The following is a 57163-nucleotide window of genomic DNA, read 5'->3' as shown; positions in this document are numbered from 1 at the left end:
CGCGCAGCAACAGCACGACCCAGCCGATCGGCCCCAGTACCCAGGCCCAGGCCACGCCTTCCCAGAAGCGTCCGCGCCACCAGCCCAGCAGCGCGCCCACCGCCACGAACAACAGGTTCCACCAGAACAGCGCGCGCCAGGGCACCATCGCCCAGAGGTTGGCGTAGAGCTTCCAGACGGCGCCGGGAGCGTCCGGATCGACGCCGTGCATGGCGCGGGCGAGCAGTTCGTCCACTGCCGCCCGCCGACTCAGCCGCGCGCCAGGGTCAAGGCGTGGTCGATGCGCTGCAGCGCCACGTCGCGGCCACAGAGGTAAATCGTGTGCTCGATGGACGGCGACACCTGGGTGCCGGTCATCGCCACGCGCAGCGGCTGGGCGATCTTGCCCATGCCCAGCGCCAGCGCCGCGGCCACCTGCTCGATCACGCCGTGAATGGGCTCCGGCTTCCATTCGACGTCGACCAGCAGCGCCTTGGCCGCTTCCAGCACGCTGGTGGCGCTGTCGTTCTTCAGGTGCTTGGCCACCGCCTTGGCGTCCCACTCGACGATGGGGCCGTACCAGATCGCCGCGCGCTCGGCCATCTCCTTCAACGTATGCACGCGGTCGCGCAGCGCCACGATCACGTCGGCGGGCCGCGGGCCGCGCGTGGCATCGATGCCAGCGCGCGCCAGGTGCCAGACGAACTCGGGCGCCAGCGCCGCGGGGTCGTCGGTCTTCAGGTAATGCTGGTTCAGCCAGTTGAGCTTCTCGGTGTCGAAGCGCGAGGCGGCCTTGTTGACGTCGGCGACGTCGAACAGCCGGATCATCTCCTCGCGCGAGAAGATCTCCTGGTCGCCGTGCGACCAGCCCAGGCGCACCAGGTAATTGAGGATGGCGTGCGGCAGGTAGCCTTCCTCGCGGTACTCCATCACGCTCACGGAATTGGTGCGCTTGGAGAGCTTCTTGCCCTCCTTGTCGAGGATCATCGGCAGGTGCGCGAACTCCGGCACCGGCGCGCCCAGCGCGTGGTAGATGTTGATCTGGCGCGGCGTGTTGTTGACATGGTCGTCGCCGCGGATCACCTCGGTGATGCCCATGTCGATGTCGTCCACCACCACCGCGAAGTTGTAGGTGGGCCAGCCGTCGGAGCGGAAGATCACCAGGTCGTCCAGCTCGCTGTTGGCGAACTCGATGCGACCCTTCACCTTGTCCTCGAACACCACCGCGCCCTCGGTGGGGTTGCGGAAGCGGATCACCCGGTTCGGGTCCTCGCGGCGCGGTTCGTTGCGGTCGCGGTAGTAGCCGTTGTAGCGGGGCTTCTCGCCCTTGGCCATGGCGGCCTCGCGCATCGCCTCGATCTCTTCCTTCGATTCGTACGCGTAGTAGGCCTTGCCCTCGGCAAGCAGGCGCTCGGCCACTTCCTGGTAGCGCGCGAGGCGGTGGGTCTGGTACACAGGCGCCTCGTCGGCGGCGAGATCCAGCCAGGCCATCGCATCGAGGATGGCCTTGACGGCCTCGTCGGTGGAGCGCTCGCGGTCGGTATCCTCGATGCGCAGCACGAACTCGCCGCCGCGGCGGCGTGCCTCCAGCCAGCAGTACAGTGCGGTGCGCGCGCCGCCGATGTGCAGGAAACCGGTGGGGCTGGGGGCAAAACGGGTACGAACGGTCATGGAAAGGGGCTGGGCATGCGAGAAACCGGGGATTTTAGCCGATACCGCCGTTGCATCGGCGTCGCCGTGCTGCTGGCAGGCTTTGCCGCGGGCGCTGCGGCGCTGGACAACCCCGGCTACGACCGGCCCGGCCTCGGCTTCACTCCCGCCGTGCTGGGCGCGGGCAACATCACGCTGGAACAAGGGCTGCCGGACTGGAGCCGCGACGACGGCAGCACGTCATACACTGCCGACGGCCTGCTGCGGCTGGGCATCGGCCACGCACTCGAACTGCAACTGGGCAGCTCGTACAACCGCCTCACTGAAAACGGCACGGTGGGCCACGGCCGCGGCGACACCGTGCTGGGTATGAAATTCGCCCCGCATGCCAGCGGCAGATTCAGCTGGGGCTTGCTCGGCAGCCTGGAATTCACCGACGGCGCCCGCGACTTCCGCAATCCACGACGACAGACGCTCCTGGGCGCCGACTTCAACTGGCAACTCGATGCGCGCAACACTGCGGCGCTGTATCTGGAAGACGTGCGCAGCGGCAGCCACGATAGTCGCCAGCTCGCCGTCAACGACGGTTATGCGTTCACGCCTACGCTCAGCGGCTACGCCGAATTGGGCGCCATGACGACCGCCGGCGCCGGCCACGGCAGCCGCGCCGGCGCGGGACTGGCATGGATGGCCACGCCGCGCGTGCAACTGGACGCCAGCTTCCGCCACCGCCTCGGCGGCATGGCGCCCGAATGGGAGGCAGGCCTGGGCGTGTCGGTCTACTTCGGCCGCTGAATCCGCCAGCGACTTGGGCAAGACTTGCGCAAGGCGTCGAGTGCTCCTTGCGCATCAGCCACTTGGCCAGCTTGTCCACAGGCTTTGCCCAGGCCTTTCCCATGCCCGTGTGGACAACGTTGCCGCGCCCGGTCATTTTTTCGCCAACCCGTCACAAACCCCTGTCGGCAAAGGCGGGAATCGGGCTTTTCCACAGGCTTGCGCGGCAGGCATCCACACCGGCTGTGGACAACCGCACCGCAGAAACGACGATGCCGCCCGAGGGCGGCATCGCGTCACGCGGCGAAGGCCATCCTCACGCCGCGCGTGGCGCCTTTTGCAGAAGGCCAAGCAGGTCGGCCAGCTTGTCGCGCATCTCGCGGCGGTCGACGATCATGTCGATGGCACCATGCTCCAGCAGGAACTCGGCGCGCTGGAAGCCTTCTGGCAGGGTTTCGCGCACGGTCTGCTCGATCACGCGCGGACCGGCGAAGCCGATCAGCGCCTTCGGCTCGCCGATGTTGATGTCGCCCAGCATGCCCATGCTGGCGGAGACGCCGCCGGTGGAGGGGTTGGTGAGCACGCTGATGTAGGGCACGCCGGCATCGCGCAGCTTCGCCAGCACCGCCGAGGTCTTGGCCATCTGCATCAGCGAGAACAGGCCTTCCTGCATGCGCATGCCGCCGCTGGCGGCGAAGCACACCAAAGCACTCTTCTCGGCCAGCGCGCGCTCGCCGGCGCGAGAAAACTTCTCGCCGCCCACCGAGCCCATCGAGCCGCCCACGAAGCCGAACTCGAACGCGGTGGCCACCAGCGGGCGACCCTTCAGCCGGCCGCTCATGGCGACGAGCGAATCCTTCTCGCCGCTGGACTTCTGCGAGGCCACGATGCGGTCGCGGTACTTCTTGGAATCGCGGAACTTCAGCGGGTCGGTGGCCTCCATGCCGGGCCACAGCTCCTGCGCGGAGCCATCGTCCAGCAGGGCGAGCAGCCGGGTGCGGGCGCGGATGGCGTGATGGTGGTTGCACTTGGGGCAGACCATCAGGTTGCGCTCGAGCTCCGGCTTGTACAGCACCGAACCGCAGCCCGCGCACTTCTCCCACACGCCCTCGGGCACCTTGCCCTTGCCCGCGGAGGAACCCTGCGTGTGCACACGCGGTGTCATGATCTTCTGCAGCCAGTTCATAGCGACGCCTCTGGTGAAGCGCGCATTCTAGCCGAGAACGCCATGCCGCTCCGGACGCCCGCGTGTGGTGGCGCGGGCCAGCCGGATCAGTGGTGCAGGTCAACCGGCATCCAGCGCGGTGCGGATCGGCGCCAGGAATCTCCGGGCGCGTTCCGCGGCCTCCACGGCCGACGCCGCCCCAGCCAGCCGCTCCACCAGCGCGCTGCCGATCACCACCGCATCGGCGAAGCCGGCGATGGCCTTCGCACTTCCCGCGTCGCGCACGCCGAAACCCACCGCCACCGGCGCCTTTGCGTGCGTGCGCACGTCCGCCACGCGTGCGGCGATGTCCAAGGTGCTCAGGCGCGCCGCGCCAGTGATGCCGGCGAACGACACGTAGTAGAGGAAGCCTTCGGCCGCGGCGCACAGCTTCGACAGGCGCTCCGGCGCCGTGGTGGGCGCGGCGAGCAGGATCTGCGCGAGACCGGCCGCGCGCAGCGGCGCCAGCACTCCGGATTCTTCCAACGGGCAGTCGACCAGCAGCACGCCGTCCACGCCGGCCTGCACGGCTTCCTGCGCGAAGCGCTCGTAACCATGGATCTCGATGGGGTTCAGGTAGCCCATCAGCACCACCGGCGTATCGGCATCGCGCTCGCGGAACCGCGCCACGTAACCCAGCACATCGGCCAGTCCCACGCCGGCGGCGATGGCGCGCTCGCTGGCGTGCTGGATCACCGGGCCGTCCGCCATCGGATCGGAGAACGGCACGCCCAACTCGATCAGGTCGGCGCCGGCTTCTACGAGCGCGTGCATCAGCGCCACCGCGTGTTCGGGCGAAGGGTCGCCGGCGGTGACGAAGGGAATCAGGCCGGTGCGGCCGGTCTGGCGCAAATGGGAAAAGCGTGTGTCGATACGGTTCATCGCCAAGCTCAATAGGTAGGGAATAAACACGTGATGGGATATGGCGTCGTCGCTCGCAATTCCGCCGCGATGTGCGCCGCACGTTGACGTTCGGTCGCATCGACAGCCGGATACGTGCCGGCATCCAACGCACGAAGCGCGTCACACAAACCATTCGCCGGACGGCTGCCGGGAATCGTGCCACGAGAAAGGGCTGAGAACGCAGGCTCGATGTGATCGAGCCTGTCGAGCGCGTCGCTGCGAACAACAGGGTCGGCACTCGCAAGCTGCCGGAGCAGTTGCACCCAGTCCGTCCGGTCGTACTCGGCGAGCCCGGGAGTCACTGCCACGTGCCATGCATCGCGCAGCACGGGCAAAACGCTATTGCGCTCGGCGTTGCTACCAGCCAATACGTATCTCGACACCAGGTCAGGCAACGCACGCCCTCCCAAAGAGCCGATGGCGTTCGCTGCGCGAAAACTCCGCTCTGTATCGCTTCGCCCGACCAACTCTGTCAACGCTGCCACGGCTTGCGGCGAATGCACGTGACTGATGGCGTCAATAGCTGCGTCAATGGCGATCCGGTCTTGGTCAGGTGTTGCAGCCAGTGCCTCGATGAGCGGCTGCAGCGCGTCAGGCGGCAACTCCCCCAGGTTGGCAATCGCTTCTAGCATGTCGTCATCCTCAAACGCCCTGTGTTGCGACTTGGCAAGTCGCCGCAACAGATCTGCGGTCAACGCCGGCGAGCGCGGTTTGAGAGTGCTCAACGACTGCAGCGCCCACCTGCGCACCGGCCCGCTTGAGTCGTCGAGCGCGGATTCCAGCTTCGGCACCGAGGGAAGCGCCAAGTTGCCCAGATTCCCCAATCCATCCACGGCAAGTTCCCGGGTATCTTCGCGCTTGGATTGCAGCATTGCCTCCAGTGCTGGAATCGCGCGCGCACCGTAGCGTGGCAATTGAGCTACCGCGCACTGGCCTTCGTCGATCGAGCCATTGCGCAGCACCTCAAGCAATGCCTCCATTCGCATGCCTCGAAGCGCCGGGTAACGCATGTCGCACGTCGGCAGCGCGGGTTGCGTCGCACTAACAGGTGTCGCAAACAGCGACGTCACCAGAAGCATTCCGATCATGCCGAGGCGCATGTGCCGGACTGCACGCATCACAAGGCGATGCCCTCGCGCGCAGCAATGGTGTGCACATCCTTGTCGCCGCGGCCGGACAGGTTGCACAGCACGATGCCGTCCTGCGGGTACTCGCGCGCCAGCTTGATCGCCTGCGCCACCGCGTGGCTGGACTCCAGCGCCGGCAGGATGCCCTCGGTGCGGCACAGCAGATGGAAGGCCTCCAGCGCCTCCGCGTCGGTGACGCCCACGTACTCGGCGCGGCCGGCGTCCTTGAGGAAGGCGTGTTCGGGGCCGACACCAGGGTAGTCGAGGCCGGCGGAGATCGAGTGCGTCTCGGTGATCTGGCCGTCGTCGTCGCACAGCACGTAGGTGCGGTTGCCGTGCAGCACGCCGGGGCGGCCGGCCGAGAGCGACGCGGCGTGGTGCCCGGTGGCGATCCCCTCGCCGGCCGCCTCGGCACCGACGATGCGCACCTCGCGGTCGTTGAGGAAGGCGTGGAACAGGCCCATCGCGTTGGAGCCGCCGCCCACGCAGGCGGTGAGCACGTCGGGCAGCCGGCCGTACTGCTGCAGCACCTGCGCACGCGCCTCGCGGCCCACGATGGCGTTGAAGTCGCGCACCATCAGCGGGTACGGGTGCGGCCCGGCCACGGTGCCGATGATGTAGAAGGTGTCGGCGACGTTGGTGACCCAGTCGCGCATCGCCTCGTTGAGCGCGTCCTTCAGCGTCTTCGAGCCGGAGGTCACCGGCACCACCTCGGCGCCGAGCAGCTTCATGCGGTAGACATTGATCTTCTGCCGCTCGATGTCCACCGCGCCCATGTAGACCACGCACTTCAGGCCCAGCCGTGCCGCCACCGTGGCGCTGGCCACGCCGTGCTGGCCGGCGCCGGTCTCGGCGATGATGCGGGTCTTGCCCATGTGCCGCGCCACCAGCGCCTGGCCCACGGTGTTGTTGATCTTGTGCGCGCCGGTGTGGTTGAGATCCTCGCGCTTGAGCAGGATGCGCGCGCCACCGACATGCTTGGTCAACCGCTCGGCGAAATACACCGGGCTGGGCCGGCCCACGTAGTTCGTCAGGTCGCGGTCAAGTTCGGCGATGAAGGCCGGATCCTGGCGCAGGCGCAGGTAGGCTTCAGTCAGCTCGGCCAGCGGCGCCATCAGGGTCTCGGCCACATAGCTGCCGCCGAACTGGCCAAAACGGCCCTGGGCGTCGGGGTAGGCGTGGAAATCCCGGATTTCGGTCATGGCGGCTCCAGCAAGGATCGGCGACAGGCTCACAGCTTAGCGCCGCGAATGCCTTGTCAAAAAGCGAAAAGATCGCCAGCAATGCTTGAGCTAAACTCACATCATGTCGGAACGCGACCTGCCCTCGCTCAATGCCCTGCGCGCCTTCGAGGCCGCCGCCCGGCTGGGCAGCATGAGCCTCGCCGCGCAGGAACTGCACGTGACCCACGGCGCGGTGAGCCGCCAGGTGCGGGCGTTGGAGGAGGCGTTGGGCCAGCCGCTGTTCACCCGCCGAGGGCGCGGCGTGGCACTCACCGCCATGGGCAAGCAACTACGCGAGGAATGCAGCGCCGCCTTCGGGCAATTGCGTGAGGCATGGCTGCGCCTGCGCTTGGCTCCCGCCCACGCCGCCTTCGTGCTCGGCTGCTCCGGCAGCGTGCTGGCGCGCTGGATGATTCCGCGACTGGAACGCCTGCGTCGCGACCTGCCCGCGCTGACCCTGCACCTGGCCGTGCAGGAGGAGCCGGTCGCCGAGCATCTGGCCGACGTCGATGCCGCCTTGCTGCTGGCAGCCCCGCCCTGGCCCACAAACTGGCAGGTGCACGAGCTGGCGCCGGAACGCATCGGCCCGGTGCTCAGCCCGCGCTATCCCGGCGCCGAGCGCCTGCGCGAGTCGCCACCCGAGGCGCTATGCGATGAGCCGCTGTTGCACACCGCCTCGCGCCCGCAGGCCTGGCCGGCATGGGCGCGCGCGATGAACCTGCCGCCCGCATCGCTGCAGCAGGCGCAAGCCCTGCCCCATCTGTATTTCCTGCTCGAAGCCGCCGCCGCCGGCCTGGGCGTGGCCATCGCGCCGCAGCCGCTGGTGGCCGACGACCTCGCCAGCGGCCGCCTGCTCGCGCCCTGGGGCTTCCGCGAAACCCCGGCGCGCTGGGCGCTGGTGTCCAAGCGCGGCGACGATGCCCGCGTCGCGGCGCTCGCGAGCTGGTTGCACGGCGAGCTCGCCGTGGCCTGACGGCTGTCAGAGATACTGCCGCGCGCCCTGCTTCAACCGCTCCATGATCTCGGGCGTGAGTTCACCGAGCACGCCGCGACGCTGCTCGGGGATATGGGCAAAGGCTTCGTCGCCGCCGAACACGTAGTAGTCCAGCAGGGTCTTCCACTGGGCGCGCTCCTCCGGCGGCAGGGCGCGGAAGGCGAGCAGGCAGTGGTACAGCGCCGCTCGCGCATGCCCGGTGCTGAATCCGGGGACTGTCACCGGGCTCCACCAGTAGTTCATCAGTGCATTCAACGGCGCCAGCGACTCGACGTGGTGCCACCACAGCGGCGGCATGTAGATCGCGTCGCCGGGATGCAGCTCGGCCACCTGCGCGGCGGCCAACGCTTGCCTCAGGCGCGGATAGCGCGGGTCGTCGGGCCGATCCAGCCGCGCCATGCTGATCGCCGCGCCGGTGGGCGCGAAATCCAGCGGGCCGATGTAGAGATTCGGCAACTGCTCGGGCGAAAACAGGGTGAAACGCCGTGTGCCGCACACCACGCAGGCGAGGTTGTGCATCGAGTCGAAATGCGTGGGCGTGGTGGCCTTGTTGCCCATCCACAGCCGCGGCTCGACGGCCGGATCGAGGCAGGGCAGCTGGTGGTTTTCCAGCAGCGCCGGCAGGCATTCGCGCACCAGCGCACTCTGGATCACCAGCCCGCGCGCCTGCTCGCGCCGGCTGTAACTGGCCAGGCGCTGCAGGCCCATGGTCACCGGCAGCTTGAAGTGCTCATAGCAGAAATCATCCATGTCCTGCGTGTAGCCGATGACGCCGTCCGCGTCGCGCGCGATCAGCAAGGTGTCGACCTCGGCGCCACTGTCGCGCGCGGCCACGTACTGCGCGAAGGCGGTATCCGATTCCTTCGCCTTGCGCACGATGGGCCAGTCGCGCACCAGGCCGCGGATCACCAGCGGCCGGCCGCGCCCCAGCACGTCGTCGAGGCCAAAGGGTTTGCCGTCGGTGGCCCGCCACTCCTCGATGGGCGCGGGCGGAGAAATCGCAGTTGCCGGTTCGCTCACCGCTGGCCACCCGCCTTGTCCGCGGCGCGCACCGCCGCCATGAATTGCGCCAGCCTGGCCGCATCCTTGATACCGGGCGCCGACTCCACGCCGCTGGCCACGTCCACCGCCCACGGCCGCGCCGCGCGGATCGCCACACCCACATTGCCCGCATGCAAGCCGCCGGCAAGGATCAGCGGCTGGGCGAAGTCGCCGGTCAGCAGCGACCAGTCGAAGGCCTTGCCGCTGCCGCCGGCCTCGCCGAGGCCATGGCCGTCGAGCAGCAATGCCGCCGCGCGCGGGTAGTCGTGCAGGCGTGCCAGCGCGGCGGCGCCCTCGCCCATCGCGATGGCCTTGAGGTAGCGGCGGCCGAACTGCGCGCACCATGCGTCCGGTTCGCTGCCATGAAACTGCAGCAGGGTGGGCGCGACGGCGGCGATGACTTCCTCCACCAGCGCCGGCGTGTCGTCCATGAACAAGGCCACCGTGCTCACCAACGGTGGCAGCGCGCGCACGATGGCCTGCGCCTGCGCCACGGAAACGTGCCGCCTGCTGCGCGCGGTGAACACCAGGCCGATCGCATCGGCGCCCAGCCGCGCCGCGAGCAGCGCGTCCTCGACCCGGGTCATGCCGCAACACTTGATGCGCGTCATGGCAGACTCACCTCGACCGGCAACCCCCAATGCGCCTCGTAGCGTGGGCCGATGAAGGTGAGTCCCGACGAGGGCGCGGTCGGCCCGGCCACCTCGCGATTGCGTCCCGCCAGCAGCTCGCCGATCCATGCGACGGGCCGTTCGCCACGCCCTACCGGCAGCAGCGAACCGACGATGTTGCGCACCATGTGGTGCAGGAAGGCATTGGCCTCGATCTCCACGAACACCTGCTCGCCTTCGCGCCGCACGCTCACCGCCAGCACGCAGCGCCGCGCATGCGCGGCCTGGCAGGAGATCGCGCGGAAGGCGGAGAAATCGTGCTCGCCCAGCAGCGCCTGCGCGGCGGCGTGCATGCGTGCGGCGTCCAGTGGCTGGCGTTCCCAGGTCACATAGCGCGCATCCAGCGCCGCGCGCATCGGCCGGTTGAGGAGGCTATAGCGATAACGGCGGCTGCGTGCGGAGAAGCGCGCGTGGAAAGCGTCGGCCACCGGCTGCGCCCACAGCACCGCCACGCTGGACGGCAGGTTGGCAGTGGCGCCCAGCAGCCAGGCGCGCATCGCCCGTTCCACCGGAGCATCGAAATGCACCACCTGGCAACGCCCATGCACGCCGGCGTCGGTGCGCCCCGCGCAAGTCACCGCGACCGGCTGTGCGGCCACCTTGGACAAGGCCAGCTCCAACGCCCCTTGCACGGTGCTGCCATGCGAAAGACGCTGCCAACCGAGAAAATCGGTGCCGTCGTATTCGATGCCCAGGGCGATGCGCATGGATCAGCTGCGAGTGGAAAGCCCGCAGCGTAACAGGCATCCCACTCGCCATCGCCCCCGCTCGCGAAAATCAAACGGGCGGCCGTCCATGATGGCGCCGCCCAAACGCCAACGGGCCGGCATGGCCGGCCCGTTGGCGTTGCTGTCGCAGATCCCGCAGGATCAGTGCAAGTCGTCGAGCATGCGCTTGGCGATCTCGCGCTGCGACTGGCTGCCTTCCTTGAGCGCTTCCTCCAACATGGAGCGGGCGCCATCAGGATCGCCCATGTCGAGATAGGCGCGAGCCAGGTCGAGCTTGGTATCCACCGGATCGTCGCCGAACTCGTGCGGCACGGCCTCGGGCTCGCCGGCAAGGGTGTTCTCCGGCGCCAGCTCGGCGGACCAGTCGTGCGTGGCGGGACGCATCACCGTCACGTCGTCATCCGGTACGGGTGGTGCCACCGGAGCTGCCGGCTCGGCCGCCACGTCGTGGGCCGGAGTCAGGTCGAAGTTGAAGTTGTACTCGCTCACCTTGACCGGATTGGCCGGGAAGGCCGGCGGCACGGCCGGCGCGGCGGCAGCGGCAACCGGCTCGTCGTGCTGCGCGACCGGTGCCGCGGCCGCGACGGACTCGGCGAACAGCGGATGGGCTGGCACCAGGTCGCGCCCCATGTGCAGCACTTCCTGCCACTCGTCCTGTTGCGGGTCACTGACGTGCGCCTGCATGGCTTCCGCAGCGGCCTCGAAGTGCTCCACATCGCGGCGGCCGTAGTACAGGCTCACCAGTTCCAGATGCAGGTTGATGTCGTCCGGATGCTCGGCCAACTGGTCGAGCAGCAGGTTCTGGTCGACGTCGTCGCCATCTTCGGCCAGCGGCGGCGGCATGGTGCCGCCAAAACGGTCGGCCAGCGAGGAACCCGTCTTCGCCGGTGCCGCCGGCTTGCCCTTGCCGCGGCGGCCAAGCGCGGCCAACAGCAGCAGCAACACGATGGCGCCGCCGCCCAACGCCTGCACCCAGGTCTGCAGATACCAGGCCTCGGTTTCCGCCGGGGCCGGCTTGGCCGGCTCCGGGGTCGTCGGTTTGGCAGGCTCAGGCTTGACGACCGGCGCGGGCTTGGGCGCCTCCACCTTGGCGGGCATCGTGGCCGGCTGGGCTGCCGTGACAGCGGCGGCTGGTGCCTCCGGCTTGGCCGTACCGGCGGCGGCCGGGGCGGCCGGAAGCGCTGCCGGCGCGGCGGCCGAGGTCAGCTTGGCAGCCGGTGCCGGGGCTGTCGGCGCAGGCGCGGTGGTGGCTGCCGCCGGCGTGCCGCCAGCCTTGTGCGCTGCCGCCAGCTTCTGCTGCAGCTCGGCAATCTCGCTGTCCTTCAGTGCCAGCAGCCGCTGGTTCTTGCTGTTGATGTCGTTCAGGTCTTTCAGGCGCGACTTCAGGTTGTCGCTCTGCTGCTGCAGATTGGCCAAGGCCTCCTGGCTGCGCAGCAGATCCTGGTGCAGCGTGGCCGACTTGTCCGACCCATTGCCGGAGGCCGACTTGCTGCCCTGCTTGGGTGGCACCAGCGCCAAGTGGTCGCCCTTGCCCGCGCCACCGATGGTCGGCGCACTGGAGGTGCCGGCGCGGGTACCCGCATCGGCCACCGTCGTCGGCGCGGTACCGACGCTGCCGCTGCGCCAGTCGCCGTTCTGGCGGCGCACTTCCGCCGCGGCAGCCGCCACCGTCAGCGCCTCGGCCTCACTCTTGCTGGGGATGCGCAGCACCGCGCCGGCTTTCAGCGCATTGATGTTGTCGTGATAGAAGGCACCGGGATTGGCCTGCTTCAGCGCCAGGATCATCTGGTTCACGTCGACGCCGGCCAGCGCCGTGCGTTGCGCCACTGTCGACAGGTTCTGCCCACGCTCGACCGGGCCGAACTTTCCGTTGGCCACCTGCTCGCCGGCACCGGCACCGGCGGCTGGCGGCGTCGGCACCGGTGCCGGCGTAGCCTTGGCCGGGCTGGCCGTCATCGCGCGACTGGGCGATGGCGCCGGGCTGCTGCCCGGCGGATCGAGCAGTATGGTGTACTCACGCACGCTCTTGCCGTGACCGCCATGGATTTCAAGCAGCAGGTCGAGGAAGGGGTCGTTGACCGCCGATTCACTGGTGATGCGAATGACCTTGTGCCCGTGGCCGGCATCGACCACCTTGAACTGCAAAGGCATCGAGGGCCGTCCGCCGGCCACGCCGGCACGGCTGAACTCGTCACCGGAGGCCAACTGCACGTTGAGCTGTTGCAATTCGGCAGCGCTGGCCTTGTGCACAGGGATCTCGGCCAGCAGCGGCTGGCCCAGCGCCGACTTGACCTGGATCTGGCCCAGATCGAGCGCGAGCGCATGTCCACTGCCCAAAGCCAATGCCACCAGGAGCGGCAGTTTCATCGAACGCTTCATCTAGTGTTCCCCCGAACGAGCCGTAGCTTCTGGTGAGACCGTCGGAATGACGGCCTCTTTACCCGGATGAGGCGCCACTTTAGTTAGATGCGGGCGGAACAACAATAGCCGGATCGAAGACTTGCGATGCATTGCTGCCGTGCATTCCAGCACGAAGGGCCTCATCGTTTGCCGTTGGACGGTGGTTTACCCTGCTCCAGCGTCTGCAGTTGCCGTTTCAGCTCGGCAATCCGGGCGTCCTTGTCCTGCAGACGCTGCGCAACCGCGCGCTTGTCGGCTTCGCCTGCCGCCACACCCTGCGTCAGTCGCTTCACGTCCTTGCGCTGCCGCGCCACCGCCTGCCTGGACTGCTGCGCGGCACGCGCCGCCGAGGCGGCGCTCGTTGCCGGCCACGCCAGCACCGGCAACGACGCCAGCGCCACGGCAAGCACCACGGCCAACGGCTTCGTCACAGGTAGGCCTCGATCAGTTTTTCGGCGATCTGCACCGCATTCAGCGCCGCGCCTTTGCGGATGTTGTCCGACACCACCCACAGGTCGAGGCCACGCTCGTGCGAGATGTCTTCGCGGATGCGGCCCACGTAGACCGGATCCTTGCCGGCCACGTCGCCCACCGGGGTGGGATAGCCACCGGCCTTGCGCTCGTCCATCAGCACCACGCCCTCGGCCTCGGCCAGGAGTTCGCGCGCCTGTTCCACCGTGATCTTGTCGCGCGTCTCGATGTGCACCGCCTCGGAGTGGCCGTAGAACACCGGCACGCGCACGGCGGTGGGGTTCACCGCGATGGATTCGTCCTCCAGGATCTTGCGCGTCTCCCACACCATCTTCATTTCTTCCTTGGTGTAGCCGTTGGGCTGGAAGTCATCGATGTGCGGGATCACGTTGAAGGCGATCTGCTTGGGGAATTTCTTGGGTTCGACATCCTGGAAATTGAGCATGGCCGCGGTCTGCCGCCCCAGCTCCTCCATGCCCGAGCGGCCAGCGCCGGAGACGGACTGGTAGGTAGCCACGTTGATGCGCTCGATGCCCACCGCGCGGTGGATCGGCGCCAGCGCCACCAGCATGCCCATGGTCGAGCAGTTGGGGTTGGCGATGATGCCGTGCGTGGTGTACTGCGCGATGGCATGCGGATTCACCTCGGACACCACCAGCGGGATGTCGTCCTGGTAGCGGAACTCGGAGGTGTTGTCGATCACCACCGCGCCGGCCGCCACGGCGCGCGGCGCATGCGCCTTGCTCACCGAGCCGCCGGCCGAAAAGAAGGCGATGTCCACGCCGGCGAAGTCGTAGTTGGCGAGATCCTTCACCACCACCTGCTTGCCCGCGAACTCCACCGTACCGCCGGCCGAACGCTCGCTGGCCAGCGGTACCAGCTCGCTGACCGGGAAATCGCGCTCGGCGAGGATCGAGAGCAGCGTCTCGCCCACAGCGCCGGTGGCGCCGACCATCGCAACCTTGTAATTCGTCTTCTTGCTCATCGGGTGGGTTCTTCGTGGGGTGAAAGGGGACAGGATGGAAAAGCCGTGCCGGCCGCAGCCAGCACCGCGACATTGAGCAAGCCCGGTGGCTGGCCCACGCGCGGGCCGTGGCCGAAAGCCGCCAGCACATTGGCCACCGCCGTGACGGCCATCGCGTGGCGGGTGCCGGTCATGGCGCTGGCGACATGCGGGCCGGACGCTTGCGCATCGCTCGGACGCCCGGCCGCGAAGGGGTCGAACCTGGCTGCCCGCGCCACCTCGATCACGCGGAAGTGCGGCCGCAACCGGTCGATCACGTCCGGAAAAGTGGGCCGCGATACACTGGCCCGCGGTTGCCCGACCACCGGCATCGCCTGCGCGCTCACGCGATGCGCGGCGCGACCGCGCCCACGTCGCCGCACTGCGCGCGGTGGCGCAGTGCCTGGTCCATCAGTACCAGCGCCAGCATCGCCTCGGCGATGGGCGTGGCGCGCAGGCCCACGCAGGGGTCGTGGCGGCCCTTGGTGAGCACCTCCACCGACTCGCCGGCGAGGTTCACGCTGTGCCCGGGAACCAGGATGCTGGAGGTGGGCTTGAGCGCGATCGAGGCGATCACCGCCTGCCCCGTGCTGATGCCGCCGAGGATGCCGCCGGCATGGTTGGAGGCGAAGCCGGCCATGCTCATCTCGTCGCGGTGCTCGCTGCCGCGCTGGCTGACGGCGGCGAAGCCGTCGCCGATCTCCACGCCCTTGACCGCGTTGATCGACATCAGCGCAGCGGCCAGCTCGCCATCGAGCTTGCCGTAGATCGGCTCGCCCCAGCCCGGCGGCACGCCGTCGGCCACCACGGTGACGCGCGCGCCAACGGAATCGCCGGCCTTGCGGATCGCGTTGATCGCGGCTTCGAGCTCGGGCACCTGCTCGGCGCAAGGCCAGAAGAAGGGGTTCTCCTCGACGGCGTTCCAATCGAAAGCGGCCGGCGCAAGCTCGCCCATCTGCGCGAGATAGCCGCGCACGCGCACGCCGTAGCGCTCGGCCAGCCATTTCTTGGCGAGCACGCCCGCCGCCACGCGCATGGTGGTTTCGCGCGCGGAGGAGCGCCCGCCGCCGCGCGGGTCGCGGATGCCGTATTTCTGCCAGTAGCTGTAGTCGGCGTGGCCGGGGCGGAAGGTCTGCGCAATGTCGCCGTAGTCCTTGCTGCGCTGATCCACGTTGCGGATCAAGAGCGCGATCGGCGTGCCGGTGGTCTTGCCCTCGTAGACGCCGGAGAGCATCTCCACCGCGTCCGCCTCGTGCCGCTGCGAGGTGTAGCGGCTGCGCCCGGTGGCGCGGCGTTCGAGGTCACGGCGAAAATCCTCCGGCGCGATGGCCAGCCCCGGCGGGCAGCCGTCGACCACGCAGCCGATGGCCGGCCCGTGGCTTTCGCCGAAGGTGGTGACGGTGAGAAGCTTGCCGAAGGCGTTGCTGGACACGGGGTTTGGACGTCCATCCGAAAGATGTCGTGCAAGCTTAACCCGGTTTGCGCCGCATGTCGCGCCGCACCATCAAGTGCCGATCAACCGCCAGCGCCCTGGCACACGCGCCACCCATAGACCAGCAGCATATAGATCGCATCGCTTCATGCACCGCCGCTTCGCCGAACCCTCACCCCAACCCCTCTCCCGAGGGGAGAGGAGCTTGCTGTGCGCGCCACTCGCGGGCGAGCATCGCGTAGATGGCGTCGTCGGCCCAGCCGTCGCCATCGCGCCAGCTTTCGCGGTGAAGCGCCTCCTGGCGTAGGCCCAGCCGCTGCAGCAGCCGCACGCAAGCGAAGTTGCGCGGATCGACCGAGGCAAACATGCGATGGCGTTTCAGCTCATCGAACACCAAGGCCAGCGCGGCGCGCACGGCATCGGCGGCGAAACCCTGCCCTTGCTGCGCGGGCGCCAGCGTGATGCCGAACTCCACCATGTCCGCGTCCACGAAATGCAGACCCAGGTCGCCGACCAGTTCGCCCGTGCCACGCGAGCGCAGCGCAAATTGATACCAGCTTTCCGGCGTGTCGAAAGCCACAAGCTGCTGGCGTTCGATGAAACGTGCCGCGTCCTCCAGCGTGGCCGGTCGCCAGCCCTGGTAACGGCTCACCGCCGGGTCGGCGCGATACGCGAACAACGCCGCTGCATCCTCACGGCGCAGCGCATCCAGCCGCAGCCGCGCCGTGAGGAGCTCCATGGTCAGCGGCGCGCGACCGCGGCCGCGTGGATCGCGGCCTGGTGCTCCACCAGGTCGCGCCGCTCCAGCGCAAACACGCCCATCGCGCCCACCTTGAACTCGATCCACACAAAGGGCACCTCCGGCAGCAGCGTGGCCAGCGCGTGCTCGCTCTCGCCCACTTCGACGATCAACAGGCCGTCGTCGCTCAGCAGGTCGGCGGCCTCGTCGAGGATACGCAGGCAGATGTCCAGCCCGTCCGCGCCCGAAGTGAGGCCAAGCTTTGGCTCGTGCGCGTATTCGCCGGGCAGCGCGGCGTATTCGTCCTCGGTGACGTAGGGCGGATTGGAGACGATCAGGTCGTACTTGCGCCCACGCACGCCAGTGAACAGGTCGGACTTGATCGCCTCGACGCGGCCTTCGACATGCTGGAACACGATGTTCTCGCGCGCCAGCGACAGCGCCTCGTCGCTGACGTCGACGAGGTCCACGCGCCAGTCGGGGTTGTACTCGGCCATCGCGATGCCAATGCAGCCCGAGCCGGTGCACAGATCCAGCGCGCGCTCGATGCGGCGCTCGTCCAGCCAGGGCGCGAAGCCCGATTCGATCAGCTCGGCGATGGGCGAGCGCGGCACCAGGGCGCGGCGGTCGCTCTTGAATTTCAGGCCGGCGAACCAGGTTTCGCCCACCAGGTAGGCCACCGGCAGGCGCTCGTTGACGCGGCGCTCGATCAGGCCAAGCACCTGCTCGCGCTCTTCGGACGTGAGTTTGCCGGCGCCATAGACCGGCGAGAGATCCGGCGGCAGGTGCAGGCTGGCCAGCACCAGGTGGGTGGCCTCGTCGATGGGATTGTCGTGGCTGTGGCCGAAGGTCAGCCCGGCCGCCGCGAAACGGCTGGCGCCGTAGCGGATGAAGTCGATGATGGTGGCGAGTTCGGCAGTCACGGCAATCCGGGAGGCGGCAAGTCGGCCGGCGATTATAAGCCCCTCTCCCTCTGGGAGAGGGGTTGGGGTGAGGGTTCGGCAAGGTCAAAACACCACGCTCCGCACGAACCCTCTCCCGCCTGTCGGCGCCCTCTTCCGAAGGGAGAGGGGACTCACGGTGAAGAGCCCCGTCACCCGTATACTTCGCCGGATGACTTTCAAGATCCTGCTGCAATACATCCTTCCGCACCGTTTCCTGTCGCGCCTGGTCTACTGGGCCACGCGCCGGACCTTCGCGCCGTGGAAGAACTGGTTGATCGCCACCATCGTGCGCAACTACGACGTGGACATGACCGAGGCCGCGCAGCCCGATCCGCTGGCCTACCCGCATTTCAATGCCTTCTTCACGCGCGAACTGAAGCCGGGCGCCCGCCCGCCCGATGCCGACCCGGCCGCCCTGCTCTCGCCCGCCGACGGCCGCATCAGCCAGGCGGGCAGGATCGAGGACGGGCGCATCTTCCAGGCCAAGGGGCAAAGCTATACCGCCGCCGAACTGCTGGGCGACGAGGTCGCCGCCATGCCATACCGCAACGGCCGCTTCGTCACCGTCTACCTGTCGCCGCGCGACTACCACCGCGTGCACATGCCGCTGGCCGGCACGCTCACCGAAACCGTGCACGTGCCGGGGCGCATCTTCAGCGTGGCGCCGTTCGCGGTGGCGGCGATCCCGCGCCTGTTCGCGCGCAACGAGCGCCTTGTCTGCCACTTCGACGGCGAGCACGGGCCGTTCGCGGTGGTGATGGTCGGCGCCATCCTGGTGTCCTCGGTGGCCACGGTATGGGACGGGCTGGTGATCCCGCCCTACGCACCATCCATCAGACGCAAGTCCTTCACCGGCCAGCACATTACCTTGGATCGCCGGGCCGAGATGGCACGTTTCAACATGGGCTCCACGGTGATCCTGCTGCTGCCCGAAGGCATGGCCCAACTGGACGAATGGCAACCGCAGCAGGCGGTACGGGTGGGGCAGCGCCTGGGCCAACTGCACCATCCAACCCACGCATAACCGACGCCGGGAGGCGCCATCAGGCGACCTCAGCCGCGCCGGTCAGTGGCCTCGCACGACACAAACTGACATTTGTTGTCACCTTGTGACGCATTTGGTGCTTTTCCCGTCCAAAGCCGTTATCCTGACGCCGTCGTCACACGCGCGTCCGAGGATTCCATGCAACTGCTCAGCCCGGTCATCACCTTGTTCCGTGCCCACCAGCTCGACCGTCAATTGCGTGTGATCGAGCGCAGCGTGAACGCCCTGCCGCAGCGCAGTCGGGCGCAGTTGAGCATCCAGGTGCTGCGCGAGATTGGCCAGGCCTCGCGCAGCGAGTTCCCGCATCTGTACGGCACCTCGCCCGAAGCGCGTTACCAGCCTTGGGGCCAGGGCACCACCGCCGGCTTCGAACGCGCCAAATCGGACAACCCCGAGGTGGCCTTGCGCGGCATTGCGCTGTGGCTGGCGGTGGCCTACCACGAAACCAAGCATTCGCCGCAGGATCGCCTGCTGCCGCAGCACCGCCGGGTCGTGCAGCTGCTTGGTGACCTCAAGCGCCTGACCACCAGCAACACCGACAAGATCAAACAGTGGATGCGCCCGGCCGACGCCGCGCAAGCCTGAAGCGCCACGAAAACCCATGAAAAACCCCGCCTTGCGCGGGGTTTTTCATGGGCGCCGGACGGCCAATCCGCTCAGCGGCACGCCGGCACGCGCAAGGTATGCCCCACAGTCAGATGGTGATGACGCAAGCCGTTCATCTGCGCCACTTCCTGCACGCTGGAGCAATGCAGTTTGCGCACGATGCCGACCAGGGTATCGCCACGACGCACCTTGTAGGCGCGTGTGCGCGCCGGGCTGGCGGCATGCGGGGACGCCGGCGGATCGACCACCGCCGGCGCACTGGCGTGCTGCAGATCGGCCGCCAGGATCGGCCAGGGGCCGTCCACGCAGCGCACGGCATAGGCTTTCTCCAGCAGCTTGGGCACCTGCATCTGCGTACCGGCCGGCTGCTCCTGCTGTGGGTCGAGCCGCGGATTCAAATTGCGCAAGGTGCGGAACCAGCCTTCCTCCATGCCGCCGGCCGAACCCAGGCACACGGTGAGCTCCGAAACCGACGCCGGCCGCTTGAGCGTGACCGTGCCGGGCTTGCCGTCGATGCGGGGAAACCGCAGGTTGTAGCTGTCCGGGTGCAGAAACAGCCACGCGGCCGCCAGCACCGCCGGCACGTAATCGCGGGTTTCCTGCGACAAGTCGTTGTAGACGCGCGGATCGTAGAAGCTCACCGCAGTGTCGTCGCCCACCAGCCGCTTCATGCGCCCCTCGCCCGCGTTGTAGGCCGCCAGGCTCAGCTCCAGGTTGTCGTTGAACACCTTGAGCTGCTCGTTCATGTATGCCGCATTGGCATGCGCGGACGCAGCCGGATCGAAGCGCAGGTCGAAACCGCTGGCGTTGTTCAGCCCGAAGCGCAGGCCGGTGGCGTACATGAACTGCAGCGGCCCGGCAGCGCCCGAGCGCGACACCGCATGCACCTTGCCGCCGGATTCCTTGGCCATGATGCCGAACAGGATCGCCTCGGGCAGGTCGGCCTCCTGGTAGGCGGGCCGCATCTCGTAGCGCAGGTACTGGTAGTTGATCCAGGCATCGATGAGGTTCGGCCGCCACTGGGTCAGCCACATCTGCAGCGCGGCCTTCACCGCACCATTCATGGCGATCAGCTCGGACAGCTTCTGCCCGTGCAACAGGGTGACGCTGCGCTGTGCCTCCGGCAGCCGTGCCGGGCCGCGCTGATCCAGTGCCGTGCCGGTTTGTGGCTCGTCATCCAGGCCTTCGTCGCCGATGAAGCTGCCGTCCTTCAGGTGCAGCATGCGGTCGTAGGCGGAAAAGAAGCGTTGCGGATCGCAACCGGCGACGTTGCCGCACTGTGTTGCGGCATCCTTCAGCGAGTCCAGCGCCTGCGCGAGGGTCTGCTGACCCTTGGCCTCGTTGCCCGCGCGCACTTGCTGCAGTGCCGTCTCGTACGCCTGGCTCGCCTGATCGAGCCGCGCGTACAGCGCCGCCACCGTGGCCGCTGGCCTGGCGCCGCCCGTGCCTGCACACGCGGCCAGCATGCAAAGAGCGGCCGCGAGCGGAACGCCGCGCAAGGATCGGGCAATGCACACTTTCCGCATGAAGTCGGGCACCTGACGAAAAACGGACACCATAGCGGGCGACATCGGCATACTCAATGAATCGGCTTGTCGAAGGCAGCCCTTTTCGCCTCGAATGTTTCCATCGCCCAAGCTCCCAGAATCAAGCACCATGGCCGGTCAGACCCTCCGCACACCATCCAGCATGGCCCATCCACCGATGTCCCGCATCGAAATCGTCCCCATCGACACGCCTTTTGGCGAGCGCCTCGTCGCCGGATTCGGCACCGCCTACCTCGTCCCGGCAGAGATCAACCTGCCACTGTGCGCACTGCTCCACCGGCACCACGAACGCTCCGACATGGAATCCGAGGCGCCAAGGCTCGCCATGGCCAATGGACAGGATGACGACAACCGGCTCATTGACGCGGCGCGCCTGCTGGGCACGCACACAGACCAGCGCGACGAGGCGGGTGCCCTGCTGGAACGGCTCGCCGACCACTGGCCGGAGCACCCGCTGCGCGCCGAAGTCGATGCGCTGCGGCGGCAGCTGGCAGGCGCGGCATGAGCCGCTGGCGCCCACCCTCGCCCGGCTCCACGGCCATCATCACCCGTGCCGGCTTCGAGCGGCTCAAGGCCGAACTCGACCACCTCTGGCACACGCTGCGCCCCGAGGTGGTGAAGGCGCTGGCGGCAGCCGCGGCCGAAGGCGACCGCTCGGAAAACGCCGAATACACCTACCGCAAGAAACAGCTCGGCGAGATCGACCGCCGCGTGCGCTACCTGAGCAAACGCATCCCCGTGCTCAAGGTCGCCGAAGGCTCGCCCGCCGATCGCGAGGCGGTGTTCTTCGGCGCCACCGTCGCGCTGGAAAACCTCGCCAGCGACGAGGAAGTGAGCTACCGCATCGTCGGCCCCGACGAAACCGATGCCAAGCTGGGCTGGATCAGCATCGACTCGCCGCTGGCCCGCGCCGCGCTGAAAAAGCGCATCGACGACGAATTCGACGCCGAGCTGCCCGGTGGGCGCACGCGCTTCCTGATCGTGGGCGTGCGCTACGACGCCTGAGTATCTGCCGAGAAAATCCGTGCGATCTCGCCCTGCTCCAGCGCCCGCCACGCACCCGGCGCCAGCGTGCCCAGGGTGAGCGCGCCCACAGCCACGCGCTGCAGGGACTCCACATGGTTGCCGGTGGCGGCGAACATGCGACGCGCCTGGTGGTAGCGGCCCTCGTGCAGGGTCAGTCGCGCGTGGCGCGGAGCCAGCACCTCAAGCCGGGCGGGCAGCAGCGGTGTGGTTTCGGACTCCAGCAGCAGCGTGCCGCTGGCGAACAGTCCGGCCTCGTCACCGCGCAGATCCTCGGCCAGGGTGGCCTCGTAGACCTTGGCCACGTTGGCCTTGGGCGAGATGATCCGGTGCAGCAGCGCGCCGTCGTCGGTGAACAGCAAGAGGCCCGAGGTGTCGCGATCGAGCCGGCCCACGGTGGAGAGCGCGGGATCGCGCAGGCGGTAGCGCGGCGGCAGCAGGTCGTAGACCACGCGACCCTGATCCTTGCGCGAGCAGGTGGCGCCCAGCGGCTTGTGCATCATCACGAGCAGGCCGGTGGGCGGGTCCAGCGGCTCGTCGTCCACGCGGATCGCGGCATGCTCCCGTTGGTCGTCGGCGTAGAGCACCTCGCCGTCGGCATCGGTGACGCGGCCTTCGCGAAACAGCCAGGCCACCTCCTTGCGGCTGCCGTAACCCAGGTTGGCGAGCAACTTCACCAGTTTCATGCACGGGCCTCGATCACCTTGAATCCATCCTGCACGATCACCTCGCGCACCTCGTTGAATTGTTGTGCCAGCACCGCCTCGTAGGGCAGATGACGATTGGCCACCAGCCATAGCCGGCCCTGCGGCGCGAGCGCGGCGGCGGCGGCATGGATGAAGGCGCGCCCCAGCTCCGGCAGGTCGGCGCGTCCCTGATGAAACGGCGGATTGCTGACGATGACGTCATGGCGCGACGGCAAGCCGGTGGTGACGTCGTGCCAGTGCACGGCGACCGCCACCACGCGACCGCTGGCGGCCACGGCGCGCGCCAGGTTCGCGCGCGCCGGTTCCAGCGCGCGCGCCTCGGCCTCATACAGATCGAGCGCGGTAACGGCGGGGCAGCGCGCCAGCACCTGCGTGGCTAGGTAGCCGTAGCCGGCGCCCAGGTCGGCCACGCGGCCGTACAGGTCGGTGGGCAGGTGCGCGGCCAGCAGCCGGGAGGCGGCATCGATGCGATCCCAGGCGAACAGGCCGGGGCGGCTCAGGAAACCGTCGGCGGTTTCACGCGGCGCATCCAGCGCCAGCCAGGCGTCGCGCAGCGCTTGGTCGACCGCTGCGCACGTCGCCCAGAACACCCGGCATTTGTGCTTGGAGAGGCTGCGCACCGACCCGGCAAGTTGCGCCAGGTCGGCCTCGGCGGACTTGGCGCCCTGCGTGTTCGCCACACTGGCCAGCACCACGCCGCCCGGCTGCACGTGGTGCAACGCGCGGGCGAACTGGATGCGGCGTTCCTCGCGCGAGCGCGCCGGCAGCAGCAGTACCAGCGGGTAACGGGCCTCCACGGCCGGCTCGCCAACCGCGAAACCGCTGCGCTCCAGCGCGTCGGCGAAGGGCTTGAAGCCCTGCACGCATCGCCATGTGGGCCGCGCCAGCTCACGCAGGCGAAACCCGTCGCGCGCACCGAGGAACAGCACACGGTCATCCTCCGGCCAGCGCAACTCGCCCGCCTCGAAGGGCAGGAACAGGGCATCGAGTTCCGCGTCAGGCGCGGCGGCGGCGTATCCGGCGAGGGTCACGAGCTGGGGCGTTCGGCCAAGGGGCGGCCATTGTACGGTGCGTCTCGCCGCGCGTAGGAGTCCGCCGGCAGGCGATGTTGTCGTCTTGATACATCGGAGCAGGAGCATCGCCCGCCAGCGGGCTCCTACACGCCGGTCAGCCCTTGCCTCTGGCGTCCAGCATCGCCTTGAGGTCCGCGAAGGGATTGCCGGTGGCGGCAGCCTGCACCGGTGCGGCGAGCTCGTAGCCGGCACCACGCACGTGGTCGATATGGCGGGCGTGCTCGTTGTCGTGGCAGTACACGCAGAGCAGTTCCCAGTTGCTGCCGTCGGCGGGGTTGTCGTCGTGGTTGTGGTTGCGGTGGTGCACGGTGAGCTCGCGCACATTGTCGCGAGTGAACTCACGCGCGCAGCGTCCGCACACCCACGGATACATCTTCAGCGCGCGCTCGCGGTAGCCCAGCTCGCGCTGCTCGGCGGCGCGGCGGGCCTCGGCCACGATGCGATCGAGCTTGGCGTCATCGGGTTTGCGGGGGGCGGGCATGGCGGGTACTCGAAGGGTGTTGCGCGGATTATGCCGCGCCCGGCACCGCCGCGATCAGGGCACCGGCGTGCTGGCCGCCGACGCGGGCAGCTCGGCCACCATCTGCTCGGCCAGCGGCTGATAGCCGCCTTCGAAGTGGTGATCGCCGTTCTTGGGATGCACTTTCACCCACGCCGGCAGGCCGGGGTCGGTGCACAGGCTGTCGTCGGCGTCGTCCTTGCCGTAGTAGCACATCACCGGAAACTGCTGGTTCAGCGCTGTCACCGGCGGCAGGGCGTTGTAGTGCTCCACCTTGTTGAATTTTTCCAGCACGGTTTTCACGAAGGCCTTGAAGCGGCCCTGCGCCACCATGTAGCCCTCGAACTGGATCTCGAAGCTGGCGTCGCGACTGGGCGAGAGCAGCACCAGCTGGGCGATGCGCGCACGGTTGGCGGGGCTGAGCTTGTCGATCAGGGTGGGCAGCACGTCGGCGCCGAAGGAAAAGCCCACCAGCCACACGCGACGTTTGTGCCACTGGCCAAGGTACTTCGTCATCAAGGCATCGAGCTGCGCGGCAGCCACGTCCGGGTCGCGGTTGCGCCAGAAATACTTGAACGCGTTGACGCCCAGCACGGGGATACCGCGCGCCGCGAATGCGCCGCCGAGCTGCTTGTCCAGGTCGGCCCAGCCGCCGTCGCCCGAGTACAGGATGGTGAGCACATCGTCCTGACCCGCTGGTGCCGCCACGCCAGCGCCAGGCGTGAGCACGATGACGGATTGCTCCAGGCTGGGTTTGGAGAACGGCGTCCAGACCATCGCCAACCCCAGCACGCACACACCGAATCCTGCCCACATGATCCGTTTTCCCCGTTTCGGCAAACTCATCGACGCACGACTCCGGTGAGGCCACCGGAAATCAGGCTGGCCACGTTGGCAAGGATCAGCGGCAGCGCGATGCCGCCAGGCACGGCCATGTAGCGCGGCTCCCATTCGGGGTCGAACTTGTCCTTGTAGCGCTGCAGGCCCTGGAAATTGTAGAAGCGCTCGCCACGGCCGAACACCAGCGCGCCGAAGCGGTTCCACAGCGGTGCCTGGCGTCGGCTGGTGAGTCCGGCCAGCGGCGCCATGCCGAGGTTGAACCAGCAATAGCCTTCGCGCTTGGCCCATTGCATCAATTCGACGAACAGGAAATCCATGAGCCCGGAGGGGCCGTCGGGCAGGAAGCGCATCAGATCCAGCGAAGCCTCTTCCTTCGTTCCGGTGAGGAACAGGTTGGCGAAGGCCACGATGTCCTCGCCGTGGCGTACCAGCGCCATCGGCATGCGCACCAGATAGTCCGGGTCGAACGCGCCCAGCGAGAAGCGCTTCTCGCGCGCGTGCTTGTCGCCCAGCCAGGCGTCGGAGATCTGCTTGAGCCGGGGCAACAGCGGCGCCACCTGCTCCGCCGGCACGATTTCCAGGTGCAGGCCTTCGCGCGCGAGCTTGTTGACGGTGCCGCGCAGGGTTTTCTTCGACTTGCCGTCGAGGTTGAAATCCGCCAGCCGCACGCGCGCCTCCTCGCCGATCTTCAGCAGGTTCATGCCCACTTCGAGATACAGGTCGAGGTCGGCCGGGCTGACCTGGTAGAACACCGGCCAGCCACCCGCGCGCGCGCAGCGTTCGATGAAACTCCACACCAGCTCGCGGCGCGCATCTTCGTCCTCGCCCACCGGGTCGCCCATGGTCACCCAGCTGCGCCCTTCGGCGTCGTACATCAGGAAGGCCTTGCCCGCCTCGTCGAACAACAGGCGTTTGTCGCCCATCAAGGCCAGATGCGCTTGTGCCGAACGGTAACCACGGATCAACGGCAAGGCACGATTCATATCGGCCTCACTGGGCGCCACATGACGCAGGCGTTGCGGGCGGATCAACACGGCCAGCGCAAACAGCAGGCCCGCCGCCGCCGCGCCCACCAGCGCGCGCAGCGCACGCGGCGCACCACCCTGATGGAAACTGAATTCCCACCACAGGCTGTTGCTGTAATCCACGTGCTTGTAGCTGAACATCACCAGCCAGGTGGCGCAGCCGAACACGGCGAGAATGGCCAGAATCCAGCCCACCGAGAAGTTGGCGCTGAACAGCGAGGCGCGTCGGTAGAACAGCTTGTGCGCCGGCCCCAGCGCCAGCGCCAACAGCGCCAGCAAGGTGGCTTCCTCGTAGTCGATGCCCTTGAGCAGGGAGAACACCGCACCAGCCAGAAGCAGTACCAGGGTCGCCCAGTAGGCCACGTCCAGCCGCCGTTGCAGGCCGCGCGCGAGGATCAGCAGCATCATGCCGATCACGCTGGCCATGAAGTGCGACACTTCCAGCACCGACAGCGGCAGCACGTCGCGCAAGAGCGCCATGCGGTTGGGCAGCGCGCGGGTCGCACCGGAGAACAGCAGCACCGCGCCCGAGACCAGGGTGAGCCCGGCGAAGAACGAAGGCAGCAGCGCGTTGAACCACGGCGACCACAGCGACTGCCGGCGCAAGCCACGCGCCTCGCGCTGCAGCACCAGTACGGTGGCCGCGCACAGCGGCATCAGGTAATAGACGATGCGGAACGCCGCCAGCGAACCCAGGATGGGCGCGGCCAGCGCCTCATTGCCGGTGGCGCCGAAGCCGGCCAGCATCACCGCCTCGAACACGCCGAGGCCACCCGGCACATGGCTGATGAGGCCGGCGATCTGCGCGATCACGAAGATCGCCAGGAAATGCCCGAAGCCGGCATTCAGGCGGTCGGGCATCAGCACGTACATCACCGCCGCCGCCAGCCACCAGTCCAGCGCGCCCACCAGCACCTGGCGCAGCGCGGCGGAAGGCGTCGGCATCCGCACCTGCCAGCGCCACAGCCTGAACGGCCTGCGCACGAAGCCGCCCAGCACCCAGGCCAGCGGTATCGCGGCCAGCGCGATAGCCACCACCACGCGCCACTGGCTCATCGGCAAACCCGAGGGCAACGGCACCACCAGCAAGGTGACGCCAGTCAGCGCCAACAGTCCCAGCCAGAAACTCAGCGTGCAATACAGCACCAGCTTGGCGATCTCGGCGGTGGAGAGGCCGTTTTGCAGATAGAAGCGGTAGCGGATCGAGCCCGATACCAGGAAGGACATGCCCACCGCATTGCTGAAGGCATAGCTGATGAAGGAAATCAGCGTGACCCGCCGCCACGGCAGCGACTTGCCGATGCTGGCCAGGCCAAAGCGGTCGTAGAGCGACATCACGCCAAAGCCGGCCGTGGTCAGCACGATCGCCAGCAGCAGGCGCGGCCGCGACACGCTGTGCACGTAGGCGCGGATCTGGTGGTAGGTGACGTCGCGCGCCAGCAGGTGCAGCGCCCACAAGGCCAGGCACAGCATGCCCACCGACAACAGCGGCCCGCCCAGGCGGCGCAGCCACACCTCCCACGGGCCGGGCGGGTTCAGGGCCTCGTCCACGGCCGGCGCTTGCTCGACTTTTTCCTGCTCCACGCGGTGCTCGTTTTCCCTGAAGGCCGTCCAGTTTAGGCCACGCGCCGTGGTATTCGGTGAATGGCCACCACGCTCACTCGGCGCGGGCGCCCTGCCCCATGCGTGCGATCCAGCGGTACATCAGCACCACGCAGACCGTGAACGTCACGCCGCCGATCCAGATGGCCGCCGTGTGGAAGCCCTCGCCTACCAGCGCCAGCGGCGCATTGCGGTTGGCGAAGCCGAGCTTGTCGGAGAACGCCACCAGCGCCGCCACGATCACGCCCAGGAGGCTCTCGCCCACGATCAGGCCCGAGGCCAGCAGCACACCGAGCTGCTTGGTCGCCTCCGCCTTCGGGCCGCGCTCCGCACGCTGGTCGAACCAGGCACCGACCAGCGCGCCCACCACCACCATCAGCGTGGTCGAGGTGGGCAGGTAGATGCCCAGGCCCACCGCCAGCGGTGGCAGGCGCACCGACTTCGCCGTGCGCGCGAGCGTCTCGTCGAGCAGGATGATCGCCACGCCGATGCCGCCGCCAATGGCGATCAGGCTCCAGTCGATGTTGCCGGTGATGACGCCCTGCGCCAGCGCCGAGATCAGACCTGCCTGCGGCGCCGGCAGTGCGCGCGCGGGATCGACGCCCGGCGCGCCGAGGAAGCCGTAGGCCTGGTTCAGCAGATCCAGCACCGGCGGGATCACCAGCGCGCCGGCGATCACGCCGATCACCAGCGCCCACTGCTGCAACGCGGGCGTGGCGTCCACCAGTTGGCCGGTCTTGAGGTCCTGCAGGTTGTTGTTGGCGATCGAGGCCACCGCGAACACGATGGCGGTGATGAACAGCGCAAACGCCACCAGCGCCTTGCCCGCGTCCGCCGGCACCATGGCCTTCACCCCCAGCACCAGGAGCAGCGCGGCGATGATGACGACCAGGATGCCCACGCCCGACAGCGGGCTGTTCGACGAACCGATCAGGCCGGCCATGTAGCCGCACACGGCGGACACCAGAAAGCTCAGGATGATGACGAACAGCACGCCGCCGACCACCAGCAGGGTGACATGCTCGCCCAGCCCGCTGATGTTCGCGAAGTGGCCCAGCAGCCAGCCCACCGGGATCAGGCACAGCAGGGTAATCAGGCCAACCAGGCCGATCGGCATGTCGTGCTCGGTGCGCGGCAGCGTGTGCAACTGGCCGCTCTTGCGCGCCTTCGACGCACGCATTGCACCGGACAGGCCGCTGATGACGGGCTTCACCAGCTTGGCCAGCGTCCAGATCGCCGCCACGCCGATGGTGCCGGCGCCGACGAAGCGCACGTAGTGGCTCCAGGTGGCCTGCGCCGCATCCACCGCCGCGCCGGATGCGGGATGCAACAGCAAGAAGTGCGGCACCGCCCAGCCCCAGCCGATCACCGCGCCCAGCAGCATCGCCACGCCCACCCACAGGCCCACCAGGTGGCCTACCGCGAACAGTGCGAAGGAGAGGCTGAAGTCGAAGCCGGTGGCCGCACCCCTGTCGCCCACGCGGAAATAGCTCGACACCGCGTCGGCGAAGACCTTGGTCTGCACAACCACGTAGAACACCGCCGAGACGATGGCACCCGCGACCACCGCCTTCAGCCCGGCGCCGCCGGATTCCACCGACTCCGCCGCCTCTTCACCGCCGCTCGCCCCCACCTTGAGCACCTCGGCGCAAGCCACGCCTTCCGGGTACGGCAGGTCGGAATCGGTGACCAGCGCGCGCCGCAGCGGGATGGTGTACATCACGCCCAGGATGCCGCCGGTGGCGCAGATGCCGAAGCTCATCCAGAACGGAAAGCCGTTCCACCAGCCGATGATGATGAGACCCGGCAGCACGAAGATGATCGAGGACAGCGTGCCAGCGGCCGAGGCCACCGTCTGCACGATGTTGTTCTCCTGCATGGTGGAGTTCTTCATCGCGCGCAGTATCGCCATCGAGATCACCGCGGCCGGGATCGAGGTAGCGAAGGTCAGGCCGGCTTTCAGGCCGAAGAACACGTTGGCCGCGGTGAACACCACCGTGATGACGATGCCGATGACCAGGCCGCGCAGAGTGAGTTCGGCGCGCGAAGACGCGCTGGACACGGACGGTGGATTCACGTGGATGCTCCCCGAGACAAGACTACCCCGCAAGATAGCGTGGATTGGCCTTTTCCGCGCGTCTTGCGCCCCGCCCGGCTTGGCGCTAGGGGATTGGGTGGGTGTGCCCGCCCACGATCTGCGATGATGCCGCTTTGCCGCCACCAAGCCCCTCTCATGCGCCATCGCCTCGCCCTGCTCGCCAGCACCGCTCTCGCCCTTGCCGCCTGCCACTCGGCCACGCCACCCGCCGCCGACGCGGCGCCCTCCTCCGCCATCACGGGCCAGGTGGACAAGCTCACCACCATCGACACCCAACGTGGCGACGGCGCCGAGGCCAAGCCGGGCATGCGCGTGAGCGTGCTCTACACCGGCTGGCTGTACGACGCCACCGCCAAGGACAAGCACGGCGCGAAGTTCGACAGCACCGCCGACCACGGCGGCGATCCCTTCACCTTTCCGCTGGGCCAGGGCCAGGTGATCGAAGGCTGGGACCAGGGCGTGGCCGGCATGCGCGTGGGCGGCGAGCGCACACTGCTGATTCCCGCCGCGCTGGGCTACGGCTCGCGCGGCGCCGGCGGGGCGATCCCGCCCGATGCCTCGCTGGTGTTCGACGTCAAGCTGGTCGGCGTCAGCCCGTGATATCCGGATGCCGCGTCTGCCAGGCGGCCAGCGCGGCGCGGTAACGCTCCAGCGCCGCCTCGTAGCGGTCGTACACGCAAGGTACGCAACCCTCGCCGCAGCAGTCGGCGGGGTCGGGTTCCACCGGCGCTTGCGGGCAGGGATCGTCGGGCGTGTCGGCGCCGCCCGCGCGCGGAATCTCCAGCGGCATGCCAGCAGTGTATCGCCACCACCGGCGGCGACGGCGGCAAGGCTTCGCCACGGGTTTGCGTGCGCCGATCCCTGCCGTTACAGTGCCCGCGACGGCTGCAAGGGGGCAGCCGAGGGGTATCACATGTCCATGTCTACAACCCGCACCGCGGTGGAACGCGGTTTGCGTTGGGTTGCAGGGATGCTGGGCGGCGAGGCGCAAGCCACGCCGGAATCGACACCGTCGGCGGAAACGCATTTCCATCTGGTGTCATGGCAAACATCGACGCACTCGCGACGCGCGGACGAAGAAGCCCGCCGCGCGCAGTGGTTTGCCGCTGAGAGTCCATGAAAAATCGCCCGCCGGCTGCGGCGGACGCGCAGCGTCCTTGACGGCGGCGCGCTACTGGCGCGCGGCGATGATCTGGTCGAGGTAGTCCGGCGTGCCGGCGATGCGTTCCAGATGCGGATACTGCAGGCCGTCGTGGTAGTCCACCGGCACGGTCAGCAGTTGCCCCTGGAATTTCAGCAGCAGACGGATCGGCGCCTTGTCCGACCTGGCGGCGGCGATCGCCTCTTTCAGCACATCGCTGGCATACGCCTGCCCGTTCACCGCCACCACGGTGGCGCCGGTGCTGACGCCGGCCTTGAAGGCAGGGCCGTTCCAGCGCACGTCGTTGACTTCGCCCTGCTTGGTCAGCGTGAGGCCGATCGACCAGGCGAAGTTGTAGATGTGGCGCGGCGATTCGGGGCGGCTGTCGTAGGCTTTCTCGAAGGCGCTGGGCTGGTCGGTGTAGACCAGCTTCCAGCCCGCGGCGGCGAGGCCGTCCAGCAGCGGCGGGTTCAAGGCGTCGACGCGTGCGCGCAGGAAGCCGGCCCAGTCGAACGGCGCCACGCCGTTCAAGGCGGCCACCACGTCATCGAAGGTGTAGGTCTTGGTGACGTAACTGCCGTTGTCCACGCCGAAGAAGGCCTTGGCGAAATCGTCCAGCGAACGCTTGCCGTGGCTGAGTTCGCGCAGCTTGGCATCCACCGCCAGCCACGCCATCTGGCCGCCCGAGTAGTAGTCCTCGCTCATCTGCCAGCTGCGGTAGGGCAGCGCTTCGCGATGCGCGGCGGTGGCGTCGTTGGTGGTGTCTTCCAGCGTGCGCCACTGCAAGCCGGGCCGGTTGCGCTCATAGTTGGCCGCGTCCATCGCCAGCGCATCGCGGAACTGTACCGGGCTCCACAGCCCCGCGCGCGCGGTGAGCACCGTCCCCCAGTACTGCGTCTGCCCCTCGTATACCCACAACAGCGAGTCGCCCATCGGCACGTTGAAGTTGGGCGTCCACAAGTCCGCCGGGCGCCGGAACTTGCCGTTCCACGAATGCACATACTCGTGCGCCAGCAGATCGCGCCCCGGTGCGGCCTCGTCCCAGGCGGTGAAGTAGTCCGCGCCCATGCCGTCCTCGCTGGACTGGTGGTGTTCCAGGCCGTTGCCGGCGAGCTGGTCGGACAGCGAGAACAGGAAGTCGTAGTGGTCGTAGTGGTGCGCGCCGAACAGTTTCAGCGCCTGCGTCACCAGCGCGCGATGCTGCGCGAGTTGCGCGGGCGTCATCGCCAGATACTTCGGCGCGTCGGCCACGATGTCCAGGTGCACCGGCGTCTGGCCGCCGGGGCTCAGATCCACGCGCTTGAAGTACTGGCCCGCATACATCGGCGAGTCGACCAGGTGGTTGTAGGCGACCGGCTTGAACGTGGTGGTGGCGCCTGACTGCGCGGCCACCTCCAGCGCGCTGCCGAACTGCCAGCCCCGCGGCAGGGTCACACTGGGCGCCACTTCGATGCCGCGCGTGTAATGACCGGCTGGGTACAGCGACAGCTTGTTCCACTCCAGCATCAACAGGCGATCGGTCATCTCGTAGCCGCCGTCGCGCGGCGAGAGGTATTCGAAATCCGCCTCCAGTTGGCTCACGCCGGCGGGCACGTCGAGATGGAAGGCGTAGACGTCGTACTTGTCGCGCGTCCACGCCAGCGGCTTGCCGCCCGCGCTGAGCTTGAGGCCCGCGAGCATGGCCACCGGGCCGCTGGGCGAGTGGTCGCCGGGTATCCATTCGGGGTACAGCAAGGTCAGCTTGCCGGGCACGACCGGCAGCGTCTCGTGCACACGGAAGATGCCTTGCCGCGTATCGCTGGCATCGACATGCACGCTGAGCGTGCCAGCGTATGCCGTGTCCCGTGGCGCCGGCACCGCCGTGCTGCGCGATACCTGCGCGAAGGCGTCACCACCGGCCAACGCCAGTGCTGCGGCCAGGGCAAGGCCTGCCGCCAGCGGATGACGGCGAACGGGCGAACGGGCGGATGAAACGATGGGCATGGCGGCACCGGTGGCGTGCGGGGGAAGGCCCAACTTAGCACCCGCCAGGCGTTTGGCGAGGGTGACCACTGGCACTGTGCGAGCATGGCGCCACATCAGCACACGGGTATCGCCATGAACGCCAGCATCCTGCCGCACGACGTCGTCCATTTCTGGCGCGAAGCCGGGCCCGGCAAATGGTTCGCCAAGGACGACGCCTTCGACCGCGATTTCGTCGCCCGCTTCACCGACGCCCACATGGCCGCTGCGCGGCGCGCGCTGGATCATTGGCAGGGCGAAGCCGAGGGTGCGCTGGCGCTGCTGCTCCTGCTCGACCAGTTCCCGCGCAACGCCTATCGCGGCAGCGCGCACATGTTCGCCACCGACCCGCTGGCGCTGCGCTTCGCGCGCGAGGCCGTGGCGCGCGGCCTCGACCGTGCCGTCGATCCGGCGCTGCGCGTGTTCTTCTACCTGCCGTTCGAACACAGCGAGGCGCCGGCCGACCAGGATCGCGCCGTGGCCTTGTGCGAAGGCATGGACGATTACGCCAAATACGCCCGCATCCACCGCGACGTGATCGGACGCTTCGGCCGCTTTCCCCACCGCAACGCCGCGCTCGGACGAGACACCACGGCGGAGGAACAGGCGTTTCTCGATACGGGCGGCTTTGCGGGTTGAGGCGGCACGCGTAGGAGCCCGCTGGCGGGCGACGCTTTTGCTTTGACGCATCAGAGCAAAAAAGCATCGCCCGCCAGCGGGCTCCTACATAGGTCAGCGCTCAGGCCAGCTTGCGTGCCGCCGCCACCACGTCCGCCTCGCCCGGCAGCACCAGGAAGGCGGCGCCGGCCAGCGGGGTGAAGGTGTCGGCGCCCACCACGCGTTCCAGCGGTGTGGCGCCCAGGCCGGCCTCGACGATGGCGGTGATGACGCCCTCGCCCACGCCCGCGCTCTTGCGGCCCTCGTCCAGCACGATGATGCGCTTGGCGTTCTTCGCCTGTGCGGTGATGAAGCGGTCATTGAGCGGCGCCAGCCAGCGCAGGTCGACCACGCGCACCTTCCAGCCGAGTTCCTTCTCGATGCTGCGCGCGGCGCGCAGCGCCATGGTCACGCCGTTGCCGAAGGTGAACACCACCAGATCCTTCGCCTGCCCGTTGTAGACGCGGCCCTCGCCCAAGGTCATCGCCTCGCCCGGCGCGGGATAGGCGAACTGCCACGCGCCGTCGCCGGCTTCGTACAGGTCCTTGGTCATGTACAGCGCGATCGGTTCGAGGAAGGCGCAGACACGACCGTCGACCTTCGCCAGCGCGGTCAGCGTGCGCAGCATGGTGGCTGCATCGTCGCCGCGACTGGGGCAGCCGACCACGAGGCCCGGGATGTCGCGCAGCGCGGCGATCGAGTTGTCGTTGTGGAAATGCCCGCCGAAGCCGCGCTGGTAGCCCAGCGAGGCCACGCGCATCACCAGCGGGTTGCGGTACTGGTCGTTGGAGAAGAACTGCAGGCTGGCCGCCTCGCCGCGGATCTGGTCGGCGGCGTTGTGGAGATACGCCAGGTACTGGATCTCCGGGATCGGCAGCATGCCCATGTTGGCGTAGCCTTGGGCCAGGCCGAGGATGACGGTTTCGTCCAGCAGGGTGTTGAACACGCGCGTGTTCTTGAACGCCTTGTGCAGACCCTTGGTAACCGTGTACACGCCGCCCTTCTGCGCCACGTCCTCGCCGAACAGCAGCGACTCGGGATACTTCGCCATGACGTCGTGCAGCGCTTGCCCGATCTGGATGGCCAGATGCCGCGGCGGCTGGTTTTCCGGCAGCTTCGCCTCGCCGCCGTAGGCCTTGAGGCGCGCCTCCATGTAATCCGCGCGTTCGGCCTCGGCCTTCACCTTGGCCGGCGTGTACGGCGCCAGCGGCGCCATCACGTCGTCGAGGCGCTCCAGCTTGGGCCGATGGTCGGCCTCTTCGGCGGCGGCGAAGCAGCGCTTGCGCGTGGCCTCGTAGAGTGCGAGCAGGCTGTCCTTGGTGTACAGGCCCGACTCCAGCGCGATCGCCGCCGAACGCAGCAGCGGGTCGGTCGCTTCCAGCGCCACCAGCTCCTCGATGCTGCGCCACTCGATCTCGAAGTCGGTGCCCGCGTGGCCCATGATGCGGGTGGTCTTGAGGTGCAGGAAGGTGGGCCGGCGCGTGCTGCGGCAATGCTCCACCGCGCGCTGCACCTGGGCGTAGCCTTCGGCGAGGTCGAGGCCGTCGGCGAAGAAATAGTCGAGGTTGGAGCGCGACTGGTAGTTGCTGGCGACCCAGCCGCTGGGCGTCTTCACCGAGATGCCGATGCCGTTGTCCTCGCACACGAACAGCACCGGCGCGGGCAGCTTCTGGTAGGCCGTCCAGCCCGCCGCGTTGAACGCGGTCTGCGCGGTGGCGTGGTTGCTGGAGGCGTCGCCGAAGGAGCAGATCGCGATGGAATCGTCGGGAATCGGCAACTGGTGACCAATGCGCCTGGCGTGGTCGATGGCCACCGCCGTGCCCAAGGCTTTCGGCAAATGCGAGGCGATGGTCGAGGTCTGCGGAAGCACCCAGAGCGGCTTGGAGCCCCACACCTTGTGGCGGCCACCGGAGGCCGGGTCGTCCTTGCTGGCGGCGAAGGAGAGCGCCGAATCCATCACCGGATCCATCCCCGGCAGTTTGCGGAAGCGCTCGGCCATGAAGCCGCCGCTGCGGTAATGCAGGAAGGCCGGATCGGTGTGCCGCGTGAGCCGCGCCACCATCGCGTTGCCCTCATGGCCGGAAGAACCAATCGTGTAGAACACCTTGTTCTGCACGCGCAGCACGCGCGCCATCAGATCCAGATGCCGCGAGATCAGCTGCGACTCCAGCAACTCGCGAAAGCCCCGCGCGTCCAGCGCGCTGCCCGGCAGCACCGGTGCGTCGTCGCGCGGCGCGGCACGCACCTCGCCCTGCCACTGCTGCACGAACTCGGTGTAATTCTGGTCGACGATTTCGGCGCGGTTGAAGCCCTTGTGGCGGGCGCTGAGGGTGAACGGAATGGACATGGCGGTCTTCGGCAAGGTGGCAGGGGTCAATGTTGCATCGGGGTGTGGCCGGGCTGGGCACACACGCGGGCCAGCCAGTCACGGATGTTCGGGAAGGCGGACAGCTCGAAGCCACCGTCGCCGGCGCAATGGGTGTACGCGTACAGCGCGATGTCGGCGAGGCCGTAGCGGTCGCCGACGAACCAGTCGCGCCCAGCCAGGTGCTGCTCCATCACCGCCAACACCTGCGCGCCCTTCTGCAGCAGCTCGGGCAGCTCGGCCTGGCGCGGGTGGTCGGGCGGCAGCCAGCCGCGGATGAAGCGCGCCACCGCGATGCACGGCTCGTGGCTGTACTGCTCGAAGAACAGCCACTGCAGCGTCTGCGCGCGCAGCCAGGCATCCTCGGGCCCGGATCCATTCGGCCAAAAGGCGCTGCCTTCGGCGAGATAGCACAGGATCGCGTCGGACTCGGCCAGCCGGCGGCCGTCTTCCAGCTCCAGCAGCGGCACCTTGCCGTTCGGGTTCTTCGCCAGGTAGGCCGGCGTGCGCGTCTCGCCACCGGCGCTGTCCACGTCGACCCAGCGATAGTCGCGGCCCAGCTGGTCCAGCAGCAATTGCAGTTTGTAGCAGTTGCCGGAAGCGCGCATGCCGTAGATGGTAATCATGGCCTTTCCCCACCCAGCTGTTTCAGCAGCGCGGCGCGCTGCAGGTCCTTGGGACGTCCGAAACTTTCGCAAAGCCGGATCTGGTCTTCGACCGACGGCACCGGCACGGCCAGGCCATTCACGCCGGCCAGCACGAGTTTCCCTGGCAGCACCGGCTGCCAGCGATCGTCGGCATGAAGCTCAAGCCCACCCATCACCTCAACCGGCGCGCCGGGGAAGCGGAAGCGGGCAAAGTGCGAACGGAACCGGTCGGCGTCCGGCGGCGTGAATGCGGGCTCGCGCTGCGGCGCCCAATGCGCCATCAATACCTCGGCGTCGGCGCGCGAGGTCAGTACGTCCACATCCGCGGCGCTGGTCTGAGCGCCGAGCAGCAGCGCCGCGGTGCTGCCGATCAGGCACCACGGATCGACGCAATGCACGTGCAGCTCGGGCACGATCTCGGCTAGGGTGGCGTATAGCGCGGGCGAGAGGTGGCTCATGCGCGACGCCGGCGCCACTGTTCGCGCGTCTGCACCCAGATCTCGGTGGGGGAATCCTCGTACGGCGCGGGCAGCTTGCCCGGGCCGCGGCAGGTCGAACCCAGCCGCTGCGCCAGCACTTGCGAGGCGTGGTTGTCCGGATGGATCGAATGGATCATCTCGCTCCAGCCCAGCTGATCGAACGTCCAGTCGATCGCGGCGACACAGCCTTCCAGCGCATAACCCTTGCCCCACGCGTCGCGCGCCAGGCCCCAGCCCACCTCGGTGCCTGGCCAGTCGACCGGATGCCAGGGGCCGAGCCGACCGACCCACTGGCCGCTGCTTTTCTCGATTACCGAGAACATGGAAAAGCCCTGGATCATCCACGCCCCGGCCAGCGACAGGAAGCCGCGCCACGCGGCGGCGCGCACCTGCTGCCCGCCGATGAAGCGGGCGGCTTCGGCGTTGGCCATGTTGGCCGCGTAGGCGTCGAAGTCCTCGATGCGCAGCGGACGCAGGATCAGTCGATCGGTTTCGATGCGAAGATCAGAGACGTTCAATGCCTGGCTACTCAAGTCGCTGCTCCCGCCGATGGCGTGGGCTCTCTGAGCGTCACTCCCGCCAAGGCGGGAATGACGCCTCTCAGAACGCGTTGATGCCGGTCAGCTCGCGGCCCACCACCAGCTCGTGCACGGTCTCGGTGCCCTCGTAGGTGATGACCGATTCCAGGTTCAGTGCGTGGCGGATCGCGCCGTGCTCGGTGGTGATGCCGGCGCCGCCGAGGATGTCGCGGCACTGGCGCGCGATGTCGATCGCCATGCGGCAGTTGTTCCACTTGGCCAGCGAAACCTGGGTCGGCTGCATCTTGCCGGCGTCCTTCAGCCGGCCGAGCTGCAGCGACAGCAGCTGGGCGGTGGTGATGCGCCGGGCCATGTCGGCCAGCTTCAGCTGGATCGCCTGGTTCGAAGCCAGCGGGCGGCCGAACAGGATGCGTTCGGCGGTGTAGTCGAGCACTTCCTTCAGGCAGGCCTGCGCCGCGCCGATCGGGCCCCAGGTAATGCCGTAGCGCGCCTGGGTCAGGCAGCCCAGCGGACCTTTCAAGCCCTTCACGTTGGGCAGGCGCGCGCTGTCGGGCACGCGCACGTTGTCGAAGAACAGCGCGCTGGTGACCGAGGCGCGCAGGCTCATCTTCTTGTGCACTTCCTGCGCGGTGAAGCCCTTGGTGTCGGTGGGAACGATGAAGCCCTGGATGCCGTCCGCGGTCTGCGCCCACACGATCGCGATGTGCGCCAGGTTGCCGTTGGTGATCCACATCTTGGCGCCGTTGATGACCCAGTCGCCGCCGTCCTGCTTCGCATGGGTCTTCATGTTGGCCGGATCGGAGCCGCCGTGCGGCTCGGTCAGGCCGAAGCAGCCGATCACCTCGCCCGCCGCCATCTGCGGCAGGTAGTGCAGCTTCTGCTCCTCGCTGCCGTAGGCGTAGATCGGGTACATGCACAACGAGCTCTGCACCGAGGCGAAGCTGCGCAGGCCCGAGTCGCCGCGCTCCAGCTCCTGGCAGATCAGGCCGTAGCTCACGCCGTTCATGCCGGCGCAGCCGTACTTCTCGGGAATGGTGGCGCCGAGCAGGCCGAGGCTGGCAATCTCGGGCACCAGTTCCTTGGGGAAACGGCCCTGGTCGAAACAGTCGCCGATGATCGGCAGCACGCGCTCGTCGACGAAGCGACCGACGGTGTCCTGCACCATGCGCTCCTCGTCGGTGAGCAGCGAGCGGACGTCGTACAGGTCGAGCGGGTTCAGGCGGACGGTGGCCATGGGCGTTCCAGCGGCTAATGGAAACTGGTCATTCTACTCGGCGGCGGTGCGGCGGTCATGGCGGGGTGCAGCAGCGCACGGACATGCGATCATGCGCGCTTTCCCCAAGCCCACGGACGACCATGCTCAAGGGTGTGCTGCTGGGCTTTGCCTGCTTTGCGGCCTTTTCGATCAGCGACGCCTTCGTGAAGGCGCTGCACGGCTCGCTGCCGCCCTACGAGGCGGTGGCCATTGGCGCGGCGCTGGGGCTGACCGCCCTGCCCTTCATCAAGGAGCGCGGCGAAGGCTGGATGGACGTGTTCCACGCGCACAAGCCGGCGCTGTGGTGGGCACGCGCGCTCACCGGCGCCATCTGCAACATCAGTTCGGTGATCGCCTTCACCTTGCTGCCGATGGCCGAGGTGTTCGCGCTGATCTTCCTCATGCCGATCTTCGTCACCGTTCTCTCGGTGCTGCTGCTCAAGGAGCACGTCGGCTGGCGGCGCTGGACGGCGGTGTTCGTGGGCTTTGCCGGCGTGCTGGTGGTGCTGCGCCCGGGCTTCCGGCAACTGGGGCCGGGGCACATCGCCGCCATCGTCTGCGGACTCTCTGGCGCGGTGTCGATGGTGGCGCTGCGCATGGCCGGCGCCCACGAAAAACGCATCAGCCTGTATGGCGCGGGCGTGGTCGGCCCACTGCTGACCGGCGGCGTGCTGATGCTGCCGCAGTTCGTGTGGCCAAGCCTCGTGCAATGGGAGCTGCTCGCCGGCTATGGCCTGCTCGCCGCGCTGGCCGGCGTGCTGCTGATGCTGGCCACCCAGCACGCCCCGGCCAACCGCATCGCGCCCACCCAGTACAGCCAGATGCTGTGGGCCATCGGCTTCGGCTACTGGCTGTTCGGCGACCGCCTCGACGCCGTGATGGGCGTGGGTATCGCACTGATCCTTGGCGCCGGGCTGTTCACCCTCGTGCGCGAGGAGCAAAAAACCTCATGGTGGCGACGCCTGCGCATGCTGTGAGCGCCGTCTTCAGCGGTCGTCGCGATGCCAGTGTCGATAACGACGCCCGTCACGACCACCCAGCATGTACAAGCCGCCCAGCACGATGAACAGCGGCCACCAGATCGCCCACGACAAGTGCAGGATGAAGAACGACGCCACCAGCACGATCGACAGCGCCGGCAGCAGCGCGTACCACACCGCGGCATCCAGCTTGCCGACCCGGCGATAGCGCTCCACCGCCTCGCCAATCGGCCACGCCGCGCCAATCAGCATGAACCACGCCCACCAGTTGTCGTAACCGAGAAATGGCAGGTTCACGCCCAGATTGGCGCACAGGAAGAACACGCCAATCGCCATCACCATCACGGCGGGCAGGATGCGCGAAGAGCGCCGCATCGAACGATCGTCTGCTTGAGTGTTCATGGGCATGCCCCTTGGAAGTCGACGCCACGATAGGCCGCCAGCCAGCACGCCGCCAGTGACAGCCGTCACTCGAAACACCTGCGCTGGAATCAGCGATTGCTCACCCCGTGCGGCACATGCCCGGTCGCCACATGCTTGCGCGCGGATTCCACGTTGGCGGGCGAATCGTCGAAGAAGATGTCGGCACCGAAGGCATCGAGGAAGGGCCCCTTGTCGCGGCCGCCGAGGAACAGCGCCTCGTCGATGCGCACGCCCCACTTGCGCAGGGTAAGGATCACCCGCTTGTGCGCGGGAGCGGAGCGCGCGGTGACCAGCGCGGTGCGGATCGGCGAGTCTTCCGCTGGAAAGGCGCTTTGCAGGTGGTGCAATGCAGTGAGGAAGCCGCGGAACGGGCCGACCGACAGCGGCTCGGCGGCGTGCTCGGTTTCGCTGCGATGGAAGGCTTCCAGGCCTTCCTCGCGCGAGACGCGCTCGCCCTCGTCGCCGAAGATCACCGCGTCGCCGTCGAAGGCAATGCGCAGCTGTTCGCTCATGCGCGGCGGCGCGGTGCTGGGCAGGATGGTGGCGGCCGCGACGCCGGCCTTGAGCGCGCGGCCCACGTCCTCGGCGTTGGCGGAGAGGAACAGGTCGGCCTTGAACGGCGCGATGTAGTCGGAGGTGGGCGCGCCGCTGGTGAACGCCGCGCGACTGATTTCCAGGCCGTAGTGCTGGATGGCGTTGAAAATGCGCAGGCCGGTGTCGCCGGAGTTGCGCGAGAGCAGGATCACTTCCACCGGCGGCACGTCACCGGCCAGCTTGTTGAGGTCGAGCAGCTTCTGCACCAGCGGAAAGGCCACGCCGGGCTGGAGGATCTCGTCCTCGTGCGCGATCTGGAAGCTGCGATAGGCGTCCAGCCCGTTGCGTTCGAACAACGCGTGGCTATCGCCGAGGTCGAACAGGGCGCGCGAGGAGATGGCGACGACGAGGCGGTTGTCGGTAACGGCGGAAGGATCGTGGACGGTGGGCTGGGACATGACGGCAATCTAGCGCATGCGATGCTCGGGGCGTGAGATTGGCTGCGGTGCGGGTGCGGGCCTGGAGCCCCCCTCACCCCAACCCTCTCCCCCAAGTGGAGCTTGGGGGAGAGGGAGACAAGCACCTCTCGCCTCTGCCTCTCGCCTCTGCCTCTCGCCTCTGCCTCTCGCCTCCTGCTCCTGCTCCTGCTTCCCGCTTCCCGCCTCTGCTCCCCACATCAATCCGCGGCAAATTGTTCGTCGAGGATGCGCTGTTCCAGATTGTGTTCGGGATCGAACAGCAGGCGCACGCCCTGTTCGGTGGACTGGCGGATCTGCACCTCGCGCACGTCGCGCACCTCGTGGAAATCGGCGGTGGCGCTGACCGGGCGCTTGCCGGGATCGAGCACGCGCAGGCTGACGCAGGTGCGGTGCGGCAGGATGGCGCCACGCCAGCGGCGAGGACGGAACGGGCTGATCGGGGTGAGCGCCAGCACGTTGGCGTCCAGCGGCAGGATCGGGCCGTGTGCGGAGAGGTTGTAGGCGGTGGAGCCGGCCGGCGTGGCAACCAGCACGCCATCGCAGACCAGGTTGGGCAGCTTCACCGCCTCGTTGAGCTTCACTTCGAGGTGCGCGGCCTGGTTGGACTGGCGCAGCAGCGAGACTTCGTTGAAGGCCAGCGCGCGGCACACCTCGCCGCTGGCGCCGGTGCAGCGCATCTCCAGCGGAAACAGCACGGCGGCGTGCGCGCGCGCCACGCGCTCGGGCAGCTCGTCCACGCGATGCTTGTTCATCAGAAAACCGACACGGCCGAGCTTCATGCCATACACCGGCACGTCGAGCGCGCGGTGCCCGTGCAAGGTGCGCAGCATGAAGCCGTCGCCGCCCAGCGCCACGATCAACTCGGCCTGATCCGCCGGCACGTCGCCGTAGCGCTCCACGAGCTTGCGCCGCGCCTGCTGGGCGACGGCGATGTCACTGGCGACGAAGGCGATGCGCATGGCGGCGATGGATTCCATGGGAATGCGCCGGAGCTTACTGCATGGATGCGGCGGCACACCGGAAAAGCGAAGCCCCGGGCAAACCGGGGCTTTGAATGACAAACGACATATCTTCGCGTGCCGGCTTACCCGCTCCCCCAACCCCTCTCCCGCAAGCGGGCGAGGGGAACGATGCTCAAGCCCCTCTTCCGCTTGCGGGAGAGGGGCTGGGGAGCGGGCCGAGCGACCTCAACCCACCGGCACCTGTGCCAGCTGTGCCAGGCGACGCACCGCGACCGAGGCGATCGGGTAGTCGGCGTTCTGGGTGAGGATGTCGGCCAGCATGCGGCGGGTGTGCTGCAAGGTGGCGTCGTCGCTCCCCAGCCAGGCCTTGACCGGCGAGACCGCGCGGTCGTTGCCAGCGAGCTTCAGCACGCGCTGGGCCAACGCGCGGTGTTGGTGGTTCAGCTCGTCCAGCAGCGAGCCACGCGCCTGCGCATGCCAATGGCCTTCCACCGGCAGCGCCTCGATCTGGTCGCGCAGCCATTCCAGGTCGAGCGACTCGCCCAGTTCGTAGAACACGCGCGCCACCTGCTCCACCGGATGGCCGGTCTGCTGCGCCACGTCGACGATGTCCAGTGCCGCGCGCAGCTCCGGCAGGCGGGCCAGCCGCAGCGCCAGTTCGGCGGGCAGACCGAGGCCTTCCCACTTTTCCTGGTTGCTGGCGAAATTGCCCCGGCCGGTGGGGGTGAGTACCGCCGGCAAGGTCTGGCGCAGGGCGCTGACGCCGGCCTGGAAGTGCTCGACGTTGGCGGCGATTTCCAGCGTGCCGCCCACGCGGTTGAGCAGCCAGCGCGTCATGTGGCGCAAGAGCGACCACACCTGCATCACCGCACCGATCTGGGCGTCCTCGGCCACCTTGCTGTCCAGCGCCTCGATCTGCGCCCACAGCTCGCGGGCATCGAGGATTTCGCGCGCGGCGGTGTAGGCCTTGGCGATCGCCGCCGGGCCTTTGCCGGTGTCCTCCTGCATGCGCATCATGAAGGTGGCGCCCATGCGGTTGATGGTGGAGTTGGTCACCACCGTGGAGATGATCTCGCGCTTCAGGCGATGGCGCTGCATGTGCTCGGCGTATTTCTCGTGCAACGGCACGGGGAAATAGCGCACCAGCTCCTTGGAGAGGTACGGGTCTTCCGGTACGTCGGAGTCCAGCAGCTGCTGGAACAGGCGGATCTTGTCGTAGGAGAGCAACACCGACAGCTCGGGGCGGGTCAGGCCCTGGCCACGCGCCTTGCGTTCGGCCAGCTCGGCGTCGGAGGGCAGGTTCTCCACCTGGCGATCGAGCTGGCCTTCGCCTTCCAGCGTGCGGATGAAGTGCGCCATCGAACCGATGCGCTTCACCGACTGGTGCTCCATCAGGGTGATGGCCTGGTTCTGGCGGTAGTTGTCCCACAGCACCAGGCGGCCCACCTCGTCGGTCATCGCGGCGAGCTGGGTGTTGCGCGCGGCATCGGTGAGTTCGCCGCGGCGCACGGCGTCGTTCAGCAGGATCTTGATGTTCACCTCGTGGTCGGAGGTGTCCACGCCGGCGGAGTTGTCGATGAAGTCGGTGTTCAGCAGCACACCCTTGTGCGCGGCCTCGATGCGGCCCTTCTGGGTCATGCCGAGGTTGCCGCCTTCGCCGATGATCTTGCAACGTAGCTCGTTGCCGTCCACGCGCAGCGCGTTGTTGGCGCGGTCGCGGGCGTCAGCGTGGGTTTCGCTGCTGGCCTTGACGTAGGTGCCGATGCCGCCGTTGAACAGCAGATCCACCGGCGCCTTCAGGATGGCGTTGAGCAGGTCGGTGGGCGCGAGATGTTCAACGTCGGCCTTCAGCCCCAGCGCGGCGCGCACCTGCGGCGACACCGGGATGGACTTGAGGCTGCGCGGATACACACCGCCGCCAGCGGAGATCAGCGACTTGTCGTAGTCGTCCCAGGAGGAACGCGGCAGCTTGAACAGGCGCTCGCGCTCGACGAAGGACTTTTCCGCATCCGGATTCGGGTCGAGGAACACGTGGCGGTGATCGAACGCGGCCAGCAGGCGCGTGTGGCGCGACAGCAGCATGCCGTTGCCGAACACGTCGCCGGACATGTCGCCGATGCCCACGCAGCTGAAGTTCTCGTTCTGGCAGTCGTGGCCCAGCGCGCGGAAATGCCGCTTCACCGACTCCCACGCGCCCTTGGCGGTGATGCCCATGCCCTTGTGGTCGTAGCCGTTGGAGCCGCCGGAGGCGAACGCATCGCCCAGCCAGTAGCCGTGCTCGATGGAAATGGCATTGGCGATATCGGAGAAGGTGGCCGTGCCCTTGTCGGCGGCCACCACCAGGTAGGGATCGTCGGCATCGTGGCGCACGCAGTCGTGCGGATTCACCATCTTGCCGTCGACCAGGTTGTCGGTGATGTCGAGCAGGCCGTTGATGAACAACTTGTAGCAAGCGATGCCCTCGGCCAGCACGGCGTCGCGGTCGCCGCCCACCGGCGACTTCTTGACGAAGAAGCCGCCCTTGGAGCCCACCGGCACGATCACCGTGTTCTTCACCATCTGCGCCTTCACCAGGCCCAGCACCTCGGTGCGGAAATCCTCGCGGCGATCGGACCAGCGCAGGCCGCCGCGCGCCACCGGGCCGAAGCGCAGGTGCACGCCTTCCACCCGCGGGCAGCACACCCAGATTTCGCGGTAGGGCACCGGCTTGGGCAGGGTCGGCACGGCGTGCGAGTCGAGCTTGTAGCTGATGTAGTCGCGGTGCGTGCCGTTCCACAGCTGGAAGAAGCTGGTGCGCAAGGTGGCACGGATGACCGCCACGTAGCTGCGCAGGATGCGATCCTCGTCGAGGCTGGCGACGTTCTCCAGCAGCACCCCGATGGCGCCCTCGATGACCTTGATCTGCGCCTCGCGCGGCTGCGCCAGCATCTCCACCAGCGAGCCCACCAGCGCCGGGTTGGCGGCCTGCACGTTGGCCGGGATCAGCGTGGACATCTCGTCCTGCAGCAGCGCACCCGCGGCGGCGCGCTCGTCCGCCGCCAGCGTTTCGCGGCGCGGATCGAACTTGGCCAGGAACAACTCCACCAGCAGGCCGGCGATGGCCGGATAGCGGTTCAGCGTCTCCTCCATGTAGGCCTGCGAGTAGGTGGTGCCGGCCTGCAGCATGTATTTGCAGTAGCCACGCAGCACGGCCACCTGACGCCAGCCGAGCTTGGCGCCAAGCACCAGTCGGTTGAAGCCGTCGTTCTCGGCGCGGCCGCGCCAGACCTCCTCGAAGGCATGCTCGAACTGCGCGCCCACCTGCTCCACCGAGAAAGCCAGCTTGCCGGTCGGCTGCACCTCGAAATCCTGGATCGACAGCGGGGTGTCGCCGGCGATGGTGTAGACGTGTTCGGTGAGCACGCGCAGGCCGAGGTTTTCCAGCTGCGGCAGCACCTCGGAGAGCGCGATGTCGCCGCCGGAGCGGTAGACCTTGAAGCGCAACGTCTCGGGCGCCTTGGCCGGGTGGTAGAAGGACATGCGCAGCGCGTTGTTGCCCTCCAGCAGCGACAGCTGATGGATGTCGCCGGCGGCCACCGCCGGGCTCACGTCATCGACGTAGCCGGCCGGCAAGGTGCGCGCGTAGCGGTTGGCCAGCACCACGCCGGCCTGTTCGCCATGCGCGTGCACCAGCGCATCGCGCACCTCGTCGTGCCAGTTGCGCACGATGCCGGCCAGGCCTTGCTCCAGCGCGGCGAGATCGAACTCGGGCACGTCGCCGATCTGCGGACGCAGCACCACGTGCAGGCGCGCCAGCGAGCTTTCGCCCATCTGCACCGAGGAGTCGATCTGCTCGGCGTGCAGCGCCTCGCCCAGCATCGCCTCGATGCGTTCGCGCACCGCCGTGTTGAAGCGGTCGCGCGGCACGAATACCAGCGCGGTGAAGAAACGACCATAGCGGTCGCGGCGCATGAACAGGCGGGTATGCGCGCGCTGGCGCAGCTCCAACACACCCATCGCGGTGGCGAACAGCTCATCCTCGGCGCTCTGCAGCAGCTCTTCGCGCGGCAGCGTTTCCAGGATGTGGCGCAGGGTCTTGCCGGAGTACGAGTCGCGCTTCAGCCCGGAGCGGTTCAACACCGCCTCGACCTTGTGGCGCACCAGCGGCACGTCCTGCGGGCGGGCCATGTAGGCGCTGGAGGTGAACAGGCCAAGGAAGCGTTGCTCGGCCACCGCGCGGCCGTTGGCGCCGAACTTGAGCACGCCGATGTAATCCATGTAGCCGGCGCGGTGCACGCGCGAGCGCGCATTGGTCTTGGTGAGGATGATGGCGTCGGTGGAGCCGGACTGGGGCAAGGTGCTGGCCGCCAGCGTCTTCAACGAGCGCGGCGCCAGCGTGGCGTCGCTCTTGCGCAGGATGCCCAGACCGGAGCCGTCCACCGCGCGCAGCACGCGATCACCGTCGGTCTCGGCCACCTCGTATTCGCGGTAGCCCAAGAAAGTGAAGTTGTCGGCCGCCAGCCAGCGCAGGAAATCCACCGCCTCGCGGGCCGAATCGGCGTCCAGCGCCGGCTGGCGCTGCGGCAGCTCGTTGGCGATGGTCAGTGCCTTGTCGCGCATCGTGGCCCAGTCGGACACCGACAGACGCACGTCCTCCAGCGCCGCCTCGACCTGCGCCACCAGCGCGGCCTGCTCGGCGGCGTCGGCGACGCGGTCGATCTCGAAATGCGTCACCGACTCGGGCAAGGCACCCTGCCCGCCCAGGCCAAGCAGCTTGCCGGAAGCGTCGCGACGTACGCCCAGCACCGGGTGGATCACCGCGTGTATCTGCAGGCGCGCGGCAATCACCATGCTCACCGTGTCGACCAGGAAGGGCATGTCGTCAGTGACGATCTGCAGGCTGCTGCGACCGGCGTGGCCGCCCTCGGGGTTCAGCACGCGCACGGCGGCACGCCCCGGCGCACGTTGCTGCATGAAATCGAGAAAGCCGCCGACCAAGGCGGCCCACTGCGCGGGTGTGTGCAGCGTGCCCTCGGCCTGCGTGGCGCGCGCGAAGAACGCGCCGATGAAGGTTTGCGCCTCGTCGAGACGCGGTGCGGAGAGGCCGGCTTGCTTCAGAACCTCATACACCGCGGTCGAAAGCGGGGCATCTTGGGCTGCACGAATGGCATTCATGGCAATTACTGTTCCGTGGTAACGAATGGGTTAACGCAAAGCCCGCGAAGGATACGCCAGAAGGCATGCACCAACATTGTGCGATGCAGCTTTCGCGCACGTTCAGCCATCCCACCGCGTGGTGTGTCAAGGCGGCGTCCATGACACCTGCCGCAACCGCCGGACACCTGTCCGATGCGTCCACAAAAAGCCTGTTTGCGCAAGGCTTCAATAAATTATGTACCGCGCGGTATAGTAGAAATTCAACGGCACCCCACGGCCACCCACCGCCCCAACTTTCGACACGCGACACGCACCCGCCGCCGCCCGCATGCTGTGCCATTGGCCTGTCGCGCGTGGCAGCACGCTGCGATGCCACGTTACGTCCTGCTCGCCCGGAGTCCCCATGTCATCGCCCCTGCTGCGCGTCCCCACCCTCTGCCTCGGCCTCCTGGCGCTGGCCGCCTGCGGTCGCCAGCCGCAAGGCGCCTCCCAACTGCCGCCGCCGCAAGTAGGCGTGGTGGCCGTCAAGCCGCAGAACGAGGCGCTGACCAGGGATCTGGTGGGCCGCCTCGCCGCCTACCGCAGCGCCGACGCGCGCGCGCGCGTGGCCGGCGTGCTGCTCAAGCGCAGCTACGTCGAAGGCAGTGACGTAAAGAAAGGCCAGCTGCTGTTCGAGATCGACCCGGCCACCTACCAGGCCGCGCTCAACGCCAGCCTCGCCAATCTTTCCGCCGCCAGGGCCAACGCCGCAAACGCGCACACGGCGGCCGAGCGCGACCGCAAGCTGGTGGGCAAGGGCTACGTCTCGCGTGCGCAGCTGGATACCGACGAAGCCACCGAGCGCAGCACGGCGGCCAGCGTGCAGCAGGCCCAGGCCAGCGTGGCCACCGCGCGCATCAACCTCGGCTACACCAAGGTGACCGCGCCCATCGCCGGCCGTGCCGGACAGCAGCGGGTGACCGAGGGCGCCATCGTGGGCAACGGCACCAGCGACGGCGGCGCGAACGCGACGCTGCTCACCACCATCGACCAGATCGACCCGCTGTACGTGAACTTCAGCCTGAGCGTGGCCGAGCTGGAGCAGCTGCGCCAGGCGCAGGGCCAGGGCAAGCTCACCCTGGCACAGCCCGGCCAGGCCAGCGTGCAGGTCGGCCTGCCTGACGGCAGCATCTATCCGCAGCCTGGCACGCTGGACTTCACCTCGGCCACGGTCGACCCGACCACCGGCGCGGTGAACCTGCGCGCGCAGATCCCCAATCCGCAGCACCGCCTGCTGCCCGGCATGTACGTGACGATCAAGGCCAGGCTGGGCGAGCAACACCAGGTGTTCTTGATTCCGCAGGCCGCCGTGCTGCGCGACACCGTGGGCGCCTACGTGTTCGTGGTGGGCAAGGACGGCATGGTGAAGCGCCATGACGTCACCACCGCCAACATGAGCGGGGGCGACTGGATCGTCACCGATGGCATCAAGGCCGGCGACCAGGTGATCGTGTCGGGCGTGCAGGACGTGCGCGACGGCGCTCCCGCCAAGGCCTCGCCGTGGCAGCCCAAACCCGCCGGCGCCGCAGCAGCGGCTGGCAAGTAAGGGAGTCCGACCATGCCGAGTTTCTTCATCGACCGCCCGATCTTCGCCTGGGTGGTGGCCATCCTGATCTCGCTGGGCGGCGTGCTGGCCATCCTCAATCTGGGCGTGGAGTCCTACCCCAACATCGCCCCGCCGCAGGTCACGGTCAGCGCCAGCTATCCCGGCGCCAGCGCGCAGACCACCGAAAGCGCGGTCACCCAGGTGATCGAACAGCAGCTCACCGGCATCGACCACCTGCTGTACTTCGACTCGTCATCCAGTGCCAGCGGGCGCGCCAGCATCACGCTGACCTTCGCCAACGGCACCGACCCCGACATCGCCCAGGTACAGGTGCAGAACAAGGTGGCGCTGGCCACGCCGCGGCTGCCCACCGAAGTGGTGCAACAGGGCGTGGTGGTGGCCAAGGCCAACGCCGGCTTCCTGATGGTGGCGGCGCTCAAATCCGACAATCCGGCCATCGACCGCGACCGCCTGAACGACATCGTGGGCTCGCGCGTGCTCGACCAGATCGCGCGCATCCCCGGCGTGGGCAGCACCCAGCAGTTCGGCTCCGAATACGCCATGCGCATCTGGCTGAACCCGGACAAGCTGCAGGGTTACGGCCTGTCGGCCTCGCAGGTATTCGCCGCGATCCAGGCGCAGAACGTGCAGTTCGCCGCCGGCTCGCTGGGCGCCGACCCCGCCCTGCCCGGTCAGGGCCTCACCGCCACCGTGTCGGCGGAAGGCCGCTTCACCTCGCCGGAGCAGTTCGCCGGCATCATCCTGCGCGCCAACGCCGACGGCTCCACGGTGACCCTGGGCGACGTGGCGAAGATCAGCTTTGGCCCCAGCGGCTACGGCTTCAACACCACCTGGGACGGCAAGCCCATCGGCGCCTTCGCCATCCAGCTGCTGCCCGGCGCCAACGCGCTGGACGTGGCCACCGCCGTGCGCGCCAAGATGGACGAGCTCGCCCCCGGCTTCCCGCCCGGCGTCAGCTGGTTCAGCCCCTACGACAGCACCGCCTTCGTGCAGATCTCCATCGACGAGGTGGTGCACACGCTGATCGAGGCCGTCGTGCTGGTGTTCCTGGTGATGCTGCTGTTCCTGCAGAACATCCGCGCCACCATCATCCCCACTCTGGTGATCCCGGTGGCGCTGCTGGGCACCTTCCTCGGCATGCTGGTGCTCGGCTTCACCATCAACCAGCTGACCCTGTTCGGCATGGTGCTGGCCATCGGCATCGTGGTGGACGACGCGATCGTGGTGATCGAGAACGTCGAACGCATCATGACCGAGGAGAACCTCTCGCCCAAGGACGCCACGCGCAAGGCGATGGGCCAGATCACCGGCGCGGTGGTGGCGATCACCGTGGTGCTGGCGGCGGTGTTCGTGCCCTCCGCGCTGCAGCCGGGCGCCTCGGGCATCATCTACAAGCAGTTCGCGCTGACCATCGCGCTGTCGATGGGCTTCTCGGCCTTCCTCGCGCTCTCCTTCACCCCCGCGCTGTGCGCCAGCTTCCTGCAGCCCGAGCACCACAAGAAGAAGAACCTCGTCTTCCGCGCGTTCAACCGCTTCTTCGACTGGACCACGCACACCTACGTGGGCCACGTCGGCCACGCGGTGAAGCACGCGCCACGCTGGATGGCGGTGTTCGCGCTGGTGACGGTGCTGGCCGGCTTCCTCTACACCCGCCTGCCCGGCAGCTTCCTGCCCGAGGAAGACCAGGGCTACGCGATGAGCGTCATCCAGCTGCCCCCCGGCGCCACCAAGCAGCGCACCGACGCGGTGATGGCGCAGATGCGCGTGATCCTCGGCCAGGATCCGGCCGTGGAGGGCGTGCTGCAGGTGACCGGCTTCAGCTTCATCGGCAACGGCGAGAACGCCGGCATGGCCTTCATCAAGCTGAAGGATTGGGCCCAGCGCAAGGGCACCGCGATGGACTTCATCCAGCGCGCCAACATGAAACTGCACGCCATCAACGATGCGCGCATCTTCGTGGTGAACGTGCCCACCATCCAGGGCCTGGGCCAGTTCGGCGGCTTCGACATGTACCTGCAGGATCGCGCCGGCCTCGGCCGCGACGCGCTCACCCAGGCGCGCAACATCCTGCTCGGCAAGGCCAGCCAGAACAGCGTGCTCACCGGCGTGCGGCCCAACGCGCTGGAGGACTCCCCGCAGCTCGACCTCACGGTGGATCGCGTGCAGGCACAGTCGATGGGCCTGTCGGTCAGCGACGTCTACAACGCCATCAGCCTGATGCTGGCGCCGGTCTATGTGGACGACTTCACCTACGGCGGCCGCGTCAAGCGCGTCGTCATGCAGGCCGACGCGCCCTACCGCATGGGGCCGCAGGCGCTGCAGCATTTCTTCACGCCCAGCAGCGTGCAGAAGAACGCCGACGGCACGCCGGCGATGGTGCCGCTGGCCAACGTGGTGCACGCCACATGGGGCATGGGTTCACCCGCATTGACCCGCTACAACGGCTACTCCGCCGTGGAAATCGTCGGCTCGCCCGCGCCCGGCCACGCCTCCGGCGAAGCCATGAACCAGATGCAGAAAATCGTGGCCAACGACCTGCCCAAGGGCTTCGGCTACGACTGGACCGGGCAGTCCTACCAGGAGATCCTCTCCGGCAACGCTGCCACGCTGCTGATGGTGCTTTCCATCCTCATCGTGTTCCTGGCGCTGGCCGCGCTCTACGAGAGCTGGTCGATCCCGGTGTCGGTGCTGCTGGTGGTGCCGCTGGGCCTGCTGGGCGTGGTGGTGTTCACCATGCTGCGCGGCCTGCCCGACGACATCTATTTCAAGATCGGCCTGGTCACGGTGATCGGCCTGGCGGCGAAGAACGCCATCCTCATCGTGGAGTTCGCGGTGGCCGAACAGCAAGCCGGACGCACGCTGCGCCAGGCCACCATCGATGCCGCCCGCCTGCGCCTGCGCCCCATCCTGATGACCTCGCTGGCCTTCATCCTCGGCGTGTTCCCGCTGTTCGTCTCCACCGGCGCCGGCGCCAATGCCCGCCACGCCATCGGCACCGGCGTGATCGGCGGCATGCTGTTCGCCACCGTCCTCGGCGTGCTGCTCATCCCGGTGTTCTACATCGTGGTGCGGCGCCTGCTGGGTGACAAGCTGGACGGCGACACGCATCCCGGCATCCCCACGCCGCACACCTTCGACTCCGATCCACGCCGCGGGCATTGAGCTACGCGGCGGCCGTACCCGCATCGCAAAACGCCCCGGCAAGCCGGGGCGTTTTGCGAATCACGGGGCTCGAATCCCTGCCCAGAGCCTGTGAAAAATTCCACGTCCTGTGGAATTTTTCATCGCGATGTCCGGCACATGTCCGGACGCCGCTCCGCGGATCAATCACTTGCGTGATCGACCCGCGACCGGCCCTCCATGGCCGGGCTTCGTGGCTGAAAAAATCACGGCCTCTCAGATCAACTTGATCTCGCGCAGCCGCTGCTGCAGGTATTCGTGTGCGGTGATCGGCGCGTCGTAGCGCCGCGGGTTGTCCGGCGTCACGCACTGCGGCAGCGGGTCGAGCACCACGTCGGGGTTCGGATGCAGGAAGAACGGCACCGAGTAGCGCGGCTTGCGCGCATTCCCGTTACGCGGATTCACCACGCGATGGGTGGTGGACGGATACACGTGATTGCTCAGCCGCTGCAGCATGTCGCCGATGTTCACCACGATGGCGTCGCCCTCAGTGGTGATGGGCAACCACTCGCCCTCGCGGGTGAGCACTTCCAGGCCTTCGGCGCTCGCGCCCACCAGGAGGGTGATGAAATTGATGTCCTCGTGCGCGCCGGCGCGCACGTTGGGCACGTGCTCGTCGGTGATCGGCGGGTAATGGATAGGGCGCAGGATGGCGTTGCCCTGCTCGGTCTTGTCCGCGAAGTAGTCTTCAGGCAAGTGGATGTGCAGCGCCAGTGCGCGCAGCACGCGGCTGCCGAGCTGATCCAGCGCCTCGTACAGGCCGTAGGCGTAGCGCTGGAACTCCGGCACCTCGGTGGGCCACAGGTTCGGCGGCATCAGCGGCGCGAACTTCGAGTCGCGTGCGATCTCGCGGCCCACGTGCCAGAACTCCTTGAGGTCGGGATAGCGGCTGTCCTTGGCGGTCTCCACCTTGAACGGGGTATAGCCGCGCGCGCCACCGCCACCGGGCACGTGGTATCGCTGCTTGGTTTCGGCCGGCAACGCGAAAAATTGCCGGAAGGCCTCGTACGCACCGTCGATCAGCGCACGGTCGATGCCGTGGCCGCTGATGCAGCAGAAGCCGTATTCGCGGTAGGCCGCGCCCAGTTCGGCGACGAAGGCGTCGCGCCCGGTGTCGTAGCGGCGGATATCGAGGGTGGGAACGTGTTTCATGGTCGTGTCCGGGTCAGGCCTGCGGTCGATGGGTGATACGCCACCGCAGGGGCGTTTCACGTCGGGCCATTCCCTGGCGACCGGTTCCCGGAGCTGGCGCAAGCGCCAACTGGTTCACGAACGTTCTGCGGCGGATTTTACGACGTCGGCCAGCGCTTGCGCCAATGCCTGCACCTCGGCGGCATCGGCGCCTTCCACGGTGACCCGCACCAGCGGCTCAGTGCCGGAGGCACGCAACACCACGCGGCCACGCCCGCGCAAGGTTTCCTCGGTGGCCGCCAACGCCTCACGCACGGCCAGGCTGGTGAGCGAGGCGCGGGCGCCTTCGGCGCGCACGTTGATCATGACCTGCGGCAGCTTCCTGAGCCCTTGCCGCGCCACGGCGAAATCCTCGCCGTCCAGCGCCTCCAGCACGGCGAGCGCGGAGACGATGCCATCGCCAGTGGTGGCGCGATCCAGGCACAGGATGTGGCCCGAGGTTTCGCCGCCCAACACGCCGCCGTGTTCCTTGAGCTTCTGCAGCACGTAGCGATCGCCCACCTTGGCGCGCACCAGTTCGACGCCCAGCGCACCCAGCGCCAGTTGCAGGCCGTAATTGCTCATCACGGTGCCCACCACCGGCCCCTTGAGCACGCCGCGCGCCTGCCAGGCGCGCGCGATCACGTAGAGCAGGTCGTCGCCATCGGCCAGCACGCCGTGGCGATCCACCAGTTGCACGCGGTCGCCGTCGCCGTCGAAGGCGATGCCCAGATCGGCGCCCCGCTCCAGCACCGCGCGCTGCAGCGCCTGCGGATGGGTGGAGCCGCACTCGCGGTTGATGTTGAAACCATCGGGCTGGCCGCCGATCACGTCGACCTCGGCGCCCAGCTCGGCAAACACCTTGGGGGCCACCTGGTAGGTGGCGCCGTTGGCGCAGTCGAGCACGAGCCTGAGCCCTTTCAGGTTGAAGTCCTCGGCCACCGTACCCTTGCAGAATTCCACGTAGCGGGTGGCCGCGTCATCGATGCGGCGCGCCTTGCCCAATTGTTCGGAGGGCACGGTGACGAAGGCGGCGTCGATCTCGGCCTCGATGGCGGCCTCGGTGGCGTCGCTGAGCTTTTCGCCGCGCGCGGAGAAGAACTTGATGCCGTTGTCGTGGTGCGGGTTGTGCGAGGCGCTGATGACGATGCCGGTATCGGCGCGCAGGCTGCGCGTGAGCATCGCCACCGCCGGCGTGGGCATCGGCCCGAGCAGGCGCACGTCGGCGCCGGCGGCCACCAGGCCAGCCTCCAGCGCGGCTTCGAACATGTAGCCGGAGACACGGGTGTCCTTGCCGATCACCACCAGCGGCCTCGCCTTGCCTTGCGTCGCCGCGAGGCCCGCGCCCACGGCGCGCCCCAGGCGCAGCATGAACTCCGCATTGATCGGCCAGGTGCCGACGACGCCGCGAATGCCATCCGTGCCGAAATATTTGCGCTGGGTCATGGGCGCAGCTCCCTGGGAAAAGGTGGATCCGTGCGCGCCGCCGGTGGTGGCGCGCGGTTCAATCGTCGTCAGGCCAGCGCGGCGCGGCGGGTGCCGGCTCGCGACGCGGCGCGACATCACCGGCATGCACGCCCTGCCACACGGCGAGCGCATCCACCGTGGCGGCCACGTCGTGCACACGCACCAGGCGGGCGCCACGCTGCGCGGCGATGAGGGCGGCGGCGACGGAGCCCGCCACGCGTTCGGCCGGCGTCTTGCGGCCGGTGAGCGCGCCGATCATGGATTTGCGCGACAGCCCCACGTACACGCCGCCGCCCAGATCGGCGAAGCGTTCCAGCGCGCGCAGCAGGGCGAGGTTGTGTTCGAGATCCTTGCCGAAGCCGAAGCCGGGATCGACCAGCACCTTGCGGCGATCGATGCCGGCCAGCTCGCAGGCGAACAGGCGATCGGCGAGGAAGCGATGCACCTCGCCCACCACGTCGTCGTAATGCGGCTGGTTCTGCATGCCGCGCGGTTCGCCCTGCATGTGCATCAGGCACAGCGGCACGCCGAGCGCCGCCACGGTATCCAGCGCGCCCTCACGGCGCAGCGCATAGATGTCGTTGACCATGCCGGCGCCGGCCGCCACCGCGGCGCGCATCACTTCGGGCTTGGAGGTGTCCACGGAGAGCGGCAAGGCCGTGCGCGCGGCGAGCTGTTCGAGCACCGGAATCACCCGGCGCAACTCCTCTTCCAGCGGCACCTCGGCCGCGCCCGGACGGGTGGACTCGCCGCCCACGTCCAGCATGTCGGCGCCTTCCCCGGCCAGCTGCAGGCCATGCGCCACGGCGGCTTCGGTCGTGGCGTGCGTGCCGCCGTCGGAGAAGGAGTCGGGGGTGACGTTGACGATGCCCACCACGCGCGGGTGATCCAGCACCAGCCTGCGGCCGGCACAGTCGAGCACGGGCGCGAACAGGGCGTCGAGTGCGTTCATGCCGTTGGCAGCCCGCTCAATTCGCCCATGAAACGGCGGTAGTAACGCAGTTCGTTGATGGAGTCGTGGATGTCCGACAGCGCGGTGTGCGCCGCCTCCTTGCCGAAGCCCTTGCCGATGCCCGGCGCCCAGCGGCGAACCAGCTCCTTCAGCGTGGAGACGTCGAGGTTGCGGTAGTGGAAGAAACGCTCCAGGTGCGACATCTGCCGATGCAGGAAACGGCGATCCTGACAGATGGAATTGCCGCACATCGGCGACCGGCCGGCGACCACCCACTGCCGAAGGAAATCCAGCGTGGCGGCCTCGGCCTCGGCGTGATCGGTGGTGGATTCCAGTACGCGCTGCCACAGGCCCGATTTGCCGTGCTGGTTGCGGTTCCAGGTATCCATGGCGTCGAGCTGGTCCAGCGCATGGCGAATCGCGAACACCGGCCCTTCGGCCAGCACGTTCAACTCCTTGTCGGTGACGATGGTGGCGATCTCCAGAACCGAATCGCGGTCCGTGTCGAGGCCGGTCATTTCCAGGTCGATCCAGATAAGGTTGTCTTCGTTCGCTTGGCTCATGGGGTCTCCTTTTCGGCACGAGTTTAGCAGCCTGTCCGTGCGATCATCGGCGGATGCAGACCTTCTTCTGGCACGACTACGAAACCAGCGGCGCCGACACCCGCCGCGACCGCCCGCTGCAGTTCGCCGGCATCCGCACCACGCCGGAGCTGGAGATCGTGGGCGAGCCGGTGATGTTCTTCGGCCAGCCCGCACGCGACGCCCTACCCCACCCCGAGGCCTGCCTCATCACCGGCATCACGCCGCAACAAGCCGCGCGCGATGGCGTGATCGAGGCCGAATTCGCCGCCCGCGTGCACGAGCAGCTCGCCGCGCCGGGCACCTGCGGCGTGGGCTACAACTCGCTGCGCTTCGACGACGAGATGACGCGGCAGCTGCTCTACCGCAATTTCTACGACCCGTATGCGCGCGAATGGGAGAACAACAACTCGCGCTGGGATCTGATCGACCTCGCGCGCCTGTGCGAGGCGCTGCGCCCGGAGGGCATCGCGTGGCCAAGCCGCGAGGACGGTTCACCCAGCTTCAGGCTGGAGCAACTGGCCACGGCCAACCATCTGCAGCAGGAGCGTGCGCACGATGCGCTCTCCGACGTGTACGCGCTGATCGGCCTGGCCCGGCTGATCCGCGCACGTCAGCCGAAGCTGTGGGACTGGTTCTACCAGCTGCGCCGCAAGCAGCGCGTGCTCGAACTCGTCGACGTGGCGACGATGACGCCGCTGGTGCACGTGTCCTCGCGCTACCCGGCCAGCCGGCACTGCCTCGCGCTGATCGCCCCCATCGCGATGCATCCCGCGCGCCCCGGCGAGATCATCGTCTGCGACCTCGCCGACGACCCGCGCGCGTGGCTGGAGCTGGACGAGGACGAGATCGCCGACCGCATCTTCACCGCGCGCGCCGACCTGCCCGAGGGCGTCGAGCGCGTGCCGCTGCGCACCGTGCGCGCCAACCGCAGTCCGGCGCTGGCGCCGCTCTCCACGTTGAAGGGCGTCGACCTCGCGCGATTGCAGCTCGATCCCGGGCGTTGTCTCGCGCATCGCGACATGCTCGCCGCCGCCGATGGGTTGGCGGCGAAAGTCGCGCGCGTCTTCGCCAGCGCCGCCGAGTTGCCGCCACCGGAGGACGTGGAACTGGCGCTCTACAGCGGCTTCCTACCCGACGCCGACAAGCGCCTGCTGCGCGAGGTGCGCGCCACGCCGCCCGCCGAGCTGGGCTCGCGCCGCTTCCCCTTCCGCGACCCGCGCTACGCCGAACTCCTGTTCCGCTACCGCGCGCGCAACTG

Annotated in this window: 50 protein-coding genes (2 of these 50 running past the window's edge); 12 read left to right on the top strand and 38 right to left on the bottom strand. The window is 68.1% G+C overall.

The features are described from left to right. Positions 1–235: the 5' portion of a hypothetical protein gene (locus AC3WQA_RS16825; protein ID WP_492676179.1), read on the bottom strand. Its footprint begins 35 nt before the window's first position; the window shows 235 of its 270 coding nt (coding positions 1–235); the start codon lies at positions 233–235; the stop codon falls past the left edge of the window. Between the two features lie 14 nt (positions 236–249). Then, on the bottom strand, positions 250–1650 hold the full coding sequence (gltX, locus tag AC3WQA_RS16820) for a glutamate--tRNA ligase (protein ID WP_492676178.1): 1401 nt from the start codon (positions 1648–1650) through the stop codon (positions 250–252). 15 nt (positions 1651–1665) lie between these two features. On the opposite strand from gltX, the gene AC3WQA_RS16815 reads away from it, so the two are divergent. Then, entirely contained in the window at positions 1666–2424 is a 759-nt protein-coding gene (locus AC3WQA_RS16815; RefSeq protein WP_492676177.1) for a transporter, read from the top strand. A gap of 295 nt (positions 2425–2719) precedes the next feature. Here the strand turns inward: AC3WQA_RS16815 and accD are convergent, their stop codons facing one another. From accD to trpB, 4 genes are all read right to left on the bottom strand, one after another. Continuing rightward, positions 2720–3589 carry an acetyl-CoA carboxylase, carboxyltransferase subunit beta gene (gene accD / locus AC3WQA_RS16810; protein ID WP_492676176.1) on the bottom strand — a complete coding sequence of 290 codons (870 nt, stop codon included), beginning with the start codon at positions 3587–3589 and terminating at the stop codon, positions 2720–2722. A gap of 99 nt (positions 3590–3688) precedes the next feature. Further along, positions 3689–4489, bottom strand: a complete 801-nt coding sequence (gene trpA, locus AC3WQA_RS16805; RefSeq protein WP_492676175.1) for a tryptophan synthase subunit alpha — start codon at positions 4487–4489, stop codon at positions 3689–3691. Between the two features lie 8 nt (positions 4490–4497). Further along, positions 4498–5610 (bottom strand): HEAT repeat domain-containing protein, encoded by a 1113-nt coding sequence (locus AC3WQA_RS16800; RefSeq protein ID WP_492676174.1) that lies wholly within the window; start codon positions 5608–5610, stop codon positions 4498–4500. Positions 5611–5627: 17 nt separating this feature from the next. Then, the gene (trpB, locus tag AC3WQA_RS16795) at positions 5628–6839 is read right to left on the bottom strand and encodes a tryptophan synthase subunit beta (RefSeq protein WP_492676173.1); all 1212 of its coding nucleotides are present in this window, start codon (positions 6837–6839) and stop codon (positions 5628–5630) included. A gap of 103 nt (positions 6840–6942) precedes the next feature. Here trpB and AC3WQA_RS16790 point away from each other — a divergent pair, with 103 nt between their 5' ends. Further along, the gene (locus AC3WQA_RS16790) at positions 6943–7833 is read left to right on the top strand and encodes a LysR family transcriptional regulator (RefSeq protein ID WP_492676172.1); all 891 of its coding nucleotides are present in this window, start codon (positions 6943–6945) and stop codon (positions 7831–7833) included. Between the two features lie 6 nt (positions 7834–7839). Here AC3WQA_RS16790 and AC3WQA_RS16785 read toward each other — a convergent pair whose 3' ends face one another. From AC3WQA_RS16785 to prmB, 10 genes are all read right to left on the bottom strand, one after another. Continuing rightward, entirely contained in the window at positions 7840–8874 is a 1035-nt protein-coding gene (locus AC3WQA_RS16785) for a cupin-like domain-containing protein (RefSeq protein WP_492676171.1), read from the bottom strand. Continuing rightward, positions 8871–9506 carry a phosphoribosylanthranilate isomerase gene (locus AC3WQA_RS16780; RefSeq protein ID WP_492676170.1) on the bottom strand — a complete coding sequence of 212 codons (636 nt, stop codon included), beginning with the start codon at positions 9504–9506 and terminating at the stop codon, positions 8871–8873. The genes AC3WQA_RS16785 and AC3WQA_RS16780 overlap by 4 nt, the downstream gene beginning before the upstream one ends. After that, positions 9503–10273, bottom strand: coding sequence for a tRNA pseudouridine(38-40) synthase TruA (truA, locus tag AC3WQA_RS16775; RefSeq protein WP_492676169.1), 771 nt, complete (start codon positions 10271–10273; stop codon positions 9503–9505). The genes AC3WQA_RS16780 and truA overlap by 4 nt, the downstream gene beginning before the upstream one ends. Positions 10274–10435: 162 nt before the next feature. Continuing rightward, a complete protein-coding gene (locus AC3WQA_RS16770) occupies positions 10436–12661 on the bottom strand; it encodes a motility hub landmark protein FimV (RefSeq protein ID WP_492676168.1) in 2226 nt (741 codons plus the stop codon). A 173-nt stretch (positions 12662–12834) separates the two neighbouring features. Continuing rightward, positions 12835–13125 carry a hypothetical protein gene (locus tag AC3WQA_RS16765; RefSeq protein WP_492676167.1) on the bottom strand — a complete coding sequence of 97 codons (291 nt, stop codon included), beginning with the start codon at positions 13123–13125 and terminating at the stop codon, positions 12835–12837. Further along, positions 13122–14150, bottom strand: a complete 1029-nt coding sequence (locus tag AC3WQA_RS16760; RefSeq protein WP_492676166.1) for an aspartate-semialdehyde dehydrogenase — start codon at positions 14148–14150, stop codon at positions 13122–13124. The genes AC3WQA_RS16765 and AC3WQA_RS16760 overlap by 4 nt, the downstream gene beginning before the upstream one ends. After that, positions 14147–14515 (bottom strand): hydroxyacid dehydrogenase, encoded by a 369-nt coding sequence (locus AC3WQA_RS16755; protein ID WP_492676165.1) that lies wholly within the window; start codon positions 14513–14515, stop codon positions 14147–14149. The genes AC3WQA_RS16760 and AC3WQA_RS16755 overlap by 4 nt, the downstream gene beginning before the upstream one ends. Beyond that, entirely contained in the window at positions 14512–15600 is a 1089-nt protein-coding gene (gene aroC / locus AC3WQA_RS16750) for a chorismate synthase (protein ID WP_492676164.1), read from the bottom strand. The genes AC3WQA_RS16755 and aroC overlap by 4 nt, the downstream gene beginning before the upstream one ends. Before the next feature lie 172 nt (positions 15601–15772). Further along, on the bottom strand, positions 15773–16339 hold the full coding sequence (locus tag AC3WQA_RS16745) for a GNAT family N-acetyltransferase (RefSeq protein ID WP_492676163.1): 567 nt from the start codon (positions 16337–16339) through the stop codon (positions 15773–15775). A gap of 2 nt (positions 16340–16341) precedes the next feature. Then, complete coding sequence (gene prmB / locus AC3WQA_RS16740; RefSeq protein WP_492676162.1) at positions 16342–17262, bottom strand: 50S ribosomal protein L3 N(5)-glutamine methyltransferase; 921 nt, start codon at positions 17260–17262, stop codon at positions 16342–16344. A gap of 190 nt (positions 17263–17452) precedes the next feature. Between prmB and asd the strand changes: the two genes are divergently transcribed. Next, a complete protein-coding gene (asd, locus tag AC3WQA_RS16735) occupies positions 17453–18307 on the top strand; it encodes an archaetidylserine decarboxylase (protein WP_492676161.1) in 855 nt (284 codons plus the stop codon). Positions 18308–18466: 159 nt separating this feature from the next. Continuing rightward, positions 18467–18913, top strand: a complete 447-nt coding sequence (locus AC3WQA_RS16730) for a hypothetical protein (protein ID WP_492676160.1) — start codon at positions 18467–18469, stop codon at positions 18911–18913. Positions 18914–18984: 71 nt separating this feature from the next. Here AC3WQA_RS16730 and AC3WQA_RS16725 read toward each other — a convergent pair whose 3' ends face one another. Then, positions 18985–20460 carry a transglycosylase SLT domain-containing protein gene (locus AC3WQA_RS16725; protein ID WP_492676159.1) on the bottom strand — a complete coding sequence of 492 codons (1476 nt, stop codon included), beginning with the start codon at positions 20458–20460 and terminating at the stop codon, positions 18985–18987. A gap of 130 nt (positions 20461–20590) precedes the next feature. On the opposite strand from AC3WQA_RS16725, the gene AC3WQA_RS16720 reads away from it, so the two are divergent. Both AC3WQA_RS16720 and greB read left to right on the top strand, forming a co-directional pair. Continuing rightward, positions 20591–20986 (top strand): hypothetical protein, encoded by a 396-nt coding sequence (locus tag AC3WQA_RS16720; RefSeq protein ID WP_492676158.1) that lies wholly within the window; start codon positions 20591–20593, stop codon positions 20984–20986. Next, entirely contained in the window at positions 20983–21486 is a 504-nt protein-coding gene (greB, locus tag AC3WQA_RS16715) for a transcription elongation factor GreB (protein WP_492676157.1), read from the top strand. Before AC3WQA_RS16720 ends, greB begins: the two co-directional genes overlap by 4 nt. Here greB and AC3WQA_RS16710 read toward each other — a convergent pair. The 6 genes from AC3WQA_RS16710 to AC3WQA_RS16685 form a co-directional block, all read right to left on the bottom strand. Further along, the gene (locus AC3WQA_RS16710) at positions 21474–22190 is read right to left on the bottom strand and encodes a pseudouridine synthase (protein WP_492676156.1); all 717 of its coding nucleotides are present in this window, start codon (positions 22188–22190) and stop codon (positions 21474–21476) included. The genes greB and AC3WQA_RS16710 overlap by 13 nt on opposite strands. Beyond that, positions 22187–23242, bottom strand: a complete 1056-nt coding sequence (locus tag AC3WQA_RS16705) for a class I SAM-dependent methyltransferase (RefSeq protein WP_492676155.1) — start codon at positions 23240–23242, stop codon at positions 22187–22189. The genes AC3WQA_RS16710 and AC3WQA_RS16705 overlap by 4 nt, the downstream gene beginning before the upstream one ends. Before the next feature lie 136 nt (positions 23243–23378). Then, positions 23379–23765, bottom strand: a complete 387-nt coding sequence (locus tag AC3WQA_RS16700) for a YajD family HNH nuclease (protein WP_492676154.1) — start codon at positions 23763–23765, stop codon at positions 23379–23381. A gap of 54 nt (positions 23766–23819) precedes the next feature. Next, a complete protein-coding gene (locus tag AC3WQA_RS16695; protein WP_492676153.1) occupies positions 23820–24599 on the bottom strand; it encodes an AcvB/VirJ family lysyl-phosphatidylglycerol hydrolase in 780 nt (259 codons plus the stop codon). A 26-nt stretch (positions 24600–24625) separates the two neighbouring features. Next, entirely contained in the window at positions 24626–27232 is a 2607-nt protein-coding gene (mprF, locus tag AC3WQA_RS16690; protein ID WP_492676152.1) for a bifunctional lysylphosphatidylglycerol flippase/synthetase MprF, read from the bottom strand. A 73-nt stretch (positions 27233–27305) separates the two neighbouring features. Then, a complete protein-coding gene (locus tag AC3WQA_RS16685; RefSeq protein ID WP_492676151.1) occupies positions 27306–29327 on the bottom strand; it encodes an OPT family oligopeptide transporter in 2022 nt (673 codons plus the stop codon). Between the two features lie 156 nt (positions 29328–29483). Between AC3WQA_RS16685 and AC3WQA_RS16680 the strand changes: the two genes are divergently transcribed. Beyond that, complete coding sequence (locus AC3WQA_RS16680) at positions 29484–29948, top strand: FKBP-type peptidyl-prolyl cis-trans isomerase (protein ID WP_492676150.1); 465 nt, start codon at positions 29484–29486, stop codon at positions 29946–29948. On the opposite strand, the gene AC3WQA_RS16675 is transcribed toward AC3WQA_RS16680, so the two are convergent. Both AC3WQA_RS16675 and AC3WQA_RS16670 read right to left on the bottom strand, forming a co-directional pair. Next, positions 29938–30138 carry an oxidoreductase-like domain-containing protein gene (locus AC3WQA_RS16675; RefSeq protein WP_492676149.1) on the bottom strand — a complete coding sequence of 67 codons (201 nt, stop codon included), beginning with the start codon at positions 30136–30138 and terminating at the stop codon, positions 29938–29940. The two genes, AC3WQA_RS16680 and AC3WQA_RS16675, sit on opposite strands and share 11 nt — an antisense overlap. 381 nt (positions 30139–30519) lie before the next feature. Next, complete coding sequence (locus AC3WQA_RS16670; protein WP_492676148.1) at positions 30520–32472, bottom strand: M61 family metallopeptidase; 1953 nt, start codon at positions 32470–32472, stop codon at positions 30520–30522. A 114-nt stretch (positions 32473–32586) separates the two neighbouring features. On the opposite strand from AC3WQA_RS16670, the gene AC3WQA_RS16665 reads away from it, so the two are divergent. Beyond that, positions 32587–33129 (top strand): DUF924 family protein, encoded by a 543-nt coding sequence (locus AC3WQA_RS16665; RefSeq protein WP_492676147.1) that lies wholly within the window; start codon positions 32587–32589, stop codon positions 33127–33129. Positions 33130–33229: 100 nt separating this feature from the next. Here the strand turns inward: AC3WQA_RS16665 and AC3WQA_RS16660 are convergent, their stop codons facing one another. The 5 genes from AC3WQA_RS16660 to AC3WQA_RS16640 form a co-directional block, all read right to left on the bottom strand. Then, positions 33230–35494: a thiamine pyrophosphate-dependent enzyme gene (locus tag AC3WQA_RS16660; RefSeq protein ID WP_492676146.1), complete on the bottom strand. Its 2265-nt coding sequence runs from the start codon at positions 35492–35494 to the stop codon at positions 33230–33232. A 26-nt stretch (positions 35495–35520) separates the two neighbouring features. Next, entirely contained in the window at positions 35521–36138 is a 618-nt protein-coding gene (locus AC3WQA_RS16655) for a glutathione S-transferase family protein (protein ID WP_492676145.1), read from the bottom strand. Beyond that, positions 36135–36617 carry a nucleotidyltransferase family protein gene (locus tag AC3WQA_RS16650; protein WP_492676144.1) on the bottom strand — a complete coding sequence of 161 codons (483 nt, stop codon included), beginning with the start codon at positions 36615–36617 and terminating at the stop codon, positions 36135–36137. Before AC3WQA_RS16650 ends, AC3WQA_RS16655 begins: the two co-directional genes overlap by 4 nt. Further along, entirely contained in the window at positions 36614–37156 is a 543-nt protein-coding gene (locus tag AC3WQA_RS16645) for a GNAT family N-acetyltransferase (RefSeq protein WP_492676385.1), read from the bottom strand. The genes AC3WQA_RS16650 and AC3WQA_RS16645 overlap by 4 nt, the downstream gene beginning before the upstream one ends. 82 nt (positions 37157–37238) lie before the next feature. Continuing rightward, the gene (locus AC3WQA_RS16640) at positions 37239–38411 is read right to left on the bottom strand and encodes an acyl-CoA dehydrogenase family protein (protein ID WP_492676143.1); all 1173 of its coding nucleotides are present in this window, start codon (positions 38409–38411) and stop codon (positions 37239–37241) included. 122 nt (positions 38412–38533) lie between these two features. Here AC3WQA_RS16640 and AC3WQA_RS16635 point away from each other — a divergent pair, with 122 nt between their 5' ends. Beyond that, positions 38534–39409: a DMT family transporter gene (locus AC3WQA_RS16635; RefSeq protein ID WP_492676142.1), complete on the top strand. Its 876-nt coding sequence runs from the start codon at positions 38534–38536 to the stop codon at positions 39407–39409. A 9-nt stretch (positions 39410–39418) separates the two neighbouring features. On the opposite strand, the gene AC3WQA_RS16630 is transcribed toward AC3WQA_RS16635, so the two are convergent. The 4 genes from AC3WQA_RS16630 to AC3WQA_RS16615 all read right to left on the bottom strand — a co-directional run bounded on the left by AC3WQA_RS16630 (position 39419) and on the right by AC3WQA_RS16615 (position 46964). Beyond that, on the bottom strand, positions 39419–39814 hold the full coding sequence (locus AC3WQA_RS16630) for a LiaF transmembrane domain-containing protein (protein WP_492676141.1): 396 nt from the start codon (positions 39812–39814) through the stop codon (positions 39419–39421). Positions 39815–39903: 89 nt separating this feature from the next. Continuing rightward, positions 39904–40827, bottom strand: a complete 924-nt coding sequence (locus AC3WQA_RS16625; RefSeq protein ID WP_492676140.1) for a 5'-nucleotidase — start codon at positions 40825–40827, stop codon at positions 39904–39906. 218 nt (positions 40828–41045) lie between these two features. Continuing rightward, a complete protein-coding gene (locus AC3WQA_RS16620) occupies positions 41046–41807 on the bottom strand; it encodes an NAD kinase (protein WP_492676384.1) in 762 nt (253 codons plus the stop codon). 228 nt (positions 41808–42035) lie between these two features. Continuing rightward, complete coding sequence (locus AC3WQA_RS16615) at positions 42036–46964, bottom strand: NAD-glutamate dehydrogenase (protein ID WP_492676139.1); 4929 nt, start codon at positions 46962–46964, stop codon at positions 42036–42038. A 385-nt stretch (positions 46965–47349) separates the two neighbouring features. On the opposite strand from AC3WQA_RS16615, the gene AC3WQA_RS16610 reads away from it, so the two are divergent. Further along, positions 47350–48531, top strand: coding sequence for an efflux RND transporter periplasmic adaptor subunit (locus AC3WQA_RS16610; protein WP_492676138.1), 1182 nt, complete (start codon positions 47350–47352; stop codon positions 48529–48531). A 12-nt stretch (positions 48532–48543) separates the two neighbouring features. Further along, positions 48544–51714 carry a multidrug efflux RND transporter permease subunit gene (locus tag AC3WQA_RS16605; protein WP_492676137.1) on the top strand — a complete coding sequence of 1057 codons (3171 nt, stop codon included), beginning with the start codon at positions 48544–48546 and terminating at the stop codon, positions 51712–51714. 234 nt (positions 51715–51948) lie between these two features. Here the strand turns inward: AC3WQA_RS16605 and AC3WQA_RS16600 are convergent, their stop codons facing one another. From AC3WQA_RS16600 to orn, 4 genes are all read right to left on the bottom strand, one after another. Continuing rightward, positions 51949–52884, bottom strand: coding sequence for an isopenicillin N synthase family dioxygenase (locus AC3WQA_RS16600; protein WP_492676136.1), 936 nt, complete (start codon positions 52882–52884; stop codon positions 51949–51951). A 114-nt stretch (positions 52885–52998) separates the two neighbouring features. Further along, the gene (glmM, locus tag AC3WQA_RS16595; protein WP_492676135.1) at positions 52999–54348 is read right to left on the bottom strand and encodes a phosphoglucosamine mutase; all 1350 of its coding nucleotides are present in this window, start codon (positions 54346–54348) and stop codon (positions 52999–53001) included. A gap of 58 nt (positions 54349–54406) precedes the next feature. Continuing rightward, positions 54407–55321 carry a dihydropteroate synthase gene (folP, locus tag AC3WQA_RS16590; protein WP_492676134.1) on the bottom strand — a complete coding sequence of 305 codons (915 nt, stop codon included), beginning with the start codon at positions 55319–55321 and terminating at the stop codon, positions 54407–54409. Next, a complete protein-coding gene (orn, locus tag AC3WQA_RS16585) occupies positions 55318–55884 on the bottom strand; it encodes an oligoribonuclease (protein WP_492676133.1) in 567 nt (188 codons plus the stop codon). Before orn ends, folP begins: the two co-directional genes overlap by 4 nt. A gap of 53 nt (positions 55885–55937) precedes the next feature. Between orn and sbcB the strand changes: the two genes are divergently transcribed. Beyond that, positions 55938–57163, top strand: partial view of an exodeoxyribonuclease I gene (gene sbcB, locus AC3WQA_RS16580; protein ID WP_492676132.1) — the 5' portion only. Its footprint extends 214 nt past the window's final position; the window shows 1226 of its 1440 coding nt (coding positions 1–1226); its start codon is at positions 55938–55940; its stop codon lies beyond the right edge, outside the window.

It is taken from the genome of Rhodanobacter sp. FW106-PBR-R2A-2-24 (assembly GCF_058789615.1).
Note: the sequence above shows the minus strand (reverse complement) of the source record. Positions and strands in the feature narration are given on the sequence as shown.

Coding starts and splice junctions, on each gene's coding strand:
- AC3WQA_RS16700 (WP_492676154.1), bottom strand. CDS start 23,765: ATGCCCGCCCCCCGCAAACCCGATGACGCCAAGCTCGATCGCATCGTG.
- AC3WQA_RS16745 (WP_492676163.1), bottom strand. CDS start 16,339: ATGGAGCTCCTCACGGCGCGGCTGCGGCTGGATGCGCTGCGCCGTGAG.
- AC3WQA_RS16710 (WP_492676156.1), bottom strand. CDS start 22,190: ATGAAACTGGTGAAGTTGCTCGCCAACCTGGGTTACGGCAGCCGCAAG.
- truA (WP_492676169.1), bottom strand. CDS start 10,273: ATGCGCATCGCCCTGGGCATCGAATACGACGGCACCGATTTTCTCGGT.
- asd (WP_492676161.1), top strand. CDS start 17,453: ATGACTTTCAAGATCCTGCTGCAATACATCCTTCCGCACCGTTTCCTG.
- AC3WQA_RS16635 (WP_492676142.1), top strand. CDS start 38,534: ATGCTCAAGGGTGTGCTGCTGGGCTTTGCCTGCTTTGCGGCCTTTTCG.
- greB (WP_492676157.1), top strand. CDS start 20,983: ATGAGCCGCTGGCGCCCACCCTCGCCCGGCTCCACGGCCATCATCACC.
- AC3WQA_RS16800 (WP_492676174.1), bottom strand. CDS start 5,610: ATGCGCCTCGGCATGATCGGAATGCTTCTGGTGACGTCGCTGTTTGCG.
- AC3WQA_RS16730 (WP_492676160.1), top strand. CDS start 18,467: ATGCAACTGCTCAGCCCGGTCATCACCTTGTTCCGTGCCCACCAGCTC.
- AC3WQA_RS16600 (WP_492676136.1), bottom strand. CDS start 52,884: ATGAAACACGTTCCCACCCTCGATATCCGCCGCTACGACACCGGGCGC.
- accD (WP_492676176.1), bottom strand. CDS start 3,589: ATGAACTGGCTGCAGAAGATCATGACACCGCGTGTGCACACGCAGGGT.
- AC3WQA_RS16630 (WP_492676141.1), bottom strand. CDS start 39,814: ATGAACACTCAAGCAGACGATCGTTCGATGCGGCGCTCTTCGCGCATC.
- AC3WQA_RS16640 (WP_492676143.1), bottom strand. CDS start 38,411: ATGGCCACCGTCCGCCTGAACCCGCTCGACCTGTACGACGTCCGCTCG.
- AC3WQA_RS16815 (WP_492676177.1), top strand. CDS start 1,666: ATGCGAGAAACCGGGGATTTTAGCCGATACCGCCGTTGCATCGGCGTC.
- AC3WQA_RS16790 (WP_492676172.1), top strand. CDS start 6,943: ATGTCGGAACGCGACCTGCCCTCGCTCAATGCCCTGCGCGCCTTCGAG.
- trpA (WP_492676175.1), bottom strand. CDS start 4,489: ATGAACCGTATCGACACACGCTTTTCCCATTTGCGCCAGACCGGCCGC.
- trpB (WP_492676173.1), bottom strand. CDS start 6,839: ATGACCGAAATCCGGGATTTCCACGCCTACCCCGACGCCCAGGGCCGT.
- AC3WQA_RS16675 (WP_492676149.1), bottom strand. CDS start 30,138: ATGCCGCTGGAGATTCCGCGCGCGGGCGGCGCCGACACGCCCGACGAT.
- AC3WQA_RS16725 (WP_492676159.1), bottom strand. CDS start 20,460: ATGCGGAAAGTGTGCATTGCCCGATCCTTGCGCGGCGTTCCGCTCGCG.
- folP (WP_492676134.1), bottom strand. CDS start 55,321: ATGAACGCACTCGACGCCCTGTTCGCGCCCGTGCTCGACTGTGCCGGC.
- AC3WQA_RS16660 (WP_492676146.1), bottom strand. CDS start 35,494: ATGTCCATTCCGTTCACCCTCAGCGCCCGCCACAAGGGCTTCAACCGC.
- AC3WQA_RS16780 (WP_492676170.1), bottom strand. CDS start 9,506: ATGACGCGCATCAAGTGTTGCGGCATGACCCGGGTCGAGGACGCGCTG.
- AC3WQA_RS16680 (WP_492676150.1), top strand. CDS start 29,484: ATGCGCCATCGCCTCGCCCTGCTCGCCAGCACCGCTCTCGCCCTTGCC.
- gltX (WP_492676178.1), bottom strand. CDS start 1,650: ATGACCGTTCGTACCCGTTTTGCCCCCAGCCCCACCGGTTTCCTGCAC.
- AC3WQA_RS16615 (WP_492676139.1), bottom strand. CDS start 46,964: ATGAATGCCATTCGTGCAGCCCAAGATGCCCCGCTTTCGACCGCGGTG.
- AC3WQA_RS16625 (WP_492676140.1), bottom strand. CDS start 40,827: ATGTCCCAGCCCACCGTCCACGATCCTTCCGCCGTTACCGACAACCGC.
- glmM (WP_492676135.1), bottom strand. CDS start 54,348: ATGACCCAGCGCAAATATTTCGGCACGGATGGCATTCGCGGCGTCGTC.
- AC3WQA_RS16760 (WP_492676166.1), bottom strand. CDS start 14,150: ATGAGCAAGAAGACGAATTACAAGGTTGCGATGGTCGGCGCCACCGGC.
- orn (WP_492676133.1), bottom strand. CDS start 55,884: ATGAGCCAAGCGAACGAAGACAACCTTATCTGGATCGACCTGGAAATG.
- AC3WQA_RS16695 (WP_492676153.1), bottom strand. CDS start 24,599: ATGTGGGCAGGATTCGGTGTGTGCGTGCTGGGGTTGGCGATGGTCTGG.
- AC3WQA_RS16605 (WP_492676137.1), top strand. CDS start 48,544: ATGCCGAGTTTCTTCATCGACCGCCCGATCTTCGCCTGGGTGGTGGCC.
- AC3WQA_RS16665 (WP_492676147.1), top strand. CDS start 32,587: ATGAACGCCAGCATCCTGCCGCACGACGTCGTCCATTTCTGGCGCGAA.
- AC3WQA_RS16610 (WP_492676138.1), top strand. CDS start 47,350: ATGTCATCGCCCCTGCTGCGCGTCCCCACCCTCTGCCTCGGCCTCCTG.
- AC3WQA_RS16770 (WP_492676168.1), bottom strand. CDS start 12,661: ATGAAACTGCCGCTCCTGGTGGCATTGGCTTTGGGCAGTGGACATGCG.
- AC3WQA_RS16650 (WP_492676144.1), bottom strand. CDS start 36,617: ATGAGCCACCTCTCGCCCGCGCTATACGCCACCCTAGCCGAGATCGTG.
- AC3WQA_RS16670 (WP_492676148.1), bottom strand. CDS start 32,472: ATGCCCATCGTTTCATCCGCCCGTTCGCCCGTTCGCCGTCATCCGCTG.
- AC3WQA_RS16655 (WP_492676145.1), bottom strand. CDS start 36,138: ATGATTACCATCTACGGCATGCGCGCTTCCGGCAACTGCTACAAACTG.
- AC3WQA_RS16720 (WP_492676158.1), top strand. CDS start 20,591: ATGGCCGGTCAGACCCTCCGCACACCATCCAGCATGGCCCATCCACCG.
- AC3WQA_RS16620 (WP_492676384.1), bottom strand. CDS start 41,807: ATGCGCATCGCCTTCGTCGCCAGTGACATCGCCGTCGCCCAGCAGGCG.